The following is a 57,671-nucleotide window of genomic DNA, read 5'->3' as shown; positions in this document are numbered from 1 at the left end:
TCCTTCGATAACCTGATGCGGCCATATTTCCCATTCGATTATCTCCCCAAAGATATAGCGGAATTTGGAAGAGAACATTATGCACCCCTAGATCTCATCGATGAAGGGGATCACTATAAACTTCAGGTCGAATTACCTGGTATGACAAAGGATGATGTAGAAGTCCAGATTACCAGTGATTCATTGATCCTGAAGGCCCAGAAGGAATCTTACAACGAAAAATCAGAGAAAAACTATCTCCATCGTGAACGGTATTATTCAACCTGGAAACGGGAAGTACATTTCCCAGAAGAAGTCAGGGCAGAGAAGGCTGAAGGTTCCATGAAGGATGGAATTTTAGAACTTACCATCCCGAAAAAGGAACCAAAAGCAAAGGAGCAGGTGTATACCATTCCAATTACCTGAAAATTTTATTCACTTTTTTTCTAGACCAGTCCAGCAGCCATCTTATCTATATCCTCACCCTGGTAATCAGGATGCATCGTATACCGTGCCATGACGGTGAGGACCAGAATTACTATACCGAGGATAAACGAGAGCAGAAAGGCCAGATCAAATCCGGCAGTCAGCACCTTCATCTGAATTTCGACCGGGGCATTTTTTGTAATATCATAATGTGCTGCTATGGTCGTCATCCCCTGGATAAAAATTACATTATAAATCGCTATCCCGATGGTCATCGGAGCAAACCGTTCAAGACTTGTGAGTGAAGAGACCATACCCTGGTACTTCTTTGATGCACTGGTCATGATCATGTTTGATATAGGGGTAATAATAAGACCAAGTCCGAATCCAATACAAAGCAGGCATACCGTGACAAAGATGGTCGGGGTGTAAATCCGCAAATGAGTGATAAGGAAATAGCCGATAAGCAAAACAACGGCAGCGATAATAGAGAGGATTCGACCTCCGAGATGGTTATACAGCACCCCGGCGATAATGCCGGCAACCATCATGGCAACCGAGAGGGCAGTCAGGATGAGTCCGGCTTCTGACGTTGAATATCCGCCTACATATTCGAGGTAAAAGGGAAGAAGATAATTTACTCCTGAAAAACTGAAAAAAACCAGGAATATTACCAGATTGATGAGCAGAAAATTCTTGTCATGAAATAGCCTAATCTCCAGGATTGGATTTTGAATATGAAGTTCTTTCCATACGAATAATCCCAGTAAGACAACTGCAAGCCCAAGAGATCCGATAATTACTGGAGACGTCCATCCAAGATTTGTCCCTTCTGAGAACCCATAGAGTAGAAATGCAAGGCCCACAAAAATCAGACCAGCACCGATCCTGTCAAATACTTCCAAAGTCTGGTGAGATGGCTGACCAGGAATCACCCGTAACCCAAGCAGTAATGCGATAATCCCGACCGGAACATTGATAAAAAATATCCAGTGCCACGAGAGATACTGGGTCAGAAATCCTCCCACGGTCGGGCCGATAGCAGTTGCAAGTCCGGCCATTGTCATGATAATGCCCATGGCTTTTCCTTTCATATTCATTGGAATGAATGCCGTAACCATTGCCGGGGCAATCGCAGTTATCATGGCACCACCTACACCCTGGAATGCCCGTGAACCAATAAGAGTGAGAAATGAACCGGTAAGGTCAGGAAGAAACCCACATAAGAACGAACCGATGGTAAATATGATAAAGCCGGTTAAAAAAATCCTCTTAAACCCGATCAAGTCAGATATTTTCCCAAAGATCAGAACACAACCGGCCATTACCAGGAGGTAGATGGTCGCTACCCAGGAGACAGCACTTGAGGAGAGTGAGAAGGATTCTGATATAGTAGGAAGAGCGATATTAACGATTGTTCCGTCAAGGGACGCCATGAATGTTGCGAGAGATATTGCAATAATGAGGGGGATATACCCTTTTTGCACGTTCACGAATAAAAAAGCCATATTCGTTTTATGCTATAGTTCTATTTGAAGGAATATGATGTGGATCATTAAGAGATCCCTGGAGGATGATGCGTTAAAAAAGAAAACAGAAAGAAAAGAAAAATGTTAGAATTTTTACTGTGTCTGAACCTGATCATCTTCAGGGACAGACGCAGTAATTACCGGAGTTTCGTTACTCTTTTTATCTGCCGGGATGATAGAACTGGATCTAATCTCAAGTTCCATATCTGCACCTGGCTTGAAAGGAATAGAGGCAACCCAGATTCCGGTCTGTGGGTCCTTTACCTCTGCCACATACTGATTGCCACATGCTGCATCATACATGAGGAAAGTGATCGGACTTCCGGTCTGGATATCACCTTGAATTGTCAGTTTTCTCCCATCACCGAACCGTCCATTGTTCCCAACAGAGACCGGGTTTCCATCAATACCAACTCTGACATTCTTCCCGTCCGCGGTTATCAGGGAACCGGGGGTGATGGGGTTTCCATCAACAAGGGCCGTTCCGGATATGGTCATGGGAACAACCGGAATTGGAGGGGTTCCTCCATCAATCCGGATATCAAGTCTGGTAAGTCCTCCCTCGATATATGGATATGAACTTGCCCATTCACCGCTTGCATCCACATCCCTGACCTGTGCCATGACCGGCTCACCAGAACCTGCCGGGATTACCCAGAAGGTGAGTGGCTGTCCTGCTTTCAGGTCTCCCTGTGCAACCAGTTTGTTCAGTTCATTAAATCCGTAGACACCAGGTGAGGTGACAGCAAGCGGATTGCCACGATGTCCTTCAACCACATTGTCACCCTTTACCAGGATCATGGTTCCAACAGGCATCGGCATACCGTTCGATGTTACTTCACCATAGAACTCATGAGGCAGCACCGGCATTGGCGGAATGGGTGCTTCTCCGACACGAAGATCCAGCCGGGTCTTTGAACCACCCTTGTATGGATATGATTTCTGCCATTCCTTACCGGCATACACATCATAGCATTCTGCCTGGACAAAGTCCTGTTTGCCCTGTGGTTTTACCCAGAAAGTGATTGCATCTCCATTCTTTATTGTTCCCTTGACGGTGAGCGGATCTGGTGTTCCATAGGCCCCTTCAATCGTGGTTGTGACAGGATTACCGAATATACCGGTATCAATACCACTTCCCCGTGCCTCGATGATAGTCCCGATACATCCCGGACTTCCATCAACGGTGATGCTACCGAAGAACTCTGCCGGAGCAAGGGGTGCCTCGGTCACTTTGATCAGGTTATCCTTACAGGTTGCTGCAGAGCCGAACTCATTCGAGGCTTCAAGGCAGACGGTGTATGATCCAGGAGTCATATACCGATGAACCGGGTGCTGCTCTGATGAGGACTGTCCATCACCGAAGTCCCATCTCCAGGCGGTTGGTTTGTCGGTTGAAAGATCCGTGAACTGCACATCAAGCGGGACATATCCGGTTGTCGGGGATGCAACAAAATCAGGTACCGGTGGTTTTCCAGCCGGAAGGACGGTAATGTACTGGTACCTGATCTCACTGGACCGATCCTCTCCTCTGGTCACCGTCAGGAATACAGTATAGACACCTGCCTTGGTATAGACATGAACTGGATTCTTCTCAGTTGAGGTCTGATCATCGCCAAAGTTCCACATCCATGTTTCAGGATTACCTGTTGAAAGATCAGTAAACTGAACAGTCAGGGGTTCCTTTCCGGAGGTTGGCTCTCCCATGAAGGAGGCTTTGAGCGGAACTGGTTTTTCATACACCCGGATGTACTTCTCACGAAGTTCGGTGGACATACCAAACGGATTCTCAACCGTCAGGGTAACCGAGTATTCTCCGGGAGTGGTATAGGTGTGTTCCGGATGCTTATCGCTGGATACTGATCCGTCACCAAAATCCCAACTCCACTTGGTCGGATCTCCGGTAGAGAGATCGGTAAAGCTTACGGTCAGAGGTGCGGTTCCGGAGGTTGGGAATCCTCTGAATTGTGCATCAGGCGGGAAACCCGGAGCAGTTACGGTGATGTAATCTGGTGCAATCTTGGTGTCTGCTCCACCTTCATTGCTGACCGTCAGTTCAACAGTGTATTTTCCTTCAGCTGGATACGTATGAACCGGGTTTCGTTCCTCGGAGGTTGTTCCATCTCCAAATTTCCAGTACCACTGTTTCGGACTGTTCTTTGAGAGGTCAAGGAATGTCACTGTGAGCGGGGCTTTTCCCTCCCGTGGAGCACCGGAGAAGTCTGCACATGGCGGAAGAACCGGTTCATTGACGATGATGTAATTTTGTTCAACCAAAGTGTCAGTTCCGGCAGAGTTCTTAACCGTCAGGGACACGGTGTACTTTCCTGCTTTCTCATACACGTGAACCGGATTTTGTTCGGTTGAGACCTGACTGTCACCAAAGTTCCACTCCCAGCTGGTCGGCCCATTCTCGGAGAGATCGGTGAAGGTTACCCTGAGCGGAGCTGTTCCGTTCCGTGGTTCACCTTTGAATTTAGCAACCGGGGCAATGACTGCCGGCTGGGCATGGATGAATTCAGGCTTTGTGATCTCATCTGAACCGGCACTGTTGCTGCAGTTCAGGGTGACGTTGTAGGTCCCGGGCACCGTGTAGGTGTATACCGGGTTCTGCTCTGTTGAAGAGCCTCCGTCACCAAAGGTCCACTTCCATGCAGTCGGGCCATTCTTTGAGAGATCGGTGAAGGTCACTGCAAGCGGGACCATACCGCTGGTCGGATTGGCATTGAAGTCTGCTTTTGGTGGAATGACTGCCGGCTGGGCATGGATGAATTCAGGCTTTGTGATCTCATCTGAACCGGCACTGTTGCTGCAGTTCAGGGTGACGTTGTAGGTCCCGGGCACCGTATAAGTATATACCGGGTTCTGTTCGGCTGATGAACCACCATCACCAAAGGTCCACTTCCATGCAGTCGGGCCATTCTTTGAAGCATCGGTGAAGGTTACTGCGAGCGGGACCATGCCACTGGTCGGGTTGGCATTGAAGTCTGCAACCGGTGGGATAACCGCAGGCTTTGCATGGATAAACTCCGGCTTCTCCTTGGAGGATACTCCAGCACGGTTACTGACCGTCAGGTTCACAGTGTAGGTTCCCGGATTATTGTATGTATACACCGGGTTCCTCTCAGTGGACGTTCCCCCATCACCAAATACCCATGACCATGTTTCCGGATCATTTGTTGAAAGATCCGTGAAGGTGACTGCCAAGGGGACCATTCCTTCGGTGGGGTTTGCTGAGAAGTCTGCAACTGGTGGTTTTACCGGTTCAAACACGTGGATATAATCTTCCTTTGTCTTCTTCTGGCTAGATACAATGTTCTTTGCAGTCAGAGAGACGGTGTAGACACCCGGTTTCTCATAGACATGAAGCGGGTTCTTCTCAGTTGAGGTTCCACCATCTCCAAACTCCCAGGCCCATGAAGTCGGGATACCAAGTGATTTATCGGTAAACTGAACCGTAAGCGGAGCATCACCTTCAGTCGGAACACCTTCAAAGTCTGTGACCGGTATCATATCATGTTCTGACAGGGAGACGATGAATGCATCACGGTCTCCATCACCAAAGTTCTGCTGATATGGCCATACCTTCGGGAAGTTTTTGGATTCAGTATAACCGGTCAGATATGCCTCTCCTTCGGGCAGAACATCAATAGCACGACCTTCATCGATACTTCCACCACCAAGATAGGTGGCATATCCAATCTGGCTTATGGCTGGATTGAACTTTGCAATCAGCACATCAGAACTGCCACCGGGTTTGGACTGGTATGCAAGAGTTACCGGTATATCTGGTGAGTTCGTGGTTCCTACCACGTAAATATTGCCATCTTTATCACGGGCAGCACCAGTTATTGAGTCGATGAGGGAACCACCAAAGTATGTTGACTGGGTAAGTGCCGAGCCATCAGCGTTCAGAGTTGTGATAAATCCATCCTGGAGCCCTTTCAGTTCTCCCTGAAGTGCATTTACCGTCGGGAAATCCTTTGATTTGGTAATACCTACGACGATGAGGCTTCCATCCGGCAGGGAAATAACATCCCGTGCATCATCTGTCCCTGAACCACCAAGATAGGTGGAATACATAGCCGGATACTTTCCTTCTGGATCAAACTTGGTAACAAAAGCATCGAACGGGCCGCGAAGTTTATCCTGATATGGTTTGATTGTCAGGAAATTCGGAGATTCAGTCTGACCTACAATACAGGCATATCCATTGGAATCAACTGATACGGCAGTTCCTGCATCAAACGCTGAACCACCGATAAAGTTGGAGTACACAATGGAGTTGCCCTCAGCGGTAAACTTGGTGATAAAGGCATCCGGAAGACCGCCGTATGGTGAGAGCTGATACCGGTTCACAACCGGGAAATTCCATGATGCAGTCTGACCGGTAACAAAGACATTGTGAGATTTATCGATGTCAATGTCAAATCCGAAATCATCATGGACTCCACCGAAGTATGTTGAGAAGACAAGTTCCTTTCCGGTCGGATCCAGTTTTGCCATCCAGGCATCATATCCGCCTGCAAGAGCATTCCGGTAGGGATTCTTTGTTGGGAAATTTGGCGAATTCGTTCCTCCGGTAATGTATGCATTTCCTGCTTCATCAATGACAAGGCCGGTACCTTCGTCAGTTCCGGACCCTCCAAGATAGGAGATGTATACAAGGTCAGTCCCGTCAGGATTCACTTTTACAACAAACGCATCCTTTTCACCGCCACCAAAGTAGGGCTGTATACTCCCTGGTGCAAGTCCTTCCACAGATACATCCCCAGAACTCAGGGCCTGCTGGGTTCCTGGTGGATTTTGATTTGAGAGAGGATCTTTTGCATTATTTTTGAAATACTTCAGATGATCTGACCACGAGGTTCCAATAAAGTATGCATATCCTTCCTTATCGACCTTGATTGAGTTCCCCTGGTCACGGCCATCCCCTCCAAAATAGAGAGAATACCGCAGTACCGGGTCTATGACCAGTGGAAGTGATGGATCATACTCCCCAAGGGCAAAGGTGACGGTTGCATCAGGACCCAGGACATAGGAACACTCAACCTCAGTCCGTGTGCCGTTTACCTCCTGGTATGCAACCGGCGCTTCATCAATAATCTGTCGTGCAGGAGTCTCTATAACCAGATCCCCGGTCGTCTCATTCAATGATATACCGGTGTGACCCTGATACACCAGCATAATCTGGGATGGATCTGCCCCTGCATCAAGGATGAATTCACTCTTTAAAAGACCTTCAGTCCCGGAAACGATATAATCAATACCGTTATAAACATCCTCATACCTGACTCCTGATGTCAGCATGGCACCAATAACCCACGCAGACGGATCAGAACCATAGTAGAAGTTTGCCGTTCCATTCAATGGATTCAGACCGATGATCTTCTTATCTGGATTAGACCCATTCAGGAGCATGAATACTGAGCTGTTACCGGGATTATGGCTGAATTCCATACCCTCATCAGTAAAAGAAATGACCTGATCAGTTGACTGGGTCTGGTACGATACATTATCTTCAAACTGCCCGTTGTTCTGAATAAAAACAAGGGGCATTGAAGCCAGCTTTGTCTGTAATGCCTGAGTATCTCCCGCATTCTCATCAGCAGATACGAATGTACCTGCTATTAAGAAAATGGCCAGAATGAGGCACCAGACAGTCTTCGCATTCCCCATCATACAAATTACCCGCGATCGAAAGTTATGTATACGCAAGTATATCTCACAATGAATTAAAAACATATCGAAAGTTCTGGTCAATTGGAGAAAAATAATACTGCCATATATGTGATCCACGCTGCTTGGGCCAATTTAATTTAATTCAGATAGTCGTCTTAAAATATTAATTATTTATCCGTTTTAGGCTAAATTACTAAAATTTTTCCATTTTTATAGGGAGCTTATAAATTTGTCGTATTCCAGTCAGCCATGACTACACGCTATTTTCCATAATTCATGACATCATACATGTTTCAGCAAGCGCAGGGCTTTACCAATGCATCTAATAGTCAGTACCACCTATAAAAAATACATACGTGACACTTACAGATCATATCAGAATGTCAAATGCGGCACCAGACCTGCTTCCGGCATATATTCCCATATTTTCATTTGAACTGGAACAGACCGATTACCTGATTGCGCAAAAAGAACAGCTCTCCCGTATCCTCACACCTACCGGAGGTAATATTCAGAAGATTTGGCTTACGGGAGCTCTGACCAGCTATGAACCTGGCAGACAGGGAGAAATCATCAGGATTGCAGACCCAACCGGAGCAGTCAGTCTTATAATAAAACCTCAGACACTCGACTCTCTGGAACCCGCAGATCTGGTTCCTCCCTTGTTTCTGAGTGTTACTGCCCATCCGGAGAAAAATACAGGATCAGATAACAGAACGATACGATGGATAGTTGAGACATGCAGAATAGCAACAAAGCAGGACCGGGATATATGGATTCAAGCTGCGGCTGGTTCTCTCCTTAACCGGCTTCATGAACTGCGAAAAGGTCTTCTTTCCGGTGATTTGAATGAAGAAATGCGGGAAGCACAAACCCACTATCATATCCAGTACGGACATTTGACAGGATTTGCTGAACGAGCGGAGAAAGCACTGGGAGTTATAAAAGAACCAGGACCACCTGTGGATCCTGCAGAACTTATCCTGTCAATAATAAAGGAATATTCAGGTCCACGCGGGATTCATATCGACGACATCCAGAAATACACACGGCGTGCAGCCCTTGCTGATGAACTGGTCAGAAATACCATTCGAAATCTTGTAGCGGAAGATGAAGTCTATCAACCGGCACCCGGATATATAAAGCTCCTCTGACAAATCTGATGAATATTGAATTTTTTCCATCTGGTCCAGGTGTGCTGGTGGAAGAAGAACAAAGGATCCTTTTTCTTGCCGATATTCATATGGGTATTGAGCATGAACTGCAAAAATATGGGTTTCATATCAGAACCCGTGGGCAGGATCGTATTCGTCGTATCTGTGATCTCATAACCGAGGCACAGCCTGATCTGATGGTGATCCTAGGTGACATTAAGCACCGTATTCCGGGGACATCGTACCAGGAGTTTTTTGAACTCGGCAGTCTCTTTTCAGCTATCCGAAAGATCATCCCCTTTATCGTCACTCCAGGGAATCATGATCCGGGAATTGAGGAATTTTTAAAGCCTGAAGAATTGAGGAAGAAAGAAGGGTCTCTTATAGGATCAATAGGGATCCTGCATGGTCATACAATTCCTGATCCTGACCTTCAGGGTCATCTTATCCTGTGCGGCCATCATCACCCAGTGGTATCACTGACAGACCAGGTCGGAGTTGCCTTGAAGTCTCCCTGTTTTATCCTGGGAGAGATAGATGAGCATATATTTACACAAGACCCTGATGAAGAGGGAAGGACCAGACTCCTGATGGTTCCATCATGTAATGAACTGACCGGATATGGGATAGAAAAGACATTCCGATCCCCCTTCTCACCACTGTCCAGGTCACTCCACATTGAATCAGCAGAGATTCTGCTGCCAGATGGAACATATGCAGGAGATCTCCACTCCCATCTTGCCTATGAAAAAGACACACCAGCTTGATACCCGGATACTGGATGTCATCAGGGACCGGGGATTTTCAGAACTCTCCGAAGTTCAGCAGCAGGCGATACCAAAGATTTTACAGGGAGATCATCTGCTCCTGATCGCACCAACAGGAACAGGCAAGACTGAAAGTGCCATGATCCCGGTATTAAGCGGCATGCTGGCTACAGAAGGCAAAGGATTTACCACATTATATATCACCCCGCTCAGGGCCTTAAACCGGGACATTCTGCGGAGGATGGAATGGTGGTGTCAGAACCTCGGGCTTACAAGCGGGGTCAGACATGGTGATACATCGCAGGCAGAACGAAGAAAACAAGTCCTTCATCCTCCTGACCTGCTGGTGACTACGCCTGAAACCGTCCAGGCCCTCTTTATGGGAAAACGTCTGAGAGAACATCTCCGATCGGTCAGATATGTAATTGTTGATGAAATCCATGACCTTGCGGGGACGAAGAGGGGTGCCCAGCTGGTCATAGCCCTTGAACGGCTTGTCAGGTATGCCGGAGAATTTCAAAGGATTGGTCTTTCTGCCACGGTTGGTAACCCGGAGGAGATTGCCGGTTTTCTCGCCGGAGAGAGACCATGCTCAATTGTCGAGGTTCCGGTTGCGAAATATCTTGATATCAAAGTTGAAATAACCGGAGAAAAGTTTGACAGCCAGGTGAATGCCGTCCGGAGACATACAAAAAAAGGACCATCAACCCTTATTTTTGTCAACACCCGGTCAACGGCAGAATCACTGGGTCATGCCCTGATGAGAGACGGTGATGTCGATGTCCATCATGGTTCACTCTCCAGGGAAGTTCGTATTGAAGCAGAAGACCGGTTCAAACGGGGAGAGATAAAAACTCTCATCTGCACATCTTCTATGGAACTCGGGATTGACATTGGTCATGTGGAACATGTCATCCAGTTTGGATCACCCCGTGAGGTCAGCAGACTGGTTCAGCGTATCGGCAGAGCAGGTCATCAGATCGGCAAGGTCTCCAAAGGTACTATTATTACCTGCGGTTTTGACGACCTCTGTGAATCACTGGTGATCGCATCCCGTGCCAGACAGGGAGCCGTGGAAGACGTTATCCCCTCTTATCAGGCCGGAGATGTCATAGGAAACCAAATTGCAGCGATTGCTGTTGAATATGGGGAACTATCCATTGACGATATCTTCTCCATTATATCCAAATCTTCTGTCGGGATTCGCGATGTTGAGACACTTGAGGCCATTATCGGGCAATTAACAGAACATTACCTCATCCGCAGGGATGGGAACCGGATCATCACGACCAGCAGGGCACGACGGTATCTCTCAGGGAACCTCTCTATGATTCCGGATGAGCGGAAATTTCCGGTATATGATATTGTTACCAGGAGAACCGTCGGGACGCTTGATGAGTCATTTATTATAACCTCGCTTCACACCGGAGCGGTTTTCATTGCACGAGGTCAGCTTTGGCGTGTTCTGGATCTTGAAGAGGGAAAAGTCACCGTTGAACCGGCACGAAACGCCGATGGCGAACTTCCATCATGGGAGGGTGAGCAGATACCGGTCCCATATGAGATCGCACGGGAGGTTGGAAGACTTCGCCGGACCAGGGAATTTGAACGATATACAGAAGACCAGGCTTCTATCGCATTTGCAAACGGATTTCTTGACCTGGTCCAAAAAAATCACGGAATCATCCCTACCGACCAGATCCTTACGATTGAATACTCTGAAGAAGTTGTGGTCTTAAACGTCTGTGCCGGTCATCAGACCAATGAGGCAATCGGCCGGGTCCTGTCGATACTGCTGTCTGCCAGGTTTGGCTCGACTATCGGACTTGAACTGGATGCCTACCGGATCCTGCTCCGGGTGCCAAGGGAGATCTCCGTTGCTGATGTCAGGGATATCCTGACCAGTCTTGATCCTGACCACATCAGGGGGATTCTTGAACTGGCCATGAAACGAACCTCACTTTTCAAGTGGAAACTGGTTCAGATCTCAAAGAAGTTCGGAGCCATAGACCCTGATGCGGATTATGAACGACTGAGCCTTCACCGCCTTGCCGATCTGCTCTCTCATCCCCAGATCCAGGAAGAGACCTACCGCGAACTCTTTACACGATACATGGATGTCTCCCATGCGATCGGGATCATGAGGGCCATTCATGCAGGGGAGATTCAGGTTGTAACCAGCCCGCCCAGTATGATAGGAGGTGCAGCCCTCTTTTCCTCGTCCCGTGACCAGATACCTCCGCCAACCGCTGATCAGGCAGTAATATCTGCACTGAAAACTCGTCTGGACAGGCAGGAGGTGCTGCTTGCCTGTATGAACTGTCGGAAATGGAAGAGTAAAACCGTGGTAGCAAGAGTTCCGGATCAACCGGTCTGCGGGAATTGTGGTGCCAGGCTCATTGCAGCACTGAAACCCTACGAGACTGAGCTCTATTCAATTGCAAATAAAAAGACAAAAAATCAGGAAGAAAAAGCTATAGAACAGAAGCTTATCAGAAATGCGAATATGGTTCTCTCAAGCGGGAAAAAAGCGATAATCATTCTCTCGGCAAAAGGCGTCGGGCCAGAAACTGCATCGAGAATCCTGGCTACCTATACGAGTGGTGATGCCCTCATGCGGGAGATTTTAAAAGCGGAACGAAATTTTGTAAAAACCCACCGGTTCTGGCAGTAAAAATTACATTATGTTCCCGAGCTTCTGCTCGAGGAAATTCAGACCCTTTTTAATATCTTCCATGTTCTTTCCACCGGTCAGGATGATCTTTCCGGATGAGAAAAGGAGTGCAACAATTTTTGGATCACTGATACGGTAGACAAGCCCTGGGAACTGTTCAGGTTCATATTCAATATTCTCAAGATTTAAGGTCATCACAACTTTATTCAGGTTGATCTTGTTCCCGATATCATAGGAACAAACAATATTTGTGATTGCAACCCGTGGTTCATCAAAGCAGGTGATACCGGCATTTTTCATCTTATCAATAATGAGAAGAAGACCTTTGTCTAGTGAGTCGGTATCCCTGATGCCGGTCAGCACCACCTTTCCGGAAGAAAAGATGAGTGATGCAATCTTCGGATTTTCAATCCGATAGACCGCTCCAGGGAATCGTTTTGTATTCAGTTCACATCCATCGATATTTTTTGAAATTATCTCTAAATCTATTGAATCTGCAATAGCCCCTGACGCAACTATATTTTCAATCTTCAGGCTATCGTATCGTTTATCTTCCATTCCAGATATCATGGGGTTTTCCATACCATAATACTAATGGACAATTCCCTCAATTTGGCGGTGAATCCTTCATGTAGATAGTTGACCTAAAAAGGTCTTTCACAATGGCGGTGATAATTCATCGTTTCATTCTTCAATGGTATATTAAAGCAGTACGCGTAACCTTTGGTACGAATGAAACATGAGATCCCTCATCAGATGACATCATATGATGAATTTGTTGAAACGTTCAGGATTGATGTGCCTGAGTTCTATAATTTCGGATTTGATGTCATAGACAAATGGGCAGAGACCGACCGGAACAAATTGGCAATGATTTGGGTAAGCCAGGATGGTCAGGAGAAGAAATATACCTTCCGGGATCTCCGGAATCTCTCGGTTGAAGCGGCAAATATTCTTATAAAATACGGAGTTAAAAAGGGTGACCGAGTGATGCTCATGCTCCACCGGATCCCTGAATGGTGGATCTTTGTCATCGCCCTAATCAAACTAGGTGCAGTCTTCTGTCCTGCCCCGACCATGCTGACATCAAAGGATCTGCAATACCGGATTAATGCAGGTAAATTTGAATTTATTATTACTGACACCGAGAATGCAGACAAGGTTGAAAAGATCTGCAGGTTCTGCCCGACATTAAAGCACCGGATGCTGATTGATGGTGAACTGCCAAACTGGATCAGTTATCAGTATGAACTCTTTTACCCGGCCCCGGTCTCCAGGTCTGCAATCAGCATGCCGATAACCCAAAAGACACATGCATCTGACCCGATGCTCATCTACTTTACTTCAGGGACGACCGGTGAGCCGAAGATGGTGCTCCATAACCACTCGCACCCGCTCGGGCATATTGTCACGGCACGTCTCTGGCAGGACTTGAACAGTAATGACCTGCACTTTACCTCATCAGATACCGGCTGGGCAAAGTGCGGATGGGGTAAGATATTCGGTCAGTGGATAATAGGGGCCTGTGTATTTGTTTACGATGCCAGAGGGAAATTCAAGGCGACCGAGCTGCTTCCGCTTATTGAAAAATATGAGATCTCAACGTTCTGTTGCCCGCCGACTATCTACCGGATGCTTATCATCGCCGACCTTGCAAAATATGATCTCCGCTCTCTCCGCCACTGTATTTCAGCAGGGGAACCCTTAAATCCTGAAGTCATCAGAATCTGGCAGGAAGAGACCGGTCTTCCAATTTATGAAGGATATGGGCAGAGTGAAACCTGCTGCTGTGTTGCCACTTTCCCATGTATGGTGCATAAACCAGGATCCATGGGTAAACCATCGCCAGGCTGGAAGATTGAACTGCATGATGAAGATGGAAACCCAGTCCCCCAGGGGACTGAAGGGCGGATAGCGATCAATCTCAACCCCCGGCCGGTCGGTCTCTTTGTTGAATACCTGGATAATCCGGAAGCAAATGCAGATGTGTTTAAGAACGGATTTTACTACACCGGCGATAAGGCCTACATGGACGAGGACGGTTATTTCTGGTTCGTTGGCAGGGATGATGACGTTATCAAGAGTTCAGGATATCGTATCGGTCCATTTGAGGTAGAGAGCGCTCTTCAGGAGCACCCGTCTGTTCAGGAATCCGCGGTGGTCGGCTCTCCGGATCCCATCCGGGGTATGGTCATTAAGGCTTTTATCGTTCTGAAGGCAGGATATGAACCATCAGACCAGCTTATCCGCGATATTCAGAAGCATGTCAAAAAAGTGACGGCTCCGTACAAGTATCCCCGTATCATTGAGTTTGTAGAGGAACTTCCAAAAACGCTCTCTGGGAAAATTAAACGAGGAGAACTGAGAGAGAGGGAACTTCGGAGATATCAGGAGTCGTAAGGGATTTCAGGATTCTTTCCGAATCCTTATTATTGGAGAACACTAATCTGTATAGGCACGATTGTCTCTGATTTGTCAGAGTCAGGTACGATTGTCAGTCTTTTATTAAGCGAGGATCGCCGAGCCAGGTCAAAGGCGTTAGGTTCAGGGCCTAATCCCGTAGGGGTTCGCCGGTTCAAATCCGGCTCCTCGCATTAAATTTTAAAAAATTCTTTTCTCGTCAGAATCTAGAGGCTGTTGCATAACTCTAAACCAATAGTACAATGAGGCAAAGCCCATAAATTTCATTGCCAATTAACGTTCCAACCGAATGGAAATTGTGCTCTTGAGGAAACGACATTTTAGTTGTGCAACAACCTCTATGGTAATGTTTAAACAATTTGTGAATGTTTTGTTGAATAAAATGGATTAATCCCTTAATTTTGTTTCATGATCCCTAACACTCTCTTATCCCAAATCTCTCTCGGCGAAGACAGCCACCCGCCAGTTCAAACAAAATATCACCAGCCCAGATTCCCTGGCAGCAGAGATGGCAGCGTTTGCAAACGCCGAAGGAGAGATTATTTATATCGGAGTCGCTGACGACGGAACAATCCCCCGACTGACCTCTTCTGACGTATCCCGGATTAACCAGCTCATTAGCAACACTGCCTCACAAAGTATCAAAAGCCCGTTAACTGTTAAAACGGAGAACGTCTTTATCGGAAATGATCGGGTCGTTATCATTCTCACCATACCCAAAGGACAGGATAAACCGTACTTTGACCGGAACGGTGTCATCTGGTTCAAGAACGGGGCAGATAAACGAAAAATTAATAGGAGTTACGCAGTTAACTTTTATTATAGAAAGATCTATATATATTGACAACGCCTATAATATACGTGCCTATAACGAAGCAGCCTTCAGAGGGTGTTGCACCAATGATCAATATCATGCAGGATCACAAATGATCGATCTCTACCCCTTAAGCTATCAACCAAAATAGACTAATTGATGTATGAACCTGCATGTATCAATTCCCACTTTACATACTGTGTTTGCAAAAATATAGGAAAAACCTGAACCTCTTGACGGTTTTATAATATTCGTAGCAAATTCTTTAATTTTAACTATACCCTCAAATCTGATAAGTTTTTTTATATTATGCACTAATGCAGCTAAAAAGAATTCTCCCTCGCAATTCTCTTTCCCTTTTTGAGAGAAACTCCTAAACCTCATATTATGTTTCATATTACCAAAAACTGGTTCGACCATGTATTTTCGTTTTCGATATAACTCTCTACCAGTGGGGGATTTCACACGTACTTCCATAACTCGTTTACAAATTTCCTGAGTTGTTGCTTGTTTCTCTCTGTTCATAAAAGATTGCCAAACAAACGTCCCGATACTTTGCAATTCCGGAAATGTGATTATTTCTCCCATACAAATCGCCCGACATATCATTTCCATTCGTGAGATATACCCATCATTATCTGAATATTCTGGAATTTTTCTTTCTTTAGAAGGAGGGATGATGAGTTGAATGCCATAATCCAATTCTGCTAAAGAATTCGGGTATGAGAAATAACCTGCATCAGATAGTAGTATATTAGGCGAAATTGATGGATGAATACCCGTAAAAAGGTCTTCGAGTTCATTTAGCATAGGTATTAATAATTTTTTATCGTTTTGCTCATCTGATATCATTGCAGCGAGGATAAATTGATTTTCAGAAACGATAATCTGCCCATTATACCCTTGAATCCAGCCATTGGTGGTTGACATTATCTGACTTTCAGGATCAGTGAGATTTACTTTTGAATCTGAAGATGGCTCTTTTTTAGGCTCTAAAGGCTTTCTACCTCGTTTCTTTTTACCCGATTCTAATTCTTCTTTTTCGCGGTCCAGAATCTTTTCTTCTTGTTTTTTAGATTCGATATCATGTCGTTCAATTAATTTCTCTTTAGCCCGATTAAGAACTTCCTTTCGTTTTTCTTTTGTTGAAAGATGCTCAGGTAGTCGGTTAATCTCCATATCCTGAATATTTATATCATCGTTTTCTAACTCATCAATTTCCTGTGATTCATCAAAAAGCCGACCTAGCTCTGCTTCAAGGTATTTTAATTTTTTATTGGCTGATAAAGAGGCATTACAGCCAAATTTTGATCCATCGAGGGCTAGGACACCGATTCTTGCTATCCCGGATTCTACGATAATTTGAGATAATTGTTTAAAAAGGGATTTGATTTCTTTTGAATTATTCTTCTTGAAACGATAGATCGTTGTATGGTCAGGTGTAAGATTATTGGCGACGATCCGATATCCAATATCATAATGGCAGCACATCTCAATTTTTCTGCTAGATTTTTCTCCACGAATCATTGAATAAATTATTATTCCAAGCATTGAACGAGGATCAAAAAAGGCAGAACCGCGACCATCGTCACGATATTTATTAATAAATGGACTAATATCGAGAATCGAAAGAATTTCTAATATGCCATAAGTAATATCATTTTCAGATAGCCAGTCCATCGCATTGACAGGGAGTAAAAATTGTTGTTCATTACCATATCCTCTAATCATGTTATAGCGATGAGACATATAATATATTGATCTTAATAATATATATAATTAAGCTTTAATAATTTATATTAAGCTTTTTTTGTGTTTGTGCAACAGCCTCATACGATGATAATTTTACTGGCGGTATCACTTTCAAGCATTGCCAAAATATCAACTGCATTGTCCACCTCTATGAATTCAATCCTTCTCTTTTCTTCAGTGGAAATATGTAAGTCTGCCAGATTGTTCTGGTAAAAAATATACTGGATCTTCCGGTGTGGGAACTTTTGAGTTACATTATCAAGCATTTTATTGAGAAATGAATTTGAGCCTATGAATATTGAAAATGAATTATCCGGAATACTGAAAAAATACTGATTGATTGAACCCATGGGTACTTCATTGGTGAGGGGGCATATGAATTTCAGGGGCGAGGGGTGAAAGTGTTATTGAGGAAAAAATCTCACTATCCGGAGTCCAGTGGTAAATATGAACATAGAAATAGAAAGAACATATTGGAGAAATCTATTTTTATGTCAATTTCTCTCTACAACCCGTTCCTTAAGCAATTCCTTAACCTTCTCAATCTCATGTAATTTCTTATCATAATCTCCGACAATCACTTCCTTTAACTCATCGAGGATGTCATCCACTGACTTGACTAAATGATATATCAGAACAGGCCGCCCCTTATTCTCTGATTTTTGACCGACCTTTCTCACCCATTTTCGTTTCTCAAGGTCATTAAGAGCAATACTCACTTCCGGCTGCCTGATATCACAGACACGTTCTATCTCCCGTGAAGTCAGATCAAACCCCCTGATCATCAGAACCAGGACTCGGGAAGCGTTCCGTTTCACCCCGATATCATTGAATATTTCCGCAATCTCCTCTTCCACCAGAGAGAGTTGCTGAGATGTATTGCCTCCCACCATAGAGCACCTGCTATTATATAGGATGTAATATATCTAAAAAATTATATATTTTAGCTTCATAATGATCTCGAGATGAGGACAGTAAAAATAACTATGGATTATTCGAACATATGATATAACATGACCCAGGCAGCTTCGGTTCTTGAAACACTCTATACAATAAAACCGCAATTAGCCAGCCAATATCATATCAGAAGATTTGGCCTGTTCGGCTCTGTAATCCGAGGAGAACAGACACCAGATAGCGACATCGATATCCTTGTTGAATTTGATACCCCCCCAGGATCTTTGGATTTCTGGAGCTGGAAGAAAAATTGGAAGAAGCACTGCAGGCTCCCGTTGACCTGGTAGATATTGAAGGATTAAAACTTCTCCTCCGTCCAAAAATTCTCTCGGAAGTTCAATATATCTGAAAAACGGGTTGTACCCCTGATAACAACTGATAATGGTATGAACCTGAAGAAGTCGGAATTCTAGTAAGTATATTATTAATCACTTAAAGGTTAGCAGGAGAGTGTTCGGAATTATAAGTTATTAATGCAATTATAATTCAATTTGTGATACCAGTTGTAAACCGGGGGACAGCCCAATTATTTATCTAATACCGGGTCAGGGGGCAGAATACTATTTCCGGGCCTGAACCGAGATCTTATATATTCTAAACCAGATGGATAGGGTCCTGTGTAACTCCTGTGAGTGTGGAAGGAGAGTTATTTGACGTGCCTGTCCAATTATGTTACACATTTCTTTTCACAGGAACTAGAATAGGCGGAGGTGAGCCAAGGATCTGAATGTGGGGGTTCAGAGTTACCTGGCTTTTGTGTGAGGAGAGAAAGTATGAAAGTTCGAGAGGTTATAGAATTTATAGAAGTAGATGGTTGGTATCTTGTAGCCACCCGTGTAAGTCATCGACAGTATAAACACCCGGATAAACCCGGCCGAATTACTATTCCTGGAAAACTGTCAGATACACTGCCACATGGAACATTGAATAGTATCTGGAAACAAGCAGGATACAAGGAGGGAAAATAATGTATAGGTTTCTGATTGTTATTGAGAAGGCTGAGACAAATTATGCTGCATACTCCCCGGATCTCCCCGGTTGTGTGGCAACAGGAAAAACTCGTGAAGAGGCAGAAGAACAGATGCATGAGGCGATTGCGTTTCATATCGAAGGTATGAAAGAAGATGGTCTCCCAATTCCACAAGCCTGTTCTTCCGCTTCATGGGTTTTGGTATGATAAATCCGGAAAGCCACAAAAGCGACTGGTCGATGCGAGTCTTTAATGAATGCAGATCAATCCGGATTCCGGCTTTTCCTCATTCATATATTTTTGTCAGGAATATCCACCAGGAACGGAAACGAAAGTTCATTTCCGAAAACTCTGTACTAATTCTTCACCTTCCACATCGGGTAGTTCCGAAGTAATGCTTCAGCGGAAACCTGACTCTGTTCTGCTACCGTCACCGAACCAAAAACCTGGGGTTCCAATCACTCATGCAGCGTGGCAATCAGCCGGTCTGCATCTCCTCTCTTCCCTTCAGTCATCTCTTTTACTCATTCATTTTTTCATAGATATGCACCTTACCTCACCCCCATCTCACCCAACATCAACCCGTTTCGTATGCGTCCTTCTACCCCACCCCTCTCCAAAACTCCAACCATATAAACTCCCCCTGCGGGACGGAGAGCGCAGGAAAACCTGAAATAACGAACCAGACATGACAGCGCAAAAAATTCACCTACAACTTTTGGGGTCTATAACGACAAACCCGGAAAGTCGAATCGCACACATGAAGTGATCCATGCACACCATTTCCTCCCCATATAAAACCACATACCACGCATACAACCTCAATTCAAGCCCAGGGAGATCAATAATTGCGTAACTCATTCATCTGATAGGTCCGGAACTCCTTATTTATTTTAAAGGATTGCGGTCCCCGAATTAATCCTGCATGGTGGAACTTATCAGGGGGTATTTCAGACATCTGAAGGCTCGGCATGTATACGCCGGGCAGGTGAAACTATAGCAGTCAATGTCACAATCAACGAGGTAAATGAAAAAATACCGGAAAAAGAAAGTAACCCCCGCAGAATCTACCCGTCTGGAAAACAGTGGATCTCAGCGGGGTTAATCAGGTTATTAGCTCCTGTTCTTTCATCTACTTTCCCATCTCGATGCACCAAAAACCAGAATGCTTATATGAATTTGAAAAATGGAATGTTCGAGTGATTGGTTTTTCATGAATTTGAAAGAATTCTCCTCATCTCATTGAAATCATATTTACAGATACCTTATTACCTCTAATCCTCAATAATTTCATGAAAGTATGATAACCATTGACCAGGTGGAGTCAGTCATTCAAAATCTTCCCCAGGACCTGCGAGAGCGTGCTCTCCAATATATAGAGGAATTAAATGCGGAGTTCCAGCAATCAGAAAAGAAATTCTCTTTTGACTGGGTCGGAGAACTGGAGGATGATGAGCCGTCCCTGTCCACCGTAGAGATACAACATAAAATCCACACCTTGAAGGCCTGATGTACCTCCTTGATACCAATATCCTCCTGGAATTATTGTTACAAAGAGAACATGCTTCTGTTGTGATACAAATTCTACAGGCTCCGGATATCAATTGCTCAATCAGCGATTTTTCCTTTCACTCTATCGGGCTTTTTCTCTTTAATAAAAATAAAAAGGATCTGTATCTTCGGTTTGCAAAGGACATGTTTAAACCAGGAGGATTGAGAATACTATCATTACTCCCGGAATATCTCCCTGAATTAGCACGAGCGTCTGATTCTTATGGACTTGATTTCGATGATGCTTATCAATATGCTCTTGCAAAAAGCCAGAACCTGACCCTTTTATCGTATGATAATGACTTCAATAAAACTCCTGAAAAAAGAGTAACGCCGGAAGATATTCTTGATTCCAGTTAGTAAGCATAGGAATTCACGATACGGCTGCAGACATATCCCGTAAAACTCTGAAGATCGAATGAAAAATATACATTAATCTTCATCTTCCACATCGAGTAGTTATGAAATATTGCTTCAGCGGAAACCTGACTCGGTTCTGCTACCGTCACCGAACCAAAAACCTGGGGTTCCAATCACTCATGCAGCGTGGCAATCAGCCGGTCTGCATCTCCTCTCTTCCATTCAGCCATCTCTTTTACTCATTCATTTTTTCATAGAGATGCACATTACCTCACCCCCATCTCACCCCCCCATCAACCCGTTTCATATGTGCCCTCAGGCAACACCACTCTCCAAAACTCCGGACATATAAACCACCCATGCGGAACGGAGAGCGCAGGAAAACCTGAAATAACGAACCAGACATGACAGTGCAAAAAATTCACCTACAACTTTTGGGGTTTATAACGACAAACCCGGAAAGTCGAATCACATCCCTGAGGTGATCCATGCACACCGGTTCCTCACCATATAAAACCACATATCACGAACAAAACCTCAATTAAAGCCCAAGGAGATCAATAATTGCGCTACTCATTCATCTGATAGGTCCGAATCTTCTTAGGCACACGGGCAGCCGGCCTTCTATGCAAATACCGATGATTTATGAGGTATACCAGAACTGGGTATCTGGTGGAGGGTGCTGGCTTGATTCTTCAGAGGAGTCTGACCAGTATGGAGAGCCCTGACCACGATGACCACGGGAGTGGGAGGACGGGAGAAAAACCGGGTTGGACGGGAACTCCCACCCCTCATGATTCGGACAATTCAGGAGTGGAATCTGAAAATACCTCTTATAATAAAAATAATATGTATAAGAATACGAAAGGCCGGGAAGATGAGGGTGCATATGGAACACCTGCACCTGTCTATCTGTCACCCACTGCGGATTCTGTTCCCACCCCTCACAATATTGGGTACGAACAGGAGAAAGATCCATCCGTCGTTTCCAAATCCGATACAAAAACTGAGGGGCGGGACATACATCCGGATCCACCCGGACCAGATTATCTCCCACCCCTAAAGAGAGAGCAGGAACAACTGACCATAGAAGCGATTGATCCTGAAGCATATACCCAGGTTCACGGCATCCACTCCGGACCATGTGCCATCTGTGGAGCAAAATGGGTCCATTATATCGAAAAACAACCGTCAGGTGAGAAGGGGGAAGAAAAAGTTTCCCATGTCCTCTGCCAGAAATGCTATTCAAAGGCGGTTGCCAGGGTGAGCCTGTCCTTTACCGCCCTGCCGGGAACGCTGAATATCTCCCGGATGGTAGAGGCAGATGGACTATGGCAGATGTTCTCTCTGTGACATGCGAGGAATTTCCAGGTTTGATCATGATACAAAGACCGGTATCTGTTCGGTCTGTTACTCGCGTGAACAGGCCCGGAACGGAGGTGGACAATGACGTTCATCGTGACATCAGAACGGGAATCACATGTCAGGTATAAAAGATCGGACGGCTCAGGTCCGGAAAGAATGGTATGATTGATGTTATCAGGGTTGGGAATGGAGTTATCAGATCCATCCCATCCGGAGATCTTATCCTGCTTCTGAGTGGTCTTCCCGTTCCTGACCTGAACCTATCAGAATCCAGGAAACCGGATTATCATATCCGATGAGTATGTCGTGCTGGTCACCCAGGTCAGGGGGATGATCCGGGAATGGCCAAAGAAGAGGGTGACGTTATGGTGGGGGGTGTAGATGTCCAATTTTCCTGATTATAAAAAATTTTCAAGACATTTCAGGAGAAGATGGACACAGAGAAATTACAAATGATCGCTGAAGCGATATACCAGTATACCTTGAATTCAATATTGACACAGAATAATACAATGCTCATTGAATCTGTATCATACCATGCCGAAAATGAAGCGATAATTCTATATGATTGCTGTTATTGACGGATGGTTTGAAATATTTTCAAAAAATACTGTTTTGACAATCATTCTCCGGAATTAAGTTTTATGGATTTGAGATCTCATGCTCTCTCATGATTGCTATAAAACCTGCCTGAGTAAAATGGACATCATTGGTCATAGCGTGTAGGATATGGAGTTCATTCATGACCGAAAATGAGATACAATCTGTCATTTCCCAGGTTTTATCCTGATGCTTTTTATAAAGATCCAATCCTGCCTGAAATAAATTTGAAGTCACAGGGATGATCTCCAGAGAAGGAGTATTGTAACAACTCTCAATAAATGAAATTGCAAGTGCACGGTCTATTGAAGCGAATGCATTTCCAGTTTCTATGAGAATTGCTTCAGTTGTTATAGTATGAGGCACCTTTTTCAGAGGGGGAACAGAGAGGCTGCTGTTTTATGCCATGGATCTTTTTGTTTAACAGACCCACGAATAACCAGTATCAAGAAAGAGAATATCTGGTACAACCATAAAAATTATTCATTCAGACACATTATTTTTCGTTTTTTTAGGTGAACCATACAGGTAGTGGTCAAGGTTTTCAGACCAGTCTTCAGGTCCGTCTATAGAACCGATATGATTTTGCAAGATATCCCATGCGGTCTGGTTTTTTTCATCGGTTGTCTCTTCAACAATCAAACGATATTTTCGATTTTTCTTAAGAGAAACCGTATCTATGGGGATGAAGGCCGTCCCATTATATTCTGCATCAATAGTAATTGCCATGGTCTTGTCCTATCTATTGAATGATGATAGATTATATTTCGTTTGTAATGTATTTTCCGTGGCGGTAATTATGGGCCCCGGGTGTGGATAATGGTTATTGATGTAAAGTTATGAATGAAGGGAATTGCTGGTAATATATTCCTCAAGAAGAATAACCTGGATGTAACTCCCTTTTTTGGGAAAGTATAGATCCGGATTCAGGCAAACACCGTCTGTTCCTCTCTGCCGGGATCTTTTTTCACGCTCCTTGTCTTCATATGAATTATCTCCTCCTCAATACTTGCATTTAAAATTTACATTCGGGTAGTATTCAATTTGAACTGATTCACGGGTTATATCCGGTAGGAAATACAGATGAGTGCCAATTTAGCCTCTATTTTTCAGCAACAATCACACGGACAGCCTGATCTTAAACCAGCCTACCACTTATCGGTATGTTTCATATAAGGAACTTTCATCACCCGTAAAACCTGAATATCTCATTCATTCACTCCCCATTTCTCCACTCTTTTCAGCCTCTCATATATCCCCTTCCAACAGGTAAGAGTCACAAAGTGACAGGAGAGAACACGAACAATGGCAGATTTTGTATCAAAATCAGTTGTGAAAAGTTCAGTGCGGGAATTATCCTCCCCACTGGCAAGCAAAGCAGAATTAAACACCATCATCGGGACTATCCTTGCAGATAACCCATGGGGATGCACTCCCTACACCTCTGGTGGGGAGACTCTTCCGGCGGTATCAAAGAGCTCGGAATACTATTCCGGAACTATTGAGGCTGTTGCATAACCAAAATGTCATTTCCTCAATAGGACAATTTCCATTCGATTGGAACTTAAATCGTTGGGAAAAAATCTGGTTTTTCCCTCATTGTACTAACTGTTTGAAGTTATGCAACAGCCTCTATTGTGTATGAGAATAACGACGGCAAGCAGGTAGGCAGGATAGCCATCAGAGCACCGTCAACAGGCGGGTTTGACACAACCGTCTCGAATGTTCTTGCTGATGAAGCACTTGAGACCGCAATGGGCGATGTCGGATCTCATGACAGTTCAGAGGACGGGTTTAGTGTGACGCTCAAGTGTCATGCAGCGAACGGTGAACTGTACAACGTCACGTTCAAGCGGGACAAGGTATAGGTCACCAGTTACGAGTCTGTTACAGTTCTAACAGCCATTGAGATCTGGGCAGATACCGTCCCGGCACTTGCCTGAGCGGATGTGATTTTAGTAAAAGATGGTGCTATGGTGAACAGGGCAGGAATACTCCTCCTCGTTCTTCTTTTCATACCGATAATGATCGGTGCTGATTCAGTCACCTCTTCCATCACGTGTAATGGAGCATCATTTGTGGCATCATCGGTTGTGCAGCCGGGAGCCTCATGGTCTGAACGACTTTCTACCAGTGATGCCGCCATGATTATCAGGGATCTCTTTGCCGGTGAGACGGTCCGGACGAATACCCTGGTCAGATCACAGGGACCGATGGGAATTTTTGAGTATTCCACGACAAGAGCGAATACAACCGGTGAAGTAAGAGGTTGTCTCTTTGACAGACCAGAAAATACGACGCTCACAAGGTATGAGACCGCTGTGCTGGGGCTGATGAGCCAGGGAACGTATTCGTCGATGCTCTCGCAGGGGAATGCATCACGGTTTCTGATTCATGCAAACGGGACCGGTATTCTGCTGACCAGAGCAGAGAGTGATGATGGAAGCCAGGTGATGAATCATGGATCAGACACTCTCGGTGATCTGAACATGACGGAGGAGATGGAGTTTGGAGCAGATGATAGGATGTGAGTATGTAATTCCGGCTGTATCGATAGGATTGTCGGTCATATCCTGTATGAGGATCTCACTTTTGTGGGTGTGGCAGATTCGAAAACTCAAGGTTCAGGAGATATTCACATATGAATAGGGTGATGACGAAGAATTCTGGGTAGTCGGTCTTGCAGGACAAAGCAGATGAATGTGGATAATCTTCCCTCCTCTTTTTTCCGAGCAGAAAATCAGTATTTAATGCCACCCGATGATGAGGCCGGTCTGATTGTATCAGGCAGAGAAAACAGGAGATCTGTCAGAGGATAGAAGATATGCTGTCTGAATATGCTCATACGTTCTGTGGAGAGATTACTGTGAATATGGATTTCTCTGTGCTCATTCTGGCAACCATACGGATGGCTGATGAGATTGAGATCTATGCCCGATACCTTGATCTCCTGGATGATCATCTGCAGACGTATGGGATCTGATTGGGGAATATGCACTATTAAAAACGGCCCTAATCCCGGTGAAGATGATAAGGACTCCCCACCCGAGAGCCAAGGATAATCCCTGGACCATGTCCCCGGAAGACCAGAGGGCCCGCAGATATGGGGGCATCGATACAGTTGGCCGCTACCCGGGCAAGGATAGGATCGAACCCGGCATCTACAGCTGATGAACGAAGATTGAAGAAGGAAATGACGAAGGAGCAGAGGGCGACAACAAAGATGAGATTATTAGCATAATAGAACAGATATCAATAACAGAAAAGAAAAGGCCCCCTCTTTCAAAGACGTGCGAATATGAGAGAATATTTAGATGTCTGTTGTTATTGCAGACCATTTGATAATAAAACACATGAACGAATAAGCCTTGAAGTAGATGCAGTACTAGCAATTCTTGAGTTATGTAAAAATGGAAAACACACATTAATTGGGAGTGTTGTCATTGATGAAGAGATATCTTACATACTAGAGTATGAACGAAAAACGGCGGTATCTAATTATATTGAACTCATCCAAGAATATATCCCAATAGATTCAGATATTATCTCTCAAGCGAATGTTTTTGAGCAATTAGGAATGCATCTTTTTGATGCTCTTCATTGTGCATGTGCCAGGATTGCTCATGCAACTTTTTTGACAACAGATGATCATATAATAAATATTATATCAAAAAATCCTCAATCGGGATTCTCTGTTTCCAATCCTGTGAACTGGCTCATGGAGGTGAATCATGAAGACTATTAGTGAAATCCGACGAGAAGGGATAGAAGCATTATCGAAGGCTCTTGGCCCAATTGATATGGCCATGTTTATTTCAAGTTTTGAACACGGATCTGGCGATTACACAAAAGAACGCCATCAATGGTTGCCGACTGACCGAGAATTTGTTCTGAAGTCCCTTCTTGAACGTCAAAAAAAGAGAGATGAAGATGATTCATCCTCTTCTCACAATATATAAAATTTTTCTTGGTAAAATCACCTATTGTATTTGATTCAATTTTTACAGGAGACTGAAAGTAGAATTTTTTAAGAGGGATTAGAAAAATTCGCACTTTTCAATTTCACCTCCCTGCTAGAATCCTCTTATCACTCATCGTTTTAACTTTACTCAAATTCCATGACGCTGTCTGACGTGTAACCCTAAATCTGTGGGCTATGTCAGCAACCGCTCCCCGGATGCAGCTCAATAACTCCTGATCCGTTCATCCCAATCCTCTCGGTCACCCATATGAGGTGAAGCGGTCACACTTGATATCACCTCATCCGTCAGGTCTGACCGAATCATATTCATCAATACCTTAACGCTGATACACTGGAAAATCCGGGGATTGCAGGAAAAGCCTGATACAAATACCCTCCCGGAGAGTAAGCGATGATAGCCGGTAAGAATGGCGGTGATGGAGGCCGGTTAACGAAGCGAAAATAGGATCAAACCCGACTCCAACAGTTGACAAACGAACGTTGAATAAGGAAAATTCGAAGGAGCAAAGGGCAAAGAGCAGACGAGGACTCCGGTTCCAGTCGGAAGGAATTACCCAATTTATTTGAGAGTCGGGAACATCGATTTAGAAGGGACTCATATGACCTCTCCTTTGCCGACCGGGAAAATCAAAATATGCGCGACCAGACGATCAGAACAGAGAGTGTCAACGCATAACGAAAAGGGCCGCATGAATCCAGGGATTATGGGAGTTAAGGAACCGCTTCCCGATACCGGACCACTCAAATTTTAAGAAGAATCAGGGACGGACGGTCTGTTCATACAAAACACCTGTTCTATCCAGGTGTAACCAAAATACCCGCGAAAAATGAGAAAAGAGTTAGGCGAACTTTTCTGCAGCCATCTCAATGTCTTCTTCCTTGAGGGTCTTACGGCCTGCATGATTTGCAAGCTTTACCGCTTCACGAACAAGTTCTCCGAGAAACTCTTCAGTCTTCTGGACAAGGATCTCTGATGCATCGGCACCGACACGCTCAGCTCCTGCATTTTTGGCAACACGAGTTACGGCTGCAATTGGTAAATCTGCCATAATTGATTCTAAAACAATTATTGAGATACTCATATAAAAATTATCTCTTATTAATTCAGAAAAATCCCTGTAGGAAAAGAGAAAAAGGACTATGATATATAAATCAGGTCTAGCGAAAGAGATATTATCAGCTACCATGGCTTATTATGGTGATAATTAAATCGGGCCTGAAGGATGATTTTCATCTCCCGGCACAGCAACCAGAGTTATGATATCCTTCCTATCCATTCGCTTGAGAGCAATAATTATGGCGGTTTTTTCATCAGGCGTCTCAAAGAAAACAAGCGTATCATACTAACCCAATGTTTAGTAGATACTTACGTACCTGACCTGTCCCTTTGTTTCCTCCTCAATATCTTTCATGCTTTGAGAGACGAATTATTTGCTCAGTTTTGTCTAAAAAATTTGGCTATACAGAGATTGTTGCACAACTAAAATGTCGTTTCCTCAAGAGCACAATTTCCATTCGGTTGGAACGTTAATTGGCAATGAAATTTATGGGCTTTGCCTCATTGTACTATCGATTGAGAGTTATGCAACAGCCTCTACAATGAATAACATAATTTCACCCGGTGCTTATATCTCATACGGAACTATTCAGTAAACTTCCTAACAACACTATATAAAAATACTCCCCATAGACCAGGACATATGACAAACCTATCAATTCAACAGGTAAATGGTTTCAGAATCTGAAATTATAATCAAATAAAAATAATTATGATCATGATGGATTTTTTTACCGAGATACCAATGGGAAGTTATATCTTTTCTGTGATATAGTATTCAGTCATATCTTACTCAGGTGTACTATGGTGGGCACTCATACACTCCTGCAATTTTCTAAGGGGGAAGAGGAAATTGCAGATTTATTCTGGGATATCGGGCTGAAGAAAAATACTGCCCGGGTCCTGGTTCTGATGATACGGGATGATGATCTAACTTCAAGGGAGATAGAACGGATATGTGATCTGCGCCAACCCGAGGTGAGTATTGCCCTATCTGACCTTATGAAACGGAAATGGGTGAAAGATGTCAGGCACGCCAGAGAAGGAAAAGGCAGACCGACGATGATCTATCACCTCATCAAATCCCTGGATGATATTCTCGAAGAACTGAAAACAGAAATAGTGGGCGACTACGAAGTGAAACTGAAAGAGATTGAAAAAGTCAGGGATATGCTAAAAGGGAATATATCTTAACCCTTTTCAGACCTTTTCACTTTCACCCTGCTTGGATAACGTTTACATATGCCCTCTTGAAAACCTGAAGATATGGCCGGGCGATATGAAACACTCAGGAAAATAAATCAGAATACCTTTTCAGTATACATCGCGCCCGGACGGGATCTCCAGAATGCGCTCATATCAGGGCCAGTCAGAACAGTCCATGGTCCAATAACTTTTCTCTTCTTCGGGCATGCAGAACCGCTGCTCTGTCTTCCTCCTGATCAGAAATACCGGATCGACTTCAGAAGAATGGAGGGGATGAGCGGACTTATCGGGGCGATTAGAAAAGATGAATCACACCTTCTTTTTATTCTGTATTCACGTGAGCATTTTGAGGAATATGAAAACAGTATTCCGATTCTCGCAGAAGAATGCAGAACCCATGCACGCCACACAGCCCCGGTCGTTCTCCTTTCAGTCACTTATGACCATATTATTGAGCAACTGGGAATTCAGTCCGACCGGTATATCATTATTACTGAAAAAAACCGGAAGACGATAGCGCGGAGAAATATCACAGCACAAAAAACCCTGAATGACTGCCCCATATCACCCGGGTCATCGCACCCTCAAAAAGAGATCCACCGGTATGGACAGCAACCATTATCGGTGTGACCGGTCTGTTTTCCATTCAAGCCTGTTCCCATCATAGGGACAATACCGTTCATTCCCAGCCGTCTCCCATCCACAGACCGGACAATAGTGAATCTCGTGATCCCTTCCCAGAAGTGGTATCAGAGGAATAAAGAGAAACAGAAAGAAGAACGGATACCCCAGAGACCAGAGGAGGAGACTTCCTCCCAGAGATCCTGCCAGGAGAAGGAAGGAGAGGATCAGACGGTTCGTAAACCTGCCTCCCGAACCGCCCATGCCGGCATTGCATCAGAAAGTGACCCCATGTCGCGATTGAGATCATGCGCATCAAGCCATGATGACAGGAGACCTGATCCCACACCCACTGTCAGAATGCGTCTGCATGCATACTGCTCCATCACAGATCTAACCGCCTGTGTAATACATACCTGTTCCTCATGCACATATGCCTGCGCTATATGCAGAACATATTCCGTTCCAATCTCCGCTACATCTGCACAAACCATCCGTGCCATCCGGCGCATACAATGATCCCATGACGGACTGCAGGAATCAGGAGGTACTGTTGTATACATCTCCGGCGGTATAAGTCCCATCAGTACATGGGCATCTCCGGCACAGGCAAAATATTCAGTGCTCACCCGAACTGGAGATCCGTCAAGACAGACTGACCTGATAAGAGATGAAACAGGAGTTCTAAGAAGACCATAGTATAAAAGCATCCCCGTTTTCAGGCGGGTAAAATCGGTCTGACCTTTCAGGGTTTCCCAGGCATTCAGGGGGATAATATCCGTGGTTGTACTCCCCATATCAACCAAGACAGCATCAGGATACCGGTCACGGAGAACATCAGCCATCACCAGCCAGTTTGCCGCGGCAAGATCACTGACAGGCGTTGTATGAAATTGTCCATCGGTTCCATAGAAGATGGCATGAGGAAAGACATCCCGGACAGCAGTGAAGATAAATTCAATACCATCCTGCTTTGATGCAAAACAATCGGCCAGTTCACCACTCATCACAACCGCAGCATTATCTGCCGATGAATAGTCCTGTAATATCTCTCTTATTGGCGTCTCTTTCCAGAGTGGGCAATAGTGAATATGGGCCCCGGCTTCATCGACTACCTTCAGATTTGCCCCTCCGATGTCAACTCCGATCATAGGTAACCTGACCCTCTGAAGAGAAGTATGCATGGCCAATTAGGTGAACTGATTCAGGAGAACGTCCATATGATGCATCCAGGATCACCTGTGCAATCTCTTCCTCCATGCATGCGTCAATACCAATAATGCTCGTAGTCGGCCGTGGATTTACATCAACAATGACAATCCGGTCAGGGTTGACAACCATATCTATCCCGACATACCCCTGACAACCCAGCACTTCAACCGCCTTTGACGCAAGAGCATACATCTCCTCTTTCTTTGGATGATCGACTGGTGTTTCTCCTCCATGGTAGGCGACCGTCCCATCTTTGTTAAACCTGATATCCTGACGGTTTAATGCAAGGAGCAGGGGACCTTTTCCAGTATAATAAAGGCACACCTCACCGACGACCCGGCCACCAACAAGGCTCATGGAATAGTGTTCACCCTCGATATACTCCTGGCCAAACTCTCCTTCCCCTGCCGGCCCATCGGTCAGCCTTACACCGACCGCTCCACATCCGGATACCTCTTTGACGATGCGTTTTCCTGATGTGACCTCTTTTGGAACATCAATGCCATGTGATTGTAAAATCTGTCCGGTTCTTTTTTTATTCGCGCAGACTGCAATCGAAAATGAGTTGCATCCGATATTTCTGGTAACATCCTCAAGATTTTTGGTAAACCTGGCCAGCAGGTGATCAGGAGCGATGACCAGCCCCTCATCGCATTGTGCACCAAGACGGGCTATCTCTTCAGAAAAATCCCTGCCCGGTTCAGGACTGTGAACCGTATATCCAATCTTTGTGAAACTGCGTGTCAGTACATCAAGCATGGCGCGACCTTCAGGGGCTAACGTCGGATCATGACTGACGGTATATTCAGCAAGCAGAATATTCATCGCTACTTGTTGGCAGGATCAGAAAAAAAATAATCCGATTCGGGGTACCCGGGTCTGCTGGTGATATCTGAAAACCGGCAGTTTTGATGATCCATTAAGAAGCAGGAGAACTAATAATCGGGATACATGATTTCAGGATCTCCTCCTGACAGTACACCATCACATCACCATTTTTCCCTAAAACGACCCTGTATTCTCCTGACCAATGATGATGGGGTTAATTCGGAGGGATTATGGGCTGCCTATGATGCCCTGTTTGAATGGGCTGATGTTGTGGTGTGTGCTCCTGCAACCCAGCAGAGTGCTGTCGGACGGTCACTCTCCATATTTGAACCACTCAGAGTGAACACGGTGAGCCGGGGTGATATTACCGCCTATGCAGTCGGGGGAAAACCAACCGATTCGGTCATACTTGCGCTTTTTGCATTGGGAGTAAAGCCAGATCTTGTTGTATCAGGGATAAATATTGGTGAAAACTTGTCATATGAGGCCATTACCACATCCGGTACCGTGGGTGCTGCCCTGGAGGCGGCAAATCATGGATATCCTGCCGTGGCATTCTCCCTCCAGATTGAAGATCAGAAAGAGAAATTTGATGATGCACGACACCTCGCAGATCGGTTTTCAGAGTCCAAAGGGGTGGTGCGTGACGTCATCAGAAGGATTCTTGAGAAAGGATTTCCTTCCTTTACTCATGTCATGAATGTAAATATCCCCTCCATCATAACCGGCGGATATGAGATTACCCATCTTGCCGAACATTTGTTTATTACCGGGGTGGAAAAGAGGCTTGATCCCAGGGGAAAACCCTATTACTGGATCAACGGTCCATTGGTTACCGATGCTCCGGAAGGGACTGATGTGCATGCCATCCACAAAGGGAACATCTCTATCACCCCTATCACCCTTGACTGCACCGCTTATGCAGGGACCGATGACTTAAGAAGACTGTTTTCATTAGAATAGAACGATATCGCTAACTATTTTCCAACACAAAATTCAGGAGAACCATGAATACGAGCGGATTATCCCCCCAGGAACAGGCAAAAAAACGGGCAGGCTACAAGGCTGCTGATTATATTACTAATGGCATGACGGTCGGTCTTGGGACCGGATCAACCGTTGCCTTTACGATGGCACGACTAAAAGAGCGAATGACTGAAGAGGGTCTGTTGATTGTCGGGATCCCCACATCTATCCAGACAACCATGCGGGCAGGAGCTCTCGGAATCCCACTCATCGGTCTTGAACAGGCAGAGAAGATTGATATCACGGTTGACGGGGCAGATCAGATAGATCCTGAAATGAGGCTTATCAAGGGCCGGGGAGCTGCTCATGTCAGAGAACGGATAGTAGCCGATGCCTCAACCCGGCTCATCATCGTCGCTGACCCGTCAAAGATATGCTCGCATCTGACCGGACCAATACCGATTGAAATAATCCCGTTTTCATTCAGCCATGTCATTCGCCGGCTCAATGAAATGGGTGGAATGGTGACTGTCAGGGAAGGGGTAAAAAAGGACGGGCCAGTTATATCTGATAACGGTAATATCATCCTTGATTATACGCCGGTCAGCATCCCGGACCCGTCGGCTCTCGAGACTGCCATCAATATGATTCCTGGTGTAGTAAGTTGTGGCATTTTTGCTGAATTCACTTCAAAGACGACGGTCATCATCGGGGAAGAGAGCGGTCCCCGTATAATCGGATTACCATAATCAAAAACTTCCATTCTTTGGGAGATTTATTCACATTTTATGGCAAGATTAATCTGTCCGGAAAAGCAGAGAATAGAAAAATAAACCCGGGAACCTCTGTATTTTGGAGAGTTCTCCGTACATTCTCTGTCAATCAGATACCGTATCCATATTGTGACGCTACAATAATCCCCCGGAAAACGGTACTATGTACAATAAATTCTATTGTATATAAAAATATAGAATCTGAATTATAAATTCAGATGAATGATCTCCAGATTATAAAAGCCCGAGCCCTTTCAAATCATCAACGATCTTCAGCACAGCCTTCTTCGCATCCTCAGGTTCCTTGCCGCCGGTGATGATGAGTTTTCCTGATCCAAAGAGCAGGACTACTACTTTTGGATCCTCAAGCCGGTATACCAGACCCGGGAACTGTTCAGGTTCATACTCAATCCGCTCAAGGTTGAATCCGACGGCAATCTTGTTTAGGTTAATACCGGATCCAAGGTCAGCGGACGTGACAATGTTCTGGATTTTATATGTCAGTTCGCTTGCTATCTCGATGTTCAGGGAACGCAGCAGATCGCCCAGTATCTCAAGTCCCTTATTCAGACTCTCAACACTTTTTGCTCCGGTCAGTACCACTTTTCCGGATCCAAATACCAATGCCGCTATCTTTGGGTTCTGCATCCGGATAACAACACCCGGGAACCGCTTTTTGTTATATTCCGCATCCTTTATGCTAGATGCAATCTGGGGGAGGTCCAGGGATTCTGATATCTTCGCTGAAGCCACGATATTTTCTATCCGGAGCGAAGTATCTGGAGTTGCAGACATGGTTATAAATCTATTAAAACAGTATATAAAGAGTTGGATGATTATTCATCCAGGGTAGATATATCACCAGGATCCATACCCATTTCTTTTGCTTTTAATACCCGCCGCATGATCTTTCCACTGCGGGTTTTGGGCAGACTATCAACAAAATCAAGCTCTGCAGGAACTGATATTGGTCCAAGCATGATACGGACATGGTATTTCAGGTCGTGGATAAGTTTCTGGGATGGTTCCACTCCGTTGCGCAGGATAACAAACGCCTTGATAATATTTCCTTTCAGTGGATCCGGTTTCCCAATTGCAGCCGCTTCTGCAACAGCACTATGTGAAACCAGCGCACTTTCAATCTCGGCAGTTCCGACATTGTGACCTGCGACAATGATGATGTCATCTGATCTGCCAAGGAGCATGATGTAGCCATCTTCGTCCATGACCGCCAGATCATTACTGCTGTAATATCCGTATTTTCCAAAGCTCCAGTACTGGCGGTATCGCTCATCATTTTGGTATACTGCCTTCATCATGGAAGGCCAGGGTTCCTTGATAGCAAGATATCCGGTAGTTCCTGGTGGAATAGGATCTCCTTCTTCATTGACGACGGTAGCAATTACACCAGGTATTGGCTTTCCTGCAAATCCTGGTTTCATCGGGAGGCCGACCATGGTTGTTACCATATGCATACCGGTCTCGGTCTGCCACCAAGTGTCAAGAATGGGGCACTTGTTCTTTCCGATATGTTTGTAAAACCATTCAAATGCTTCAGGATTGAGCGGTTCACCAACTGAGCCCAAAAGCCGGAGGGAAGAGAGGTCATATTTATCCGGCCATTCTTCTCCCATCCGCATGAACATCCGGATCGCCGTCGGTGCTGTGTAAAAGATGGTAACGCCGTAATCCTCGATAAGTTTCCACCAGATCCCGGCATCAGGGTAATCAGGAGTGTACTCAGAGAGGAAAATCGTCCCGCCGACCAGGAGCGGGCCATAGATACCATAGGTATGTCCGGTGATCCAGCCGGGATCTGCCGTGCACCAGTACACGTCATTCTCGCGAAGTGTCAGAACATATTTTGTTGTGTAGTAGGCACCGACCATGTATCCGCCGGCTGCATGCACAATACCTTTCGGGGCTCCGGTAGTTCCTGATGTATAGAGAATAAAGAGAGGGTCTTCAGAGTTTACATGGACTGGCTCACAATACCGATCTGCCTGCGCAATGAGTTCTTCATAATCCAGTTCAAACTCATCAAGAAGGCCTACCTTTGGTTCCTGGGTTCTCAGGATGATGACCCGCTCAACAGTCGGAGCATTGATCAGAGCCTCTTCGACGATTGGCTTTAAGGGTATGCTGCCTCCACGCCTCACTGACGCGTCTGCAGTAATGACGATTTTTGCTCCTGCACCGGTGATACGCTCATTTAAGGCTTTTGCTCCATACCCGGCAAAGACTACGGTATGGACTGCTCCAATACGGGCGCAGGCAAGCATAGAAACTACTAGTTCAGGAATACCAGGAAGATAGATACAGACCCGATCCCCTTTCTGAACCCCAAGGGACTTGAGGGCATTGCCCATCCGCATGACATCTTTATAGAGCTGATAATAGGTGAATATCCGTTCCCGGCCATTTTCACCTGCCCAGAATATGGCGACCTTGTTTCTCCGGTCATTATTGACATGCCGCTCCAGGCAGTTATAGGTGATATTTAATTCAGCGCCGGTAAACCAACTCGCGTAGGGATGGTTCCATACCTTGACGTTATTCCATTGTTTGAACCAGAGGAGATCTGATGCAATCCTGCGCCAGAATGCGTCCGGGTCTTTTTCAAATTCATAATATAACTCATTATAATCGTGAATGAGCGCTGAATCCCGGTAACACGGGTCAGGATAGTATACTTTTTGTTCAGGCTTGTGCAACTCTTCGGCTGAGATAATTATTCACCCCAATTATCATTATTTATCATGGACAATTCCTTAAATTCTTTATTATTTTCTTGAATTGTCATTGATCGACAGATACGGTTGTTTTATATGGGTTGGTGGCTCACATCGTAAGTGCAGAATTTGACGAATCATCATACGTCATTTGTTGAAGTCGGAAGATCCGGCATGACATAGCAGAGGTTATACATGACAGAATGGATGCTCAGTGAATCTGAAGGATATGATCTGCTTTCAAAATATGGGATTCCAACCCCGAAGTACCGGATTGTTACACGGGCGGAAGACGCAGGATCAGCAGCAGAAGCGATTGGTTTTCCGGTAGTGATGAAGATCATCTCACCGGATATCGTTCATAAGAGTGATGCCGGGGGTGTGATTGTTGGTATTGGAACAAAAGAATCAGCCCAGTCTGCATTTAACCAGATTGTAGCAAATGCCCGTGCCTATAACCAGAATGCTGACATTCATGGAGTAATTGTCGAGAACCAGGCAGCTCCCGGTCTTGAACTTATCATCGGAGGAAAGACTGACCCAACTTTTGGAAAGGTGATCACCTTTGGTATCGGTGGTACTCTTGTTGAACTGATGAAGGATGTTACCCTTCGTATCCTTCCGATTGACGAGGATGAGATCAGGAAGATGGTCACAGATATTGACTCCTACCCGCTCATCACCGGATACCGCGGTTCCAAACCCAAGGATGAGGAGTGCCTTATTCAGATCATCAAGAACGTCTGCAAGATGTTTGAGGATCAAAAGGACCTGCGTGAGTTTGATATCAACCCGATCAGGTTATATGATTCAGGTGCCTGTGCAGTTGATGCCCGTATCATCATGGACAATGACATCCATCTTCTTGATGTTGTCGAACTTGAACCAATCCCACCGGAATATTTCAAGCCAAAGTCTGTCGCGGTCATAGGTGCTTCTGATGACAAGAACAAGATGGGATATGCGGTCATGCATAACCTGCTCCACTTCCCTGGGAAAGTCTACCCGATTAACAACAAGCGTGACACCATTCAAGGTCTGAAAGCCTACCCCACCGTTCTTGATATTCCTGATGATGAGATAGACCTTGCTGTTATCACGGTCCCTGCCCGACACGTCCCCGGGGTCATGGAGGAGTGTGGAAAGAAGGGAGTCAAGATTGCGGTTGTCATTACCGCCGGATTTAAGGAGATGAGCGAGGAGGGCCGGATGCTTGAGGAACGTATCGTTGAGATTGCGCACCGATACGGGACCAGGATCGTCGGACCAAACTGTCTCGGACTTATCATCCCACCGATCGGGCTTGACACAACCTATGTTGCACAGTCACCAAATCCGGGGAACATTGCTTTCATCTCACAGAGTGGTGCTATCGTCAACACCGTTGTTGACTGGTCTCTTACCAAGGATATCGGGTTCTCCTTTGTGGTATCTGTCGGGAACCAGGCTGATCTGAACTTCTTTGATTATCTCAGGGCCGCCGCCGCAGACCCGGAGACAAAAGTTATCATCATGTACATTGAGCAGATCAAGAACGGAAAAGCCTTTATGGAGATCGTGAGCGAGGTATCCAGGCATAAACCGGTTGTTGCGTTAAAGGCCGGGTCATCTGCCCGTGGTCAGGCAGCAGCTGCATCACATACCGGGTCCCTGTCCGGATCCTATGATGTCTATGTTGAGGCATTCAGAAAATCAGGTGTCCTGCTTGTACACACCCTGACCGGTGCATTCCTTGCAGCAGAGATGCTCTCTCATCCGAAGCGTTATCCCAAAGGTCGCCGTGCCATCGTTGTTACCAACGCAGGAGGATTTGCGGTGCTCTCATCTGACTATACCGAGCGGTACGGTATCAAGATGATTGACCTGCCTGATTACCTGGTCAAAGAGATGGACTCGTTCCTTCCTGAGTTCTGGAACCGTGGAAACCCAATTGATCTGCTCGGTGACGCAACCGAGGCACGGTTTGAAAAGACCTTTGAAGTGCTTGCAAAGAACGATGCACTCTGGGATATGTGCTTTATCGTCGGGTTCCCAAACAACATCCTCTCATCCGAACAGCTGGCAAATCAGATACTCAAATTCTCAAAGTCCACTGATAAGAGAATTATTCCAACACTGCTCGGGGGAGCATCGATGGATCGTGGCCGGCATATCCTTCATTCACACAGTATCCCAAGTTTTGAAGAACTGGATATGATGTACCGGGTTGTCGGAAGACTGCTGTACCAGATCTACCGGGTGAAAGCACAGGGAGTATACTAATCTCCCAAAACCTTTCTGGGACTGCATTTTTCACCAATTTATTAAAAATAGAGAAACGAGACCCTAGGAAGGGTTTACTAAATTTTTTTAAGAGAATATTTTTATGAATATCCGGTCATTGCAGTAACGTTCTGCTGTTTATCCTGGGGAGCCTCAAGGGTCCTGAATTTTTGTTCATATTCACCGACGGTCCGCTGCAGAACGGCGAGGAGGTTTTTTGCATGGTTTGGACTGATACTGACAACGGCCTTTCCCCGTGCCTGGTTGATCCCCGGTATCTGATGCAGAAAAATGAACGTAAATTCATCTTCCTTATAAGCTATCTGGATCATATTACTGTAGACCGGCTCTACATTTGGTGGTATAGTTACCTGAATTTCATTTGATGCCATCTCACACTTGTTTGACGCCTGTTCCAATAAAATGACCGAACCGTGCTATTCCAAAAATCCGGATAATGGTATTGCAATATCATCTCTTATCAGAGCATTTCATTGTCCACGGCAGTATTTCTTTTACAAAGATATCCCCTCAAAACCTGCGATACAGTACAGTATTTGTAAACTGGTCTCATGCGCAGAGAAGGGTTCGACCGAAGAGGAACTCTGGTATACTCTTCATATGATACATCCAGAGATATCAGAAGATAAAAGGCATTTCCTCAGAGATTGTCTCATGGCAATGGAACATGCTCCGGTCAGACCCTGGACAGAGACTGATATTTCTGTCCGATCAGAGAGAGCAGGAATTCATGGGCTCCTTGATAAATATCATGCACAAAATGGTGAATATACCCTGACCCGGTGCACTATGGCTCCGAAAACCGGGTGCTGGGCTGAGGATGCAATCAGAACTGCAGCCTTTCTGCTCTGCATTGAAGAGGCCGGTGCTGTGAAAACACCAGGCATATATATTGAATATGTCCGGTCAGGTATTATCAGATATTATGAACCGACACCGAAAGACCGGAGAAGGGTACTCCATCTGATTCAACAGGTAAAAGAGATCGATAATGGCGAGTTTCCCCACAAACCTCTGAATCCTCCATGCTCACGATGCAGGTTTTCGGACCGGTGTGCACAGAATGCACCACGACGGCTATCCTTCCTGCTCAAGAAGTGACAGGGATCTGATATACTCTCCCTTCGCTTCCCTGGTTGTCCCGACCACCAGCCATTGCTCATTTCCGTGCTTTTCAACAATTCCTTGTGCCTGGAGCCGTTCTCCGGTAAAAGCCTGGCCGGTGTATGTATGCGTGAACGAAAGAACCCGGGAGATTTCAGGGTGATCAATTTCATACACTGCCGGGCTGTCAAATGCAAACTGATCATCAATTACCATAGCTTCAATGACCCGTTTTCCAAGAATGGTCCCTTTCTCCATGGTAAAACCTGGAAGATCCTGATATCCACGGGTATAAAGAAGGTCGAAATATGTCCCGTCCACCTGACCACGGTTTAATTTTCTCTTCTCATGCAGGATGAATTCTTCATATGAGGTATCTGGATTGCGTTTCCTGTAAACGGTCTTCCAGAGATCTTCACTCAGCTCCTCAACCGAACCCATCTGAATGGCCCTGACCAGCTGCTTTTGGGCATGTCTGAAGGCTGGACCATACACGACCCCATCAATGTCAGAATTTTCTCCCCCAAGACCACAAAGAAGAGAACCCGTCACACCAAAGGTACAAGGAGGAAGATGGAGGGCTTTTATCAGTTGTGCAACCTTCGGATGAGTAGATGCGATCTGTTCTATCGCTTCATCCGGTTTTAATACGGCAGTTATCTGATCATGCGGAATCCGGTGAACAAGACCTGCCCAGTCAGGATGATGCTCTGCGATGAGACGATACGCTTCTTCAAACTCTACCTTCCGGTACCTGGTTCCGGTTCCATCAGTCCGGTCTCCGGCCGGGTCAGGGATATATCGCAGGACCGATCCAATGGTAAAGGTGTTGTCATAGGTTGCAACGGCATAGTACCATCCATTCGTATCCCTGACAAAATCACGAAGTCGAATCGGTTTCATCAGGACCACTTTGCCAGAAATGATGCGACTGACTCTATATCTGCTCCAACCCGGATGATCTCACGAAACTCCAGATCAACGACCGTTGAGGGCGTCCCAGAGAGTGGTCCGACATTTACCGCACAGTCATACGGTACATTACAGAGATCAATCGTGACAGGGTCAGGACCACCGGACAGATTGGCACTGGTTGCTGTTATCGGAGTGTCATACCGGGATATCAGTTCAAGGGCCACCTCATGGTTCGGATACCTGATTCCTATCTTTTTCGTCCCGGCGGTAAGCCGTGTTGATAAAATATTTCGTGCAGGAAGGATGAGGGTGACCGGTCCGGGAAGGAACTCTTCAATAAACTGCTCTGCCATCTCATCCACATAGGCAACCGCACCAATCATGTCAGGATCTGATACCGCAATCGAGATGGGTTTATGATATTCACGGCCCTTTGCTTCAAATACTTTCAGAATTGCCTCATCCGATAAGGCATCAGCTCCAAGACCATACAGGGTATCTGTCGGATATACAACCAGACCATCATGCATCAGGACATCTAATGCCCGTTCTAATGATATATTCAGAATTTTTTCCCCCTTACACGGTTTACATCAAATACTGCTATGGTAGATACATGCATCACGGCAAACACTCCTGCCTGAATGGGATCGGTGACGACAAGGTCGGCATGGTCAGCAACGCTTCCAGCCATATTCAGGGCAATAACAGGAATGCCTGCAAGTTTCACCCGATCCACCGATTCTGAAACTGCTCCTCCCATGATTGAGCCGGCAAGAACCAGGATCTCCACCCGGGGCAGCCGGGTCACGGCATCAATCGCCTGGGCAAGCGTTTTTTCTCCGACAAGTGGGATGGTATCCACAGATATCCGCTCTCCTCTGATATTATGCCGGTCTGCTTCATTGACGGCTCCCATGGCAACCTGGGCTACCTGGGCCCCTCCCCCGATGATGATAACCCGTTTTCCATAAATATCCCCAAAAGAAACATGCTGAATGACATCCCGTACACCGGACAGTTCCTGTAAGGCACTGAGGAGATCATCCTGATGAACTTCACCTTCATATTCAATGTAGAGTTCATCAAAAACATCTTCAGTCCTGCCATGTATCGTCTCCAGATGGATCATGACAATATTTGCATTATGGTCTGCAAAGGTCCCGGCTATCTCTTTCAGGACCCCCTTCTGATTCCGGGCATAAATACAAACTGCTTTCAGATTATCTTCTGACACCGGTGTGAATCCTCCATACATTCTATGGATGAAAAGTCCTAGGAAAGATGAGAGCTGAAGAAAGATACAACTTTCCTCTTATATGTATCCTGAACTGGGGTTAAATCCTTATGATCGTGAGATATAAAAAACCATACATAATGAGCGGAAATACTTTTTACTCTTCCTTATTACAAGAGTGGACGAAAGGCCTTTTAAAAAAGGAAAGCCTTATTTCTGTCTTTACTCATATCAGGGATATCCCATATGCAATCGTCCCCGATTGGAATGAATCAGAAGATATCATTCGGCGGATGATTACTGAAAATAAAGGATGGTGCGGACCGAAACACCAACTTCTTTCATGGATGTTAGAACAACTCGGATTCATGACCCGATATAGGTACATCCCGTTCAGGTGGCAGGATCAGCCAATTGATTATCCGGAATCAATAACCATTCTTTTTCCAGAACTTCCATCATCAGTCCATCTCTGTTTAGAGGTTTTTCTTACAGGTGAATGGAAACTGATAGATGCAACATGGGATCCATTGTTAAAACGGGCAGGTTTCCCAGTAAATACCTGGGATGGAGTGTCTGATACCATACCAGCGGTATGCAAAATTACTCATGAACCAAATCTGACTCAGATATCTCATGATAACCAGGAGGTGAGAATTACATTTGTTCGTCGTTTCAATGCATGGTTGGAAAGCATCCGTGAAGAAGAAAAGGTATAATTGATTACCAGTATGTTCAGGGATGTATTTTTCTTGTCTGAATACTAAGGATAGAGGTTCATAAAGCCATTTCTAATATTCGTGATATCCGTGCAGCCATCAATACCAAAAACCGCATCCCTGTCACTCTGGCAGATTATTCCCCTCTATATCGGATCAGTCCTGGGTTCAGGGATTTTACTCTTACCTGGCCTTACTGCCGATTCAGCAGGTCCTGCATCTATTCTTGCCTGGATCCTGATGAGCATTCTTTCGATACCAATGGCGCTGAGTATGGGATTTCTCTCGGTCAGGTTCCCCCACGCCGGAGGGGTCTCGTATTTTGTGACCAGAGCATGGAATGCAGATATCGGCATGCTTGTCGGCTGGTTCTTTCTACTATCAGCCATCATGGCAGTCCCCATAATTGCACTTACCGGTGCAGGATATGCAGCAACAGCGTTTGGTCTGGGCGAAACAGGCAGACTAATTATCACCGGAATTATCATCTTCATTGCTGTGGGAACGAATTTTTTCGGGATGCGACTGACCGGTGGGGTTCAGATGGCCGTTGTTGCTGCGACCATTGCCATCCTTATCGGAGCGGTAGTAGGAAGTATCCATGCCATCGAACCTTCCAATTTTGTTCCATTTATGCCACACGGATGGCCGAGTGTGGGTCATGCTGCAACGCTCATTTTCTGGTGTTTTCTTGGGTGGGAGGCTATCTCACATGTCACCGAAGAGTTTGAAGACCCGGGCAGGGATGTGGTCAGGGGCACCATCATCGCCTCGGTGATCATCAGTATTCTGTACCTGGCAACTGCATGTGCCGTCATAGGGACGAAGAGTTATGGACCGGGAATATCTGAAGTCTCCCTCATTCATCTGATACATCTATCCTTCGGGACTTCCGGAGTAATTATTGCAGGCATTATTACTCTGTTTATTACGACTGCTCCGGCGATTGCATATACCGGTGCTGCAGGACGGCTTGCCTATGCCATTTCAAAGGCAGGGTATGCACCACGGCAGTTCTCACTCCTTCATTCGGTTTACCAGACCCCTGTCGGCGGGCTGGCGTTCCTTTTCTGTTGTTTTTATCTGATACTCGGTATTTATATTAGTGGGATAATAACTCTTGATGTGCTCATTCAGATACCAAATGCGACGTTTATCCTCACCTATTTTGCTGGATGTGCAGCAGGTCTTGTGCTCATGAAAGACAGTTGGTCTGGTATGGGAGTCAGTGCCGTTTCTCTGGTTCTGACCGGGATAATATTCTGCTTTACCGGATGGGCCATGATCTGGCCTGCCATTCTGATAATAATCTTCGCTGTATACCTGAAAACAAGGACCTAATTCCATATTTCATAATCGCCGAAATTTTTGTGACTGAATCACAATTTCCAAATTCGTACACGAATGTATAAATATAGTCATTGATAAACTAAAGTATACATGAACACAAAGATACTTCTCGATGAGAATGAGATCCCAAAAAAGTGGTATAACATTCAGGCAGACTTAAAAACCCCTCTCGATCCTCCTATGCATCCCCAGACAAAAAAGCCGGTCGGACCTGTGGATCTCGAACCAATCTTTCCAAAAGAACTTATCAGACAGGAGATGTGCCAGGACCGGTACATTGACATTCCTGAAGAAGTTCGGGATATCTATACCCTCTGGAGACCATCCCCGCTCTTCCGTGCACACCGTCTTGAAAAGATACTGAAAACTCCGGCAAAGATCTACTATAAGTACGAAGGAGTAAGTCCGCCCGGTTCACATAAGCCAAACACCGCCATAGCCCAGGCATATTATAATATGAAAGAAGGGATTGAACGGATTGCCACCGAGACCGGTGCAGGTCAATGGGGTTCATCCCTTGCATTTGCCACCCAGCTCTTTGGTATGGAATGTAAAGTCTACATGGTCAGGGGAAGTTATGACCAGAAACCATACCGGAAGATGATGATGCAGACCTGGGGAGCCACCTGTGTTCCCTCGCCATCACCAGATACCAACTCCGGACGGGCGATCCTAGCAAAAGATCCGGACACCCCCGGTAGTCTTGGAATCGCCATATCTGAAGCGGTTGAGGATGCAGCAACCCATGACAACACAAATTACTCACTTGGTAGTGTCCTCAATCATGTCTGCCTGCATCAGACCATCATTGGCCAGGAGGCACAAAAACAACTTGATATGGTTGATGAGACAGCAGATATCGTCATTGCTTCCGCAGGTGGAGGGTCAAATCTTGCCGGTCTTTGTTTCCCATTTGTGAAGGATAAGATTGACGGGAAGAATCCGGATGTGGAGATCATCGGGGTAGAACCAGCTGCATGCCCATCCATGACCAGAGGGATGTATGCTTATGACTTTGGAGATGTGGCGGGACTGACGCCGCTCCTGAAGATGTTCACCCTTGGTCATGATTTCATCCCTCCCTCCATCCACGCCGGTGGGCTCAGATATCATGGAATGGCACCACTGGTATCACGACTTCATGCAGATCAGTTGATTGATTCAACCTCCGTCTATCAGAATGAGGTGTTTGATGCAGCGGTGATGTTCGCACGTGCAGAAGGTATCATTCCTGCACCAGAGTCTGCACATGCCATCAGGGTTGCAATCGACAAGGCACTTGAATGCAAAAAGACCGGAGAGGCAAAGACTATCATCTTTAATAACAGTGGACATGGGCACTTTGATCTCTCCAGTTATGAAGGATACTTTGCAGGATCCCTCGTTGATTATGAATATCCGGCAGAATTGATTGCAGAATCCCTGAAAAAACTCCCTGCCATCTCATGATAAAAGTCGGGTTTATCGTCAATCCCTATGCCGGGATGGGTGGTGCGGTAGGCCTGAAAGGAACTGACGGGCGAATAAAGGAAGCAATAGCGAGGGGTGCAGTCAGAGAATCTCCTGCAAAAGCAATCAGGTTTTTATCCGGCCTAACCCGGAAAGATCTCCTTTTTTTCACGGCAGGCGGGGAGATGGGGGAAGATGAACTGAAATCTGCAAAAATTTCCTATACCTGCCAGTATCATCCAGATAATTCTCAATCTGACCAGAATACATCCATATCCACCACCGCTGCGGATACCATTGAGGCATGTAAGAAATTTCTTCAAAATAACTGCGATATCATCATATTCTGTGGAGGGGACGGGACAGCACGGGACGTGTACTCCTGTACCGGAGCAAAAACCCTTATCCTGGGTATTCCGACCGGTGTCAAGATCTATTCCGGAGTTTTTGCCACATCGCCGGAGTCTGCAGCAAAACTTCTCTCTCAATGGAACGGATATTCGTATACCGACGGAGAAGTCATGGATGTGGATGAGGAAGATTACCGGAAAGGAAATCTGAATACCAGGCTTTTTGGTTATGCAAAAATTCCTTCATCATCTATCCCCTGCCAGTCATGCAAGCAGATCTCCTGTGGTGATGACCGGCGGGCAACAGAAGAGATAGCGTCGTTCATTACAGAGATTATGCGTGATGATACCCTCTATCTTCTTGGAGCAGGGAGCACAACAGGTGCAATTGCAGAGCGTCTTGGGATCAGTCATACCCTCCTCGGGGTTGATGCAGTATATCGGGGCAGAGTTGTCGGGAGTGATCTGAATGAGAGACAGATTCTCAGCCTTCTCGATCATTATGGCAAAGTGAAGATAATTATCAGCCCCATTGGAGCACAGGGGTTTATTCTCGGGCGGGGAAACCAGCAGATAAGTCATCATGTTCTGGCAAGAACTGGTATCGATGCCCTTATTGTGGTTGCAACAGAAGCAAAACTGAAAAACACAAAAAGCCTCTATATCGATACCGGAAACCAGGCGATGAATGAGGCATGTGGTGATACCATCCAGGTCATCTGCGGATACCGGATGGCAATCAGGGCCAAACTGAACAAGGAGATTATTTTGTCAGAATGTGGGCCAGGCGGATAATATTCGGTTCTGGTTTCTGTCGTCCGGTGATTACCTTATCAAAGGGGGTAAGAACCACGCTCCGTCTCAGTTCACCAACCATCACCCCGGCATGACTTTTTGTATATGCGTAGACAGCACTTACCCCGAGTTTAGCAGCCAGGACCCGATCCCGTGCGGTCGGACTTCCTCCCCGCTGAATATGACCCAGAACCACCACCCGCGACTCAATATCTATCTGCTCTGATACCTTTTTTGATATCTCAAAACTGCAACCCGGTCTCTCACCTTCCGCAACAACTACGATGGCGTATCGCTTTCCTGCTGAAAACGCATCAGTCAGCCTGGCACAGAGATCCATAATGGCATCATGATCCCCTGGGAGAACCAGGTACTCAGCTCCACCGGCAATGCCGCTCTCGATGGCGATGAGATCTGAAGACCTTCCCATCACTTCAACAAAAAATAACCGCCCATGAGATATTGCCGTATCCCGTATCTTATCAATCGCTTCAAGGGCAGTATTTATGGCGGTATCAAACCCGATAGAAAAGTCAGTCCCTGGAATATCATTATCGATAGAGCCCGGAATGCCGATAGTCGGGATACCAGTCTCATCATTGAAGAGGTCGGCACCTCTGAATGAACCTTCACCGCCTATGACAAGGAGGGCATCTATTTCAGCATTCCTAAGATTTTCTGCAGATTTTTTCCGTCCTTCACTCGTCTTAAACTCTTCAGATCTCGAAGTTCCAAGGACAGTGCCACCCAGGTGGATAATATTTGCCACATGCGATCTGTCCATTAGGAAAAAATCCCCTTCAATCAGCCCGGAAAATCCTCTCCTGATTCCGACTACTTCAATACCCAGTTCATGTGCGGCACGGTATACAGCCCTGATTGCTGCATTCATACCAGGAGCATCGCCACCAGATGTAAGAATCCCTATTCGTGATGACCCGGGAATTTTTCCATTCATAGCAGGAATCTACTGATCCGATATATATACTTACCTTTCGCTGATCTTATAAGGTAAATGTTAAATTATAAAGCTTAACTTTATATCTGAGAAGTGTACATATATATGGGATGATCGCTCCGACACATCAAATTGAACACATCGGCGGAATCCCATATATCTTTGAAACATTAAAAGAACTTCAAATCATACGAATTTTGAATGAGGTATATTCGCCTCACAGAAACTGGGTGGGTTTGCCGATTGGTGAAACGATTGCCATTTGGATCTGCTACTGCCTGACCGAAAATGATCATCGTATGTGTCCCTTGGAGAAGTGGGTTACTACCAAAAAAAATTTACTGGAAAAATTGATTGGTTTTCAATTTAGTCCAAAATGCTTTACTGATGACCATTTGGCTCGTATATTATCTCTATTGCACAATAATGAACTTTGGAACCGATTTGAATCTGAATTAAATCGTTCTACACTGCGTATATATGGTTTAACGGATGAAAACATCGTCCGTCTTGATATGACAACAGTAAACAGCAATGGAATTATCGATAAAAACGGATTAATACAATTTGGCAACTCAAAAGATGACGCCTCCCTCCCTCAAATAAAAATCGTACTTTCAGTGCTTGATGTGCTGGGTTTGCCCCTCACCGTTAGTGTAGTCCCTGGAAATTGTGCTGATGATCCTCTCTATATCCCTGCAATGGAAAAGGTGAAAAAATCTACGGGACAATCTGGATTACTTTTTGTGGGAGATTGCAAAATGGGTGCCATAGCAACTCGTTTGTATACGACTATCAATAATGACTTTTATTTATGCCCGTTATCAGAAGTCTCTCATCCTACTCAGGAAATTTATTCTGCAATCATAGCACATCAGGAGTCTAATCTTTCCTTCACACAAGTTTCACGATCGTACTATGATGGAAGCGATGCGATTATAGCCGAAGGATTTGAGAAAAAAATATCTCATTCAATGGAATATGAGGGGAAAATCATAACCTGGGAGGAACGGCTAATCTACGCAAAATCATTTGCTCATGCAAATAAATTCAGATTATCACTTGAAGAGCAAGTAAAAAAAGCTTTCTTTGAGATAAATTCAATGAATAAAAGAGGAAAGGGAAAGAAAATTTACCGAACAATCGAGGAAGCAAAAGAAAAAGTACATGCTATTCTTGGAGATAAGGGATTAACAGCGGTATTCGAAGTTGAGTATATCGAGCATATTAGTAATACTCCAAAACGAAAATACGGAAACAATCCCGCCAGAATTGAACAATCGACGAGAATTGAGGTTAAACCAACTATTAACTTGCAAGCCCTTCAACAAGCGCAGGAATTATCAGGATGGAGGGTATATGTAACAAATAAACCAGAAAATGAATTATCGATGCAAGATGTTGTTCTGACTTACCGTGATCAGTATATCATAGAGCATCAATTTCATCGGCTGAAGGGAAAGGCACTTTCACTTGCCCCAATGTTTATTCAACGAGATGACAGAATTGATGGTTTAGTGAAGTTTTTGACTATTGTAATGAGACCACTTGTTATTATTGAGAAAAAAGTCAGGGATTCGCTGAAAAGTAGAGGTCAGGGTTTGAGTGGTCTTTTCGAATATAATCCAACGAAAATAGTAAATAATCCTAAAACTGAAAGAATTATTGAGTTTTTCAAAGAGATTTATTTGTTAGTTTCATTTTATGGTGAACAGGTTTTTTACACAATTACTGGGATAAATCAAAAGCATCGAGAGATTTTAAATCTGATGAATGTTGATATTAGTGTTTATACTCAATTGGGATCAATTCAGGAATCTGAATTTAAGATCAGCGAACGGTGAGATATAGATAATGAAAAAAAGTCAGAGAATCAGCTCTCTTATTTTCTGATTCGGTCTAGAATATCTGTCGCATAAAGCCTGAGCCGTTCAAACTCTTTTCTTGTCAGAGGACGGGAATGGGCAATTTTTTTACGAATGGGATCAAGTTCACCAAGTTTGCTATAGACCGTTTTTATCTCTTCAAATGAGAAAATATCAGAGAAAGATTCATGATTTCGACCCTTTTCAAGAATCTTTTTAAGGTCAGTAAAATCACAGTACTCAATCAGCTCATATGAACCGATGGATATTGGATTATTCTCTTCAACCTCTTTTCGCTTTTTCATACCCTCCAGAACATCGGCAGGGATCTTTGTCTGGAGATTATCCATATTGGGCTTTACAATTCGCTGATGGATGAGGTCCCTCATCATTCGCTCAAGGGTATAGAGGAGTTCATATCCGGCAATATTAAATGATATCTCCTGATCAGTTTCAAGAATTTCGTCAAGTTTTGTCTCGATATTCTTTCGTTCTGACTGTATCTTTCCTTTCTCCCCTTTTTTGGATAATTCGGGGATAATCCGGATCACTTCAGACAATGCTCCGATGGGAGAGACCTTCAAGGATATCTGCGGGAAAAGTGCAAGTTCAGGTGTCATTCTGGATTTTTGCTGGACAAAATCTGAATAGAGATCATGTTCTGATCCATTTCGTCCTTCCAGGAGCTGCTGCCGTAATGCTTTGGCAGTTACATGAGAAAGATCAAAGATATTTGCGATATCAAGCGCTTTTTTCAGGGCACTTTCAAGTGAACCGGAGTACCCGGCAATAATCTCTTTATTAGATACAGGAACAGGGTTTGTCTCTTCCTCTTCAGACGTTAATAATGGCCGTAATGCCTCCTGAATCTCGGTATGCGTATCTTTTTTCAGTTCTTCCAGGATGCGATCCAGAAAATGGGATGGAAGGACATTCTTATATTGTCCAAGTAAGGATGCTGCACGAAGTTTATCTTCAATCCGCCTGCTTGCCATCAAAGAGGAGATCGTAGCCATTATTGTCTGAACCTGACTATTGCGGTTATCTGGGTTCATAAATCCAATAAAAACAGTACTGGCATAGATATATATGTTTTTTGGCAGTTTCCGGATAAAACAGGATAGAGATCTCAAAATTTTGATATACCTGTCACTACCCGGATAATCTCACGGACAGGTCCCCCATTCGGGGAGAGGAACAAAACTATCAAACCATGAAAAGTTTCATAAGAGATACATACATGATTCAGGATCCAGGCTGGGTGAACTCTATCAATCGGTATATTTGCATTCATGGACATTTTTACCAGCCTCCACGGGAAAATCCATGGCTGGAAGAGATTGAGATTGAAGAATCTGCATTTCCTTTTCACGACTGGAATGAACGGGTCACCAATGAATGTTATGCCCCAAACGCAGCGTCACGAATACTCGGATCTGAACGCCGGATCATCGATATTGTAAATAATTACTCCAGAATCAGTTTCAACTTCGGGCCGACCCTTCTCTCATGGCTAAAAAACCATAACCAGGAGGTCTATCAGGCCATCCTTCAGGCGGATAAAGATAGTCAGCAGATCTTTTCGGGTCATGGATCCGCAATCGCCCAGATATATAACCACCTTATTATGCCTCTGGCAAACAGCCGGGATAAAAAAACCGAGATACTCTGGGGGGTGAAAGATTTTATCTACCGGTTTGGCAGGATGCCGGAAGGGATGTGGTTATCTGAGACTGCTGTCGATAATGAAACCCTCGATCTTCTTGCCCTCCATGGGATACGGTTTACCATCCTTGCACCTCACCAGGCCAGGCGGATTCGAAAGATAGGAGAAGAGACCTGGAGCGATGTTACCAAAGAAACACTGGATATCGGCAGACCATATCTGTGCATCCTTCCCTCAGGAAGAACCATTGCCATATTTTTTTACGAGCCGGGAATAGCAGGGGAGGTGGCTTTTGGAAACCTGCTCGAAAATGGCGACCAGTTCACGAGACGACTAATTGAGGCATTCCCACGCGATTCTCATAGGCCACATCTGGTCTCCATTGCAACCGACGGAGAGACATATGGACATCATCACCGGTTTGCTGATATGGCATTGGCATATGCCCTCCATGAGATTGAATCAAAGAATCTGGCAAAGATTACTATATACGGCGAATACCTGGAGAGATTTCCGCCCGTATATGAAGTGGCCATAGCAGAAAACACCTCATGGAGCTGTAGTCATGGTGTGAAACGCTGGGAGGATGATTGTGGTTGCCGGGCGTTATACGCCTGCCTGATTTCGGATACATCGGTCTGTTATCCAGCATCATTCACATCCGGGTCATCCCCGTATAATCTTAAACCATGGAACCAGAAATGGCGGAGGCCTCTCAGGGATGCGATATCATGGCTCATCAATGAACTGGCGGTCCTTTTTGAACGGGAGATGGAAGTATTCTTTCATGATCCCTGGCAGATCAGGGATGCCTACGGTGACATCATCATTCACCGCACTTATGAAGAGATATCACGTTTCTTTACATCATATGCGAAACGGACACCCAATCCTGAAGAGATAACACGATGCCTCAAACTTCTTGAGATGCAGAAGAATGCCCTCTTTATGCAGACCAGTTGCGGGTGGTTTTTTGATGATCTTGCCGGCATTGAAACCGTCCAGATTATGATGTATGCCTGCCGGGCGATGCAGCTGGCACGTGATGTGACCGGTATGAACTTTGAACCTGAATTTATCAGGTATCTTGAAAAAGGTTTTTCCAATCTGGCACATCTTGGAAATGGCGGGGATATCTACACGAAATATGTAAAAACTGCCATTTTTGATATCAACCGACTGGCTTTTCAGTTTGCTATCATGTCCCTGATTGAAGGAAGACCTGATGAATCACCGGTGAGTCTCTATGAGATCTGCTGTAAATCATATGAACAGGCAGAGACCGGGAGTTTAAAGCTGGCCATGGGGCATGCCCTCTTTAGATCGAAGAGTACATTAAAAGAGTCAACGTTGATGTTTATCGCTCTTCATATGGGGGATCATAATTTCGTCGGAGGAGTGCGGACCTATTCATCTGAAAATGATTTTGAAGAGATTAAAGAGGATATATGGAATGCATTTACAAAAAGTGATCTTCCAGGTATGATTTTGTCACTAGATCGACATTTTGATGTTCATTCGTACTCACTCTGGCACCTGTTTCCGGATGGGAAAAGAAAAGTAATGTATAGTATTCTCAATGAAGCCCTGGAAAGTGCTCAGTATGCATACCATCAACTCTGCCACAGACATTTTCCGTTTGTTACTGCAATGAAGGAACTGAATATACCTTCGCCTATAGCACTTGATTTTCCTATCCAATACACCTTAAATAGGGAACTTATTGCCTGTCTTGATGAGGATATTATTCATATTGAGAGAATTCAGAGGATACTTGATGATATGAACAGGGGAAATTTCCTTCCTGATACAAAACTTCTCTCAGTCCATGCTGCTCATACCATTGCAAGACTTCTGAGTGGTATTGAAAAAGAGCCAGACCAGATTGAAGACATAATATTAGTAAACAAGTTATTCAGCCTTCTCTCCCCAATGTCTCTCTCAATGGATCTATGGGCATGCCAGAACACATATTTCCGAATAGGTCAGCATATGTGTCATACGATGAAACAGACCATGGAGACCGGCGATGACCATGCGCAGACCTGGATACGGGAATATTCATTGCTTGGTGAGTACTTAGGTGTCAGATGCCATTGAGGGATGGGTGCAGAATAATTATCCATAATCAGATTGACATGAATCGCGGAATAATGTATATGAAGACGTATGGAGACGTAGAATGAAGACCCGCGGGAGTGGCATTCTTCTTCACATCACTTCACTTCCCGGTCAGTTCGGGATTGGCGATCTGGGGCCTCAGGCAGATCGGTTTGTTGATTTTTTACAGGCATCAGGACAGCGGTACTGGCAGATCCTTCCGGTCCATCCAACCGATATCAGGTATGATAACTCCCCGTACCATTCTATCTCTGCTTTTGCAGGTAATCCTCTCCTCATCAGTCCTGAGGAGATGGTCAATGACGGCTATCTTGATCCTTCAGATCTGCAGGAGGGTTTGGAGGGACCTCGTGATGAAGTAGATTATAAAGCCGTCATTGCATATAAGGAACGGCTCTTTGATATGGCGTATAACCGGTTTGCGTATTTCGGATCAGACCCCCGGTTTATCGACTTTTGTAGTGAACAGGCATGGTGGCTTGATGATTACGCTCTTTTTACCGCAATCAGAAAATATTATGCCCCGGCTGTCTGGTCAGACTGGCCTCATCCATTGAAAGAGAGGGATCCCCAGGCACTTCATGAGTTTCAGGAGAAGAATAATTCAGTAATTGAACGTGAGAAGTTCATTCAGTATATCTTCTCCGGCCAATGGGAGGCACTCAGGAAAAAATGCCATAATGCCGGTATTCGACTTATCGGTGATATTCCCATCTATATCGATTACGATAGCAGTGATGTCTGGACCTATTCGGATCTCTTCCGGTTGGATAAAGAAAGGAGGCCAACATTCGTTGCAGGTGTCCCTCCGGATTATTTCAGTGCAACCGGGCAGGTATGGAATAATCCACTCTATGACTGGGATGCCATAAAGAATTCCGGGTTTTCCTGGTGGCTTTTACGACTGAAGAGAGAACTCTCCATGGTTGATTATGTACGGATCGATCATTTCAGGGGGCTTGTTGGATTCTGGGAGATCAGAGCAGGATCAGATACCGCAATCGAAGGAAGGTGGATAGAGGCTCCTGCCTGGGATTTCATCAGGACCCTGGTGAAAGAATTTCCCTGCCTCCCGATTATTGCGGAGGATCTGGGCATTATCACATCTGATGTCAGAGAGATTATGAGAGAGTTTATGATTCCGGGAATGAAAGTCCTGGTCTTTGCCTTCAGTTCCCCAACCGGGGATAACCCGTACATTCTTCATAATATCCCCAAAGATTCGGTTGTGTATACCGGGACCCATGATAATACACCGGTCAGGGGATGGTATGAACTGGATGCAACTCATGAAGAAAAACAAAGGCTTATTGCATACCTCGGAAGGGAGCCCGAAATTCATGAGATATCTGATATATTCATCCGTCTAGCGATGATGAGCAGTGCCAATACTGCAATCATACCTATACAGGATATTCTGGGACTTGATTCATCTGCAAGAATGAATAAACCAGGTACTGAACACGGGAACTGGAGATGGCGGTTACAGGAGAGGATGATATCAGAAGAACTCTCCAGGCGGCTCTCAGAACTGGTAAAAATTTACGGAAGATGAACCTCAATCTGGAGAAAGGGGTTATTTTCCCAGATATCTTTTGAGAGCTACATGTATCTCTTCATCAGAAAGAAAGCGGGGCTCTGTAAACTCTCCGGTTTTCATAGAATAAAGGAACATTCTGACCGGCTGGCCGGTGAGTACCTCTGCTGCGATCCGGTATACATTCAGTTGCAGTTCTGCACCGGTCTTGTCTCCAGATTTATAATCAATAACAGCCCATTCATTTCTGCTGTCCTGAATCAGCCGGTCAATACGTCCGGTAACCGGAAAATTCCCTGAATAGGTTATAAAGGAGACTTCCTGGAATGAACGAACTGCATCGCGAATGAGGGGAGTGCTGCAAAACCGCTGATATAAGGTATTACAAAAGGACTCTGCTTCAGGACTTGTGATACCATACGAGACAAGTACTGATTTTGTATCCTTTCCTGAAAAGATATGATGAAGCAGGGTTCCAATCTCATCAGGCAGGAGATGAGAGCCACCAGGAATCGTGACCTGATGAATAGTCTCTTCATGCCCGGTCGCTTTTCCCAATAGTCCTATATCGGTCACCGGAACAGGTCTGATCGTGGCTTTTTCATCAGGCATATCCGAGTAAAGACCACGTTTTCTGGTTCCGGACAACTTGGCATACTCATCTGGAAGGGTAAGAGGAGGAAGTGCTTCCTGTGCCCACATCCGGGTCAGTTGATCAGGATCGGTCAGGATGGTAATATCTATAGGTTTTCCGCCATCTTCCGGATCAATGCTAATAACGCCCCCTTCTTCTGCAATGTCCTTTGTTATCCCAAAGAGCGTGCACACCCAGTCAATCCTGTTATTACTCTTATCAACCGATTCATAGAATTTATCAGGTTGTTTCCCACAGAGAACAAGATGATCCCTGGCTCTCGTGGCTCCGACATAGAAGAGTCGTTTTCGCTCAGCCGATTCCTTTTCTTTCTGAATAAGCGACAATGCAGTATAGACCGGAGTTTCTTTGATATCAAAATCCTGATCAGGATCCGGAATCCTGACCCCATAGAGATGAGGATGATCACCGGAAAGTATGGGGCCCAGTTTTCCTTCTCGTGATGAACCCATGTCAGGAAGTATGACGACAGGGAATTCAAGACCCTTCGCGGCATGCACGGTCATAATATTCACCGATGTCTTCGAGAGGGTATCAAGTGCAGCCTCCCCTTCCCGTTCCTCATCGGCGATAGAGATCATCATGTCCTGTACCAGATCAAATAAACTATAGTATCCTCCCTCTGTTCTCCCCCGGATGATTCCAAGAAGTTTTGTCAGATTTGCAGCCTGTTGTTCACCCTGCTCTAATGCACCATAGATAGTAAGAATGCCGGATTCTCGTATAATGCGGTTTACCAAAGGCACCACCGGCTCTCTCCCGGCCAGGTTTCTCCATGATTCAAGCAACCGGGCTGCACGGAGAATGAGCTCCTGGTCAGCAGGTGAGCAGGAAAGGATCTCCGCTGATGGTTCTATTTCAGAGGGGCGGGTACAGAATCGTTCAGCACAGGCTCTTAACTTCTCATACAGGCTCCATCTTCGTTTCGCTCCAGGAACGTTAAGGATATGATAGATCAGCGGATCAGAGAAGCTGAAATAAGGGGACCGAAGGACACCGAAAAGTGCAGCACTATCATAGGGCCGTAAGAGGAACGAGAGAATATTATAGATATCATAGATCTCCTGCCGGGAGTAGAATCCAATCCCCCCATGGACATAAAAAGGTGTCTCTTTTCTGGAAAGAGCGGTCGTATACCGGGTAAGATGAGTCCGTCGCTCAATAAGAATTGCGATATCTCCATATCCGGCCGGTCGCATTACCCCGTCCCGGTCGGTAATTTGAAATGAACCGCATGAGACGATCTGATGAACAAGATCTGCCACCATTCCTGCTTCTATCTCCTTTGTTTCTGATCGTTCACTCCCTTTTGGTGCCTTTCCAGGAAGCAGAACGGTAATCGAACCCGGTGATGCTTTTCGGTCATCGCAGACCTGAATTGGTTCATATCCAAACTCCCAGGGCTTTTCGGTTGATGCAAAGATTCGGGAGAAGAGATAATTGACACATCCGATAACCTCCCGGCAACTTCGAAAACTCGTATCCAGATTGATGAGATTTCCCTTGCAATCGGAAAGAATACGGGTCTGAGCTTCTTTAAACCGTGTCACATCCGCATTCCGGAACAGGTAAATCGACTGCTTGGGATCACCGACGATGAAGAGGCTTCGCGTTCCTGGTTGTAATTCACCAATAATAGCAGTAATTATTTCAAATTGAGCAGGGTCGGTGTCCTGGAATTCATCAACCAGAATATACTGATACCGTGGTCTGATATGCCGTGCAACGATATCCTGATGGGATTGCAGAAATTCCCGGGTCAACTGGATGAGATCATTGAAATCAACTCCGTTTGCCTGCCTTTTCAGCATGTGTAAAAGGTCGAAGTAATATCCTGCCACGAGAGCCAGATCCCTAAAGAACGTGATGGTTGATGCAGTAAATCGTGAATCTTTATCGATATACAGGGAGAAAAATGGAACTGCTTTTTCAAGGTTTTCGATAAGGCAGGTTTTCGCTTCACGAAACCGGATTAAGTCATCATTGTCCCATATTTTTTGTGACCCCAGTTTACCGGTCGGACGAATTTTTAGAAATTCTTCCGCTGCTTTATGCAACGTTTCAGGTGGGGCATCAGGAGTGAGATCATACAGATAAGGACAGACCTGCTGTAAATACCGGACTGCACGATCATCCTTGTTTCTATATACCTCTTCAAATCTGATGAAATCTGAAATTGCATCTCTAATATCCGTGTCAGCGAAAAACTGATTTATAACCGGGGTTCTGACCTGTTCTAAAAAAATCTCCCATGCATTGATGATTCCATCCGGATCTCCTGCCAGGTCC

General features: G+C 45.2%; 53 protein-coding genes and 1 tRNA gene (2 of these 54 running past the window's edge). 33 read left to right on the top strand and 21 right to left on the bottom strand.

The annotated features are described in order from the left end of the window. Nucleotides 1-405, top strand: the 3' portion of a protein-coding gene (locus MHUN_RS03140) for an Hsp20/alpha crystallin family protein (RefSeq protein WP_011447642.1). 126 nt of this gene lie to the left of the window's left edge; the window shows 405 of its 531 coding nt (coding positions 127-531); its start codon lies beyond the left edge, outside the window; its stop codon occupies nt 403-405. A gap of 20 nt (nt 406-425) precedes the next feature. On the opposite strand, the gene MHUN_RS03135 is transcribed toward MHUN_RS03140, so the two are convergent. Both MHUN_RS03135 and MHUN_RS19685 read right to left on the bottom strand, forming a co-directional pair. Continuing rightward, the gene (locus tag MHUN_RS03135) at nt 426-1,913 is read right to left on the bottom strand and encodes an MFS transporter (RefSeq protein WP_011447641.1); all 1,488 of its coding nucleotides are present in this window, start codon (nt 1,911-1,913) and stop codon (nt 426-428) included. A gap of 114 nt (nt 1,914-2,027) precedes the next feature. Then, nucleotides 2,028-7,616, bottom strand: coding sequence for a PKD domain-containing protein (locus MHUN_RS19685; RefSeq protein ID WP_011447640.1), 5,589 nt, complete (start codon nt 7,614-7,616; stop codon nt 2,028-2,030). A gap of 356 nt (nt 7,617-7,972) precedes the next feature. Here MHUN_RS19685 and MHUN_RS03125 point away from each other — a divergent pair, with 356 nt between their 5' ends. From MHUN_RS03125 to MHUN_RS03115, 3 genes are read left to right on the top strand one after another with little or no spacing between them, the layout of a single operon-like run. Next, nucleotides 7,973-8,770: a hypothetical protein gene (locus tag MHUN_RS03125; protein WP_143709339.1), complete on the top strand. Its 798-nt coding sequence runs from the start codon at nt 7,973-7,975 to the stop codon at nt 8,768-8,770. 47 nt (nt 8,771-8,817) lie between these two features. Continuing rightward, the gene (locus MHUN_RS03120) at nt 8,818-9,537 is read left to right on the top strand and encodes a metallophosphoesterase (RefSeq protein WP_011447638.1); all 720 of its coding nucleotides are present in this window, start codon (nt 8,818-8,820) and stop codon (nt 9,535-9,537) included. Beyond that, nucleotides 9,515-12,211: a DEAD/DEAH box helicase gene (locus MHUN_RS03115; protein ID WP_011447637.1), complete on the top strand. Its 2,697-nt coding sequence runs from the start codon at nt 9,515-9,517 to the stop codon at nt 12,209-12,211. Before MHUN_RS03120 ends, MHUN_RS03115 begins: the two co-directional genes overlap by 23 nt. Before the next feature lie 3 nt (nt 12,212-12,214). On the opposite strand, the gene MHUN_RS03110 is transcribed toward MHUN_RS03115, so the two are convergent. Beyond that, entirely contained in the window at nt 12,215-12,769 is a 555-nt protein-coding gene (locus tag MHUN_RS03110) for a TATA-box-binding protein (protein ID WP_048067245.1), read from the bottom strand. 198 nt (nt 12,770-12,967) lie between these two features. Between MHUN_RS03110 and MHUN_RS03105 the strand changes: the two genes are divergently transcribed. The 3 genes from MHUN_RS03105 (at nt 12,968) to MHUN_RS03095 (ending at nt 15,476) form a co-directional block, all read left to right on the top strand. Further along, nucleotides 12,968-14,611, top strand: coding sequence for an AMP-binding protein (locus MHUN_RS03105; protein ID WP_143709338.1), 1,644 nt, complete (start codon nt 12,968-12,970; stop codon nt 14,609-14,611). A 109-nt stretch (nt 14,612-14,720) separates the two neighbouring features. After that, nucleotides 14,721-14,805 (top strand) — tRNA-Leu (locus MHUN_RS03100). A gap of 335 nt (nt 14,806-15,140) precedes the next feature. After that, nucleotides 15,141-15,476 (top strand): AlbA family DNA-binding domain-containing protein, encoded by a 336-nt coding sequence (locus tag MHUN_RS03095; RefSeq protein WP_048067244.1) that lies wholly within the window; start codon nt 15,141-15,143, stop codon nt 15,474-15,476. Nucleotides 15,477-15,584: 108 nt separating this feature from the next. Here MHUN_RS03095 and MHUN_RS03090 read toward each other — a convergent pair whose 3' ends face one another. The 3 genes from MHUN_RS03090 to MHUN_RS03080 all read right to left on the bottom strand — a co-directional run bounded on the left by MHUN_RS03090 (nt 15,585) and on the right by MHUN_RS03080 (nt 18,091). Continuing rightward, on the bottom strand, nt 15,585-17,195 hold the full coding sequence (locus MHUN_RS03090; RefSeq protein WP_011447087.1) for an IS1182-like element ISMhu2 family transposase: 1,611 nt from the start codon (nt 17,193-17,195) through the stop codon (nt 15,585-15,587). 80 nt (nt 17,196-17,275) lie between these two features. Next, nucleotides 17,276-17,548, bottom strand: coding sequence for a hypothetical protein (locus MHUN_RS03085; RefSeq protein WP_011447634.1), 273 nt, complete (start codon nt 17,546-17,548; stop codon nt 17,276-17,278). A 144-nt stretch (nt 17,549-17,692) separates the two neighbouring features. Continuing rightward, nucleotides 17,693-18,091, bottom strand: a complete 399-nt coding sequence (locus tag MHUN_RS03080; protein WP_011447633.1) for a MarR family transcriptional regulator — start codon at nt 18,089-18,091, stop codon at nt 17,693-17,695. A gap of 120 nt (nt 18,092-18,211) precedes the next feature. On the opposite strand from MHUN_RS03080, the gene MHUN_RS18115 reads away from it, so the two are divergent. From MHUN_RS18115 to MHUN_RS19400, 7 genes are all read left to right on the top strand, one after another. Beyond that, nucleotides 18,212-18,442, top strand: a complete 231-nt coding sequence (locus MHUN_RS18115; RefSeq protein ID WP_011447632.1) for a nucleotidyltransferase family protein — start codon at nt 18,212-18,214, stop codon at nt 18,440-18,442. A gap of 486 nt (nt 18,443-18,928) precedes the next feature. Continuing rightward, nucleotides 18,929-19,123, top strand: a complete 195-nt coding sequence (locus MHUN_RS03075; protein WP_011447631.1) for a type II toxin-antitoxin system HicA family toxin — start codon at nt 18,929-18,931, stop codon at nt 19,121-19,123. Continuing rightward, a complete protein-coding gene (locus MHUN_RS03070; RefSeq protein ID WP_011447630.1) occupies nt 19,123-19,332 on the top strand; it encodes a type II toxin-antitoxin system HicB family antitoxin in 210 nt (69 codons plus the stop codon). Before MHUN_RS03075 ends, MHUN_RS03070 begins: the two co-directional genes overlap by 1 nt. Before the next feature lie 1,093 nt (nt 19,333-20,425). Next, the gene (locus tag MHUN_RS03060; RefSeq protein WP_048067242.1) at nt 20,426-20,635 is read left to right on the top strand and encodes a DUF2281 domain-containing protein; all 210 of its coding nucleotides are present in this window, start codon (nt 20,426-20,428) and stop codon (nt 20,633-20,635) included. After that, nucleotides 20,635-21,036, top strand: a complete 402-nt coding sequence (locus MHUN_RS03055; RefSeq protein ID WP_011447629.1) for a PIN domain-containing protein — start codon at nt 20,635-20,637, stop codon at nt 21,034-21,036. Before MHUN_RS03060 ends, MHUN_RS03055 begins: the two co-directional genes overlap by 1 nt. A gap of 714 nt (nt 21,037-21,750) precedes the next feature. Then, nucleotides 21,751-22,389: a hypothetical protein gene (locus MHUN_RS03045; RefSeq protein WP_011447628.1), complete on the top strand. Its 639-nt coding sequence runs from the start codon at nt 21,751-21,753 to the stop codon at nt 22,387-22,389. A gap of 173 nt (nt 22,390-22,562) precedes the next feature. Beyond that, nucleotides 22,563-22,700, top strand: a complete 138-nt coding sequence (locus MHUN_RS19400) for a hypothetical protein (RefSeq protein WP_239441562.1) — start codon at nt 22,563-22,565, stop codon at nt 22,698-22,700. Between the two features lie 343 nt (nt 22,701-23,043). On the opposite strand, the gene MHUN_RS03040 is transcribed toward MHUN_RS19400, so the two are convergent. After that, nucleotides 23,044-23,367, bottom strand: coding sequence for a type II toxin-antitoxin system VapC family toxin (locus MHUN_RS03040; RefSeq protein WP_052288807.1), 324 nt, complete (start codon nt 23,365-23,367; stop codon nt 23,044-23,046). 117 nt (nt 23,368-23,484) lie between these two features. After that, nucleotides 23,485-23,730, bottom strand: coding sequence for an antitoxin AF2212-like protein (locus MHUN_RS03035; protein WP_011447627.1), 246 nt, complete (start codon nt 23,728-23,730; stop codon nt 23,485-23,487). A gap of 576 nt (nt 23,731-24,306) precedes the next feature. On the opposite strand from MHUN_RS03035, the gene MHUN_RS03030 reads away from it, so the two are divergent. The 6 genes from MHUN_RS03030 (at nt 24,307) to MHUN_RS03010 (ending at nt 26,960) form a co-directional block, all read left to right on the top strand. Then, nucleotides 24,307-24,519 carry a hypothetical protein gene (locus MHUN_RS03030; RefSeq protein WP_239441561.1) on the top strand — a complete coding sequence of 71 codons (213 nt, stop codon included), beginning with the start codon at nt 24,307-24,309 and terminating at the stop codon, nt 24,517-24,519. A gap of 119 nt (nt 24,520-24,638) precedes the next feature. Continuing rightward, nucleotides 24,639-24,869 carry a hypothetical protein gene (locus tag MHUN_RS03025; RefSeq protein WP_011447626.1) on the top strand — a complete coding sequence of 77 codons (231 nt, stop codon included), beginning with the start codon at nt 24,639-24,641 and terminating at the stop codon, nt 24,867-24,869. 81 nt (nt 24,870-24,950) lie between these two features. Beyond that, complete coding sequence (locus tag MHUN_RS03020) at nt 24,951-25,532, top strand: hypothetical protein (RefSeq protein WP_143709337.1); 582 nt, start codon at nt 24,951-24,953, stop codon at nt 25,530-25,532. 293 nt (nt 25,533-25,825) lie between these two features. Continuing rightward, nucleotides 25,826-25,984 carry a hypothetical protein gene (locus tag MHUN_RS18905; RefSeq protein WP_158498146.1) on the top strand — a complete coding sequence of 53 codons (159 nt, stop codon included), beginning with the start codon at nt 25,826-25,828 and terminating at the stop codon, nt 25,982-25,984. A gap of 315 nt (nt 25,985-26,299) precedes the next feature. Further along, nucleotides 26,300-26,746 carry a hypothetical protein gene (locus MHUN_RS03015; RefSeq protein WP_011447624.1) on the top strand — a complete coding sequence of 149 codons (447 nt, stop codon included), beginning with the start codon at nt 26,300-26,302 and terminating at the stop codon, nt 26,744-26,746. Further along, nucleotides 26,733-26,960, top strand: a complete 228-nt coding sequence (locus MHUN_RS03010) for a hypothetical protein (protein ID WP_011447623.1) — start codon at nt 26,733-26,735, stop codon at nt 26,958-26,960. The genes MHUN_RS03015 and MHUN_RS03010 overlap by 14 nt, the downstream gene beginning before the upstream one ends. Nucleotides 26,961-27,822: 862 nt before the next feature. Here MHUN_RS03010 and MHUN_RS03005 read toward each other — a convergent pair. Beyond that, on the bottom strand, nt 27,823-28,032 hold the full coding sequence (locus MHUN_RS03005) for a histone family protein (protein ID WP_011447622.1): 210 nt from the start codon (nt 28,030-28,032) through the stop codon (nt 27,823-27,825). Nucleotides 28,033-28,844: 812 nt separating this feature from the next. On the opposite strand from MHUN_RS03005, the gene MHUN_RS03000 reads away from it, so the two are divergent. Both MHUN_RS03000 and MHUN_RS02995 read left to right on the top strand, forming a co-directional pair. After that, the gene (locus MHUN_RS03000) at nt 28,845-29,234 is read left to right on the top strand and encodes a MarR family transcriptional regulator (protein ID WP_011447621.1); all 390 of its coding nucleotides are present in this window, start codon (nt 28,845-28,847) and stop codon (nt 29,232-29,234) included. Between the two features lie 72 nt (nt 29,235-29,306). After that, entirely contained in the window at nt 29,307-29,876 is a 570-nt protein-coding gene (locus MHUN_RS02995) for a hypothetical protein (RefSeq protein ID WP_011447620.1), read from the top strand. On the opposite strand, the gene MHUN_RS02990 is transcribed toward MHUN_RS02995, so the two are convergent. From MHUN_RS02990 to MHUN_RS02980, 3 genes are read right to left on the bottom strand one after another with little or no spacing between them, the layout of a single operon-like run. Continuing rightward, the gene (locus MHUN_RS02990; RefSeq protein ID WP_011447619.1) at nt 29,865-30,131 is read right to left on the bottom strand and encodes a hypothetical protein; all 267 of its coding nucleotides are present in this window, start codon (nt 30,129-30,131) and stop codon (nt 29,865-29,867) included. The genes MHUN_RS02995 and MHUN_RS02990 overlap by 12 nt on opposite strands. Then, nucleotides 30,095-31,018 (bottom strand): hydantoinase/oxoprolinase family protein, encoded by a 924-nt coding sequence (locus MHUN_RS02985; protein ID WP_011447618.1) that lies wholly within the window; start codon nt 31,016-31,018, stop codon nt 30,095-30,097. Before MHUN_RS02985 ends, MHUN_RS02990 begins: the two co-directional genes overlap by 37 nt. Beyond that, nucleotides 31,005-31,904, bottom strand: coding sequence for an ATP-grasp domain-containing protein (locus MHUN_RS02980; protein ID WP_011447617.1), 900 nt, complete (start codon nt 31,902-31,904; stop codon nt 31,005-31,007). The genes MHUN_RS02985 and MHUN_RS02980 overlap by 14 nt, the downstream gene beginning before the upstream one ends. Nucleotides 31,905-32,030: 126 nt before the next feature. Here MHUN_RS02980 and surE point away from each other — a divergent pair, with 126 nt between their 5' ends. Together surE and rpiA are read left to right on the top strand one after the other, a co-directional pair. Continuing rightward, the gene (gene surE / locus MHUN_RS02975) at nt 32,031-32,870 is read left to right on the top strand and encodes a 5'/3'-nucleotidase SurE (protein WP_011447616.1); all 840 of its coding nucleotides are present in this window, start codon (nt 32,031-32,033) and stop codon (nt 32,868-32,870) included. Between the two features lie 44 nt (nt 32,871-32,914). Continuing rightward, nucleotides 32,915-33,622: a ribose-5-phosphate isomerase RpiA gene (gene rpiA, locus MHUN_RS02970; protein WP_011447615.1), complete on the top strand. Its 708-nt coding sequence runs from the start codon at nt 32,915-32,917 to the stop codon at nt 33,620-33,622. Nucleotides 33,623-33,880: 258 nt separating this feature from the next. Here the strand turns inward: rpiA and MHUN_RS02965 are convergent, their stop codons facing one another. Beyond that, nucleotides 33,881-34,441: a TATA-box-binding protein gene (locus MHUN_RS02965; protein WP_011447614.1), complete on the bottom strand. Its 561-nt coding sequence runs from the start codon at nt 34,439-34,441 to the stop codon at nt 33,881-33,883. Between the two features lie 41 nt (nt 34,442-34,482). Beyond that, the gene (gene acs / locus MHUN_RS02960) at nt 34,483-36,360 is read right to left on the bottom strand and encodes an acetate--CoA ligase (RefSeq protein ID WP_011447613.1); all 1,878 of its coding nucleotides are present in this window, start codon (nt 36,358-36,360) and stop codon (nt 34,483-34,485) included. A gap of 213 nt (nt 36,361-36,573) precedes the next feature. Here acs and MHUN_RS02955 point away from each other — a divergent pair, with 213 nt between their 5' ends. Continuing rightward, nucleotides 36,574-38,640, top strand: coding sequence for an acetate--CoA ligase family protein (locus MHUN_RS02955; protein WP_011447612.1), 2,067 nt, complete (start codon nt 36,574-36,576; stop codon nt 38,638-38,640). A 101-nt stretch (nt 38,641-38,741) separates the two neighbouring features. Here MHUN_RS02955 and MHUN_RS02950 read toward each other — a convergent pair whose 3' ends face one another. After that, nucleotides 38,742-39,032, bottom strand: a complete 291-nt coding sequence (locus MHUN_RS02950) for a DUF3467 domain-containing protein (protein WP_011447611.1) — start codon at nt 39,030-39,032, stop codon at nt 38,742-38,744. Between the two features lie 31 nt (nt 39,033-39,063). On the opposite strand from MHUN_RS02950, the gene MHUN_RS02945 reads away from it, so the two are divergent. Then, nucleotides 39,064-39,762: a CRISPR-associated protein Cas4 gene (locus MHUN_RS02945; RefSeq protein ID WP_011447610.1), complete on the top strand. Its 699-nt coding sequence runs from the start codon at nt 39,064-39,066 to the stop codon at nt 39,760-39,762. Here the strand turns inward: MHUN_RS02945 and MHUN_RS02940 are convergent. The 3 genes from MHUN_RS02940 to MHUN_RS02930 are packed head-to-tail and all read right to left on the bottom strand — an operon-like array spanning nt 39,739 to nt 41,917. Next, nucleotides 39,739-40,668, bottom strand: a complete 930-nt coding sequence (locus MHUN_RS02940) for a DNA polymerase subunit beta (protein WP_011447609.1) — start codon at nt 40,666-40,668, stop codon at nt 39,739-39,741. The two genes, MHUN_RS02945 and MHUN_RS02940, sit on opposite strands and share 24 nt — an antisense overlap. Beyond that, nucleotides 40,668-41,246: an L-threonylcarbamoyladenylate synthase gene (locus MHUN_RS02935; RefSeq protein WP_083758387.1), complete on the bottom strand. Its 579-nt coding sequence runs from the start codon at nt 41,244-41,246 to the stop codon at nt 40,668-40,670. The genes MHUN_RS02940 and MHUN_RS02935 overlap by 1 nt, the downstream gene beginning before the upstream one ends. Continuing rightward, nucleotides 41,243-41,917, bottom strand: a complete 675-nt coding sequence (locus MHUN_RS02930; RefSeq protein WP_011447607.1) for a DUF5612 domain-containing protein — start codon at nt 41,915-41,917, stop codon at nt 41,243-41,245. The genes MHUN_RS02935 and MHUN_RS02930 overlap by 4 nt, the downstream gene beginning before the upstream one ends. A gap of 140 nt (nt 41,918-42,057) precedes the next feature. Here MHUN_RS02930 and MHUN_RS02925 point away from each other — a divergent pair, with 140 nt between their 5' ends. From MHUN_RS02925 to MHUN_RS02910, 4 genes are all read left to right on the top strand, one after another. Continuing rightward, nucleotides 42,058-42,636 (top strand): hypothetical protein, encoded by a 579-nt coding sequence (locus MHUN_RS02925; RefSeq protein WP_143709335.1) that lies wholly within the window; start codon nt 42,058-42,060, stop codon nt 42,634-42,636. 90 nt (nt 42,637-42,726) lie between these two features. Further along, nucleotides 42,727-43,977 (top strand): APC family permease, encoded by a 1,251-nt coding sequence (locus tag MHUN_RS02920; protein ID WP_011447605.1) that lies wholly within the window; start codon nt 42,727-42,729, stop codon nt 43,975-43,977. Between the two features lie 99 nt (nt 43,978-44,076). Further along, nucleotides 44,077-45,435, top strand: coding sequence for a TrpB-like pyridoxal phosphate-dependent enzyme (locus tag MHUN_RS02915; protein ID WP_011447604.1), 1,359 nt, complete (start codon nt 44,077-44,079; stop codon nt 45,433-45,435). Beyond that, entirely contained in the window at nt 45,432-46,580 is a 1,149-nt protein-coding gene (locus MHUN_RS02910) for an ATP-NAD kinase family protein (protein WP_011447603.1), read from the top strand. Before MHUN_RS02915 ends, MHUN_RS02910 begins: the two co-directional genes overlap by 4 nt. Here the strand turns inward: MHUN_RS02910 and pfkA are convergent. Continuing rightward, nucleotides 46,549-47,538, bottom strand: coding sequence for a 6-phosphofructokinase (gene pfkA, locus MHUN_RS02905; RefSeq protein ID WP_011447602.1), 990 nt, complete (start codon nt 47,536-47,538; stop codon nt 46,549-46,551). The two genes, MHUN_RS02910 and pfkA, sit on opposite strands and share 32 nt — an antisense overlap. 110 nt (nt 47,539-47,648) lie before the next feature. On the opposite strand from pfkA, the gene MHUN_RS02900 reads away from it, so the two are divergent. Further along, the gene (locus MHUN_RS02900) at nt 47,649-49,382 is read left to right on the top strand and encodes an IS1634-like element ISMhu4 family transposase (protein WP_011447340.1); all 1,734 of its coding nucleotides are present in this window, start codon (nt 47,649-47,651) and stop codon (nt 49,380-49,382) included. A 38-nt stretch (nt 49,383-49,420) separates the two neighbouring features. Here MHUN_RS02900 and MHUN_RS02895 read toward each other — a convergent pair whose 3' ends face one another. Then, a complete protein-coding gene (locus MHUN_RS02895) occupies nt 49,421-50,458 on the bottom strand; it encodes a hypothetical protein (RefSeq protein WP_143709334.1) in 1,038 nt (345 codons plus the stop codon). A 185-nt stretch (nt 50,459-50,643) separates the two neighbouring features. On the opposite strand from MHUN_RS02895, the gene MHUN_RS02890 reads away from it, so the two are divergent. Beyond that, entirely contained in the window at nt 50,644-53,169 is a 2,526-nt protein-coding gene (locus tag MHUN_RS02890) for a DUF3536 domain-containing protein (RefSeq protein WP_052288806.1), read from the top strand. A gap of 82 nt (nt 53,170-53,251) precedes the next feature. After that, the gene (gene malQ, locus MHUN_RS02885; protein WP_011447599.1) at nt 53,252-54,745 is read left to right on the top strand and encodes a 4-alpha-glucanotransferase; all 1,494 of its coding nucleotides are present in this window, start codon (nt 53,252-53,254) and stop codon (nt 54,743-54,745) included. A 21-nt stretch (nt 54,746-54,766) separates the two neighbouring features. Here the strand turns inward: malQ and MHUN_RS02880 are convergent, their stop codons facing one another. Beyond that, a protein-coding gene (locus MHUN_RS02880) for a UvrD-helicase domain-containing protein (protein WP_011447598.1) crosses the window boundary here: on the bottom strand, nt 54,767-57,671 show its 3' portion. Its footprint extends 545 nt past the window's final position; 2,905 of the gene's 3,450 nt are visible here — the last part of the coding sequence; the start codon falls outside the window, past its right edge — the gene reads right to left on this strand; the stop codon is at nt 54,767-54,769.

This window comes from Methanospirillum hungatei JF-1, assembly GCF_000013445.1.
In the GTDB taxonomy this organism is placed as follows: domain Archaea; phylum Halobacteriota; class Methanomicrobia; order Methanomicrobiales; family Methanospirillaceae; genus Methanospirillum; species Methanospirillum hungatei.
This window is presented reverse-complemented; position numbering and strand designations above follow the sequence as displayed.

What these genes read in the sequence shown, in the direction of transcription:
- MHUN_RS03135 (WP_011447641.1), bottom strand. Translation starts at nt 1,913, where the DNA reads ATGGCTTTTTTATTCGTGAACGTGCAAAAAGGGTATATCCCCCTCATT.
- MHUN_RS19685 (WP_011447640.1), bottom strand. Translation starts at nt 7,616, where the DNA reads ATGATGGGGAATGCGAAGACTGTCTGGTGCCTCATTCTGGCCATTTTC.
- MHUN_RS03115 (WP_011447637.1), top strand. Translation starts at nt 9,515, where the DNA reads ATGAAAAAGACACACCAGCTTGATACCCGGATACTGGATGTCATCAGG.
- MHUN_RS03110 (WP_048067245.1), bottom strand. Translation starts at nt 12,769, where the DNA reads ATGGAAGATAAACGATACGATAGCCTGAAGATTGAAAATATAGTTGCG.
- MHUN_RS03105 (WP_143709338.1), top strand. Translation starts at nt 12,968, where the DNA reads ATGACATCATATGATGAATTTGTTGAAACGTTCAGGATTGATGTGCCT.
- MHUN_RS03095 (WP_048067244.1), top strand. Translation starts at nt 15,141, where the DNA reads ATGGCAGCGTTTGCAAACGCCGAAGGAGAGATTATTTATATCGGAGTC.
- MHUN_RS03090 (WP_011447087.1), bottom strand. Translation starts at nt 17,195, where the DNA reads ATGTCTCATCGCTATAACATGATTAGAGGATATGGTAATGAACAACAA.
- MHUN_RS03085 (WP_011447634.1), bottom strand. Translation starts at nt 17,548, where the DNA reads ATGGGTTCAATCAATCAGTATTTTTTCAGTATTCCGGATAATTCATTT.
- MHUN_RS03080 (WP_011447633.1), bottom strand. Translation starts at nt 18,091, where the DNA reads ATGGTGGGAGGCAATACATCTCAGCAACTCTCTCTGGTGGAAGAGGAG.
- MHUN_RS18115 (WP_011447632.1), top strand. Translation starts at nt 18,212, where the DNA reads ATGACCCAGGCAGCTTCGGTTCTTGAAACACTCTATACAATAAAACCG.
- MHUN_RS03075 (WP_011447631.1), top strand. Translation starts at nt 18,929, where the DNA reads ATGAAAGTTCGAGAGGTTATAGAATTTATAGAAGTAGATGGTTGGTAT.
- MHUN_RS03070 (WP_011447630.1), top strand. Translation starts at nt 19,123, where the DNA reads ATGTATAGGTTTCTGATTGTTATTGAGAAGGCTGAGACAAATTATGCT.
- MHUN_RS03060 (WP_048067242.1), top strand. Translation starts at nt 20,426, where the DNA reads ATGATAACCATTGACCAGGTGGAGTCAGTCATTCAAAATCTTCCCCAG.
- MHUN_RS03055 (WP_011447629.1), top strand. Translation starts at nt 20,635, where the DNA reads ATGTACCTCCTTGATACCAATATCCTCCTGGAATTATTGTTACAAAGA.
- MHUN_RS03045 (WP_011447628.1), top strand. Translation starts at nt 21,751, where the DNA reads ATGGAGAGCCCTGACCACGATGACCACGGGAGTGGGAGGACGGGAGAA.
- MHUN_RS19400 (WP_239441562.1), top strand. Translation starts at nt 22,563, where the DNA reads ATGATTGATGTTATCAGGGTTGGGAATGGAGTTATCAGATCCATCCCA.
- MHUN_RS03035 (WP_011447627.1), bottom strand. Translation starts at nt 23,730, where the DNA reads ATGGCAATTACTATTGATGCAGAATATAATGGGACGGCCTTCATCCCC.
- MHUN_RS03030 (WP_239441561.1), top strand. Translation starts at nt 24,307, where the DNA reads ATGGCAGATTTTGTATCAAAATCAGTTGTGAAAAGTTCAGTGCGGGAA.
- MHUN_RS18905 (WP_158498146.1), top strand. Translation starts at nt 25,826, where the DNA reads ATGCTGTCTGAATATGCTCATACGTTCTGTGGAGAGATTACTGTGAAT.
- MHUN_RS03015 (WP_011447624.1), top strand. Translation starts at nt 26,300, where the DNA reads ATGAGAGAATATTTAGATGTCTGTTGTTATTGCAGACCATTTGATAAT.
- MHUN_RS03010 (WP_011447623.1), top strand. Translation starts at nt 26,733, where the DNA reads ATGAAGACTATTAGTGAAATCCGACGAGAAGGGATAGAAGCATTATCG.
- MHUN_RS03005 (WP_011447622.1), bottom strand. Translation starts at nt 28,032, where the DNA reads ATGGCAGATTTACCAATTGCAGCCGTAACTCGTGTTGCCAAAAATGCA.
- MHUN_RS03000 (WP_011447621.1), top strand. Translation starts at nt 28,845, where the DNA reads ATGGTGGGCACTCATACACTCCTGCAATTTTCTAAGGGGGAAGAGGAA.
- MHUN_RS02995 (WP_011447620.1), top strand. Translation starts at nt 29,307, where the DNA reads ATGGCCGGGCGATATGAAACACTCAGGAAAATAAATCAGAATACCTTT.
- MHUN_RS02990 (WP_011447619.1), bottom strand. Translation starts at nt 30,131, where the DNA reads ATGGGCGGTTCGGGAGGCAGGTTTACGAACCGTCTGATCCTCTCCTTC.
- MHUN_RS02985 (WP_011447618.1), bottom strand. Translation starts at nt 31,018, where the DNA reads ATGATCGGAGTTGACATCGGAGGGGCAAATCTGAAGGTAGTCGATGAA.
- MHUN_RS02980 (WP_011447617.1), bottom strand. Translation starts at nt 31,904, where the DNA reads ATGAATATTCTGCTTGCTGAATATACCGTCAGTCATGATCCGACGTTA.
- surE (WP_011447616.1), top strand. Translation starts at nt 32,031, where the DNA reads ATGATTTCAGGATCTCCTCCTGACAGTACACCATCACATCACCATTTT.
- rpiA (WP_011447615.1), top strand. Translation starts at nt 32,915, where the DNA reads ATGAATACGAGCGGATTATCCCCCCAGGAACAGGCAAAAAAACGGGCA.
- MHUN_RS02965 (WP_011447614.1), bottom strand. Translation starts at nt 34,441, where the DNA reads ATGTCTGCAACTCCAGATACTTCGCTCCGGATAGAAAATATCGTGGCT.
- MHUN_RS02955 (WP_011447612.1), top strand. Translation starts at nt 36,574, where the DNA reads ATGACAGAATGGATGCTCAGTGAATCTGAAGGATATGATCTGCTTTCA.
- MHUN_RS02950 (WP_011447611.1), bottom strand. Translation starts at nt 39,032, where the DNA reads ATGGCATCAAATGAAATTCAGGTAACTATACCACCAAATGTAGAGCCG.
- MHUN_RS02945 (WP_011447610.1), top strand. Translation starts at nt 39,064, where the DNA reads ATGACCGAACCGTGCTATTCCAAAAATCCGGATAATGGTATTGCAATA.
- MHUN_RS02940 (WP_011447609.1), bottom strand. Translation starts at nt 40,668, where the DNA reads ATGAAACCGATTCGACTTCGTGATTTTGTCAGGGATACGAATGGATGG.
- MHUN_RS02925 (WP_143709335.1), top strand. Translation starts at nt 42,058, where the DNA reads ATGAGCGGAAATACTTTTTACTCTTCCTTATTACAAGAGTGGACGAAA.
- MHUN_RS02915 (WP_011447604.1), top strand. Translation starts at nt 44,077, where the DNA reads ATGAACACAAAGATACTTCTCGATGAGAATGAGATCCCAAAAAAGTGG.
- MHUN_RS02910 (WP_011447603.1), top strand. Translation starts at nt 45,432, where the DNA reads ATGATAAAAGTCGGGTTTATCGTCAATCCCTATGCCGGGATGGGTGGT.
- pfkA (WP_011447602.1), bottom strand. Translation starts at nt 47,538, where the DNA reads ATGAATGGAAAAATTCCCGGGTCATCACGAATAGGGATTCTTACATCT.
- MHUN_RS02900 (WP_011447340.1), top strand. Translation starts at nt 47,649, where the DNA reads ATGATCGCTCCGACACATCAAATTGAACACATCGGCGGAATCCCATAT.
- MHUN_RS02895 (WP_143709334.1), bottom strand. Translation starts at nt 50,458, where the DNA reads ATGAACCCAGATAACCGCAATAGTCAGGTTCAGACAATAATGGCTACG.
- MHUN_RS02890 (WP_052288806.1), top strand. Translation starts at nt 50,644, where the DNA reads ATGATTCAGGATCCAGGCTGGGTGAACTCTATCAATCGGTATATTTGC.
- malQ (WP_011447599.1), top strand. Translation starts at nt 53,252, where the DNA reads ATGAAGACCCGCGGGAGTGGCATTCTTCTTCACATCACTTCACTTCCC.